General features: G+C 46.6%; 53 protein-coding genes and 1 other RNA gene (2 of these 54 only partly in view). 46 read left to right on the top strand and 8 right to left on the bottom strand.

Annotated features, from left to right (window positions below; genetic code table 11):
* The 4 genes from addA to MHI52_RS21750 form a co-directional block, all read left to right on the top strand.
* On the top strand, positions 1–2,298 hold the 3' portion of the coding sequence (gene addA, locus MHI52_RS21765; RefSeq protein ID WP_405157613.1) for a helicase-exonuclease AddAB subunit AddA. It extends 2,130 nt beyond the left edge of the window; 2,298 of the gene's 4,428 nt are visible here — the last part of the coding sequence; its start codon lies off the left edge, out of view; its stop codon occupies positions 2,296–2,298.
* A gap of 54 nt (positions 2,299–2,352) precedes the next feature.
* Entirely contained in the window at positions 2,353–3,537 is a 1,185-nt protein-coding gene (locus tag MHI52_RS21760) for an exonuclease SbcCD subunit D (protein WP_405157612.1), read from the top strand.
* Positions 3,534–6,953 carry an AAA family ATPase gene (locus MHI52_RS21755; protein WP_405157611.1) on the top strand — a complete coding sequence of 1,140 codons (3,420 nt, stop codon included), beginning with the start codon at positions 3,534–3,536 and terminating at the stop codon, positions 6,951–6,953. Before MHI52_RS21760 ends, MHI52_RS21755 begins: the two co-directional genes overlap by 4 nt.
* Positions 6,954–7,379: 426 nt before the next feature.
* Positions 7,380–7,724: a hypothetical protein gene (locus MHI52_RS21750; RefSeq protein WP_405157610.1), complete on the top strand. Its 345-nt coding sequence runs from the start codon at positions 7,380–7,382 to the stop codon at positions 7,722–7,724.
* Positions 7,725–8,497: 773 nt separating this feature from the next.
* Here the strand turns inward: MHI52_RS21750 and MHI52_RS21745 are convergent.
* Together MHI52_RS21745 and MHI52_RS21740 are read right to left on the bottom strand one after the other, a co-directional pair.
* On the bottom strand, positions 8,498–9,631 hold the full coding sequence (locus MHI52_RS21745; RefSeq protein ID WP_339283525.1) for a bifunctional cystathionine gamma-lyase/homocysteine desulfhydrase: 1,134 nt from the start codon (positions 9,629–9,631) through the stop codon (positions 8,498–8,500).
* A gap of 1 nt (position 9,632) precedes the next feature.
* The gene (locus MHI52_RS21740) at positions 9,633–10,583 is read right to left on the bottom strand and encodes a PLP-dependent cysteine synthase family protein (RefSeq protein WP_405157609.1); all 951 of its coding nucleotides are present in this window, start codon (positions 10,581–10,583) and stop codon (positions 9,633–9,635) included.
* A gap of 220 nt (positions 10,584–10,803) precedes the next feature.
* Here MHI52_RS21740 and MHI52_RS21735 point away from each other — a divergent pair, with 220 nt between their 5' ends.
* The 24 genes from MHI52_RS21735 to rnpB all read left to right on the top strand — a co-directional run bounded on the left by MHI52_RS21735 (position 10,804) and on the right by rnpB (position 33,585).
* On the top strand, positions 10,804–11,163 hold the full coding sequence (locus MHI52_RS21735) for a histidine triad nucleotide-binding protein (RefSeq protein WP_024628477.1): 360 nt from the start codon (positions 10,804–10,806) through the stop codon (positions 11,161–11,163).
* A 232-nt stretch (positions 11,164–11,395) separates the two neighbouring features.
* Entirely contained in the window at positions 11,396–11,569 is a 174-nt protein-coding gene (rpsU, locus tag MHI52_RS21730) for a 30S ribosomal protein S21 (RefSeq protein ID WP_005547957.1), read from the top strand.
* Positions 11,570–11,584: 15 nt separating this feature from the next.
* A complete protein-coding gene (locus MHI52_RS21725) occupies positions 11,585–12,028 on the top strand; it encodes a GatB/YqeY domain-containing protein (protein ID WP_017687237.1) in 444 nt (147 codons plus the stop codon).
* A 282-nt stretch (positions 12,029–12,310) separates the two neighbouring features.
* Positions 12,311–13,633 carry a nodulation protein NfeD gene (locus MHI52_RS21720; protein ID WP_051450046.1) on the top strand — a complete coding sequence of 441 codons (1,323 nt, stop codon included), beginning with the start codon at positions 12,311–12,313 and terminating at the stop codon, positions 13,631–13,633.
* 159 nt (positions 13,634–13,792) lie between these two features.
* Positions 13,793–14,803 carry a flotillin-like protein FloA gene (gene floA, locus MHI52_RS21715; RefSeq protein ID WP_036615045.1) on the top strand — a complete coding sequence of 337 codons (1,011 nt, stop codon included), beginning with the start codon at positions 13,793–13,795 and terminating at the stop codon, positions 14,801–14,803.
* A gap of 13 nt (positions 14,804–14,816) precedes the next feature.
* Positions 14,817–15,416, top strand: coding sequence for a hypothetical protein (locus MHI52_RS21710; RefSeq protein ID WP_076318858.1), 600 nt, complete (start codon positions 14,817–14,819; stop codon positions 15,414–15,416).
* 180 nt (positions 15,417–15,596) lie between these two features.
* Complete coding sequence (gene yqfC / locus MHI52_RS21705) at positions 15,597–15,890, top strand: sporulation protein YqfC (protein ID WP_017687241.1); 294 nt, start codon at positions 15,597–15,599, stop codon at positions 15,888–15,890.
* Positions 15,887–17,080, top strand: coding sequence for a sporulation protein YqfD (gene yqfD, locus MHI52_RS21700; RefSeq protein WP_282320716.1), 1,194 nt, complete (start codon positions 15,887–15,889; stop codon positions 17,078–17,080). Before yqfC ends, yqfD begins: the two co-directional genes overlap by 4 nt.
* 6 nt (positions 17,081–17,086) lie before the next feature.
* Positions 17,087–18,058, top strand: coding sequence for a PhoH family protein (locus MHI52_RS21695; protein WP_017687243.1), 972 nt, complete (start codon positions 17,087–17,089; stop codon positions 18,056–18,058).
* Positions 18,059–18,074: 16 nt separating this feature from the next.
* The gene (locus MHI52_RS21690) at positions 18,075–20,324 is read left to right on the top strand and encodes an HD family phosphohydrolase (protein WP_036615038.1); all 2,250 of its coding nucleotides are present in this window, start codon (positions 18,075–18,077) and stop codon (positions 20,322–20,324) included.
* 113 nt (positions 20,325–20,437) lie between these two features.
* On the top strand, positions 20,438–20,935 hold the full coding sequence (ybeY, locus tag MHI52_RS21685) for an rRNA maturation RNase YbeY (RefSeq protein ID WP_036615036.1): 498 nt from the start codon (positions 20,438–20,440) through the stop codon (positions 20,933–20,935).
* Positions 20,935–21,306: a diacylglycerol kinase family protein gene (locus MHI52_RS21680; protein WP_017687246.1), complete on the top strand. Its 372-nt coding sequence runs from the start codon at positions 20,935–20,937 to the stop codon at positions 21,304–21,306. Before ybeY ends, MHI52_RS21680 begins: the two co-directional genes overlap by 1 nt.
* A 257-nt stretch (positions 21,307–21,563) precedes the next feature.
* A complete protein-coding gene (locus MHI52_RS21675; protein ID WP_036615035.1) occupies positions 21,564–21,977 on the top strand; it encodes a cytidine deaminase in 414 nt (137 codons plus the stop codon).
* A 37-nt stretch (positions 21,978–22,014) separates the two neighbouring features.
* Positions 22,015–22,914, top strand: a complete 900-nt coding sequence (gene era / locus MHI52_RS21670; protein WP_047843779.1) for a GTPase Era — start codon at positions 22,015–22,017, stop codon at positions 22,912–22,914.
* 104 nt (positions 22,915–23,018) lie between these two features.
* Complete coding sequence (locus MHI52_RS21665) at positions 23,019–23,159, top strand: YqzL family protein (RefSeq protein WP_074095877.1); 141 nt, start codon at positions 23,019–23,021, stop codon at positions 23,157–23,159.
* A gap of 33 nt (positions 23,160–23,192) precedes the next feature.
* Positions 23,193–23,945, top strand: coding sequence for a DNA repair protein RecO (recO, locus tag MHI52_RS21660; RefSeq protein ID WP_405157608.1), 753 nt, complete (start codon positions 23,193–23,195; stop codon positions 23,943–23,945).
* A 410-nt stretch (positions 23,946–24,355) separates the two neighbouring features.
* Positions 24,356–25,243, top strand: coding sequence for a glycine--tRNA ligase subunit alpha (gene glyQ / locus MHI52_RS21655; protein WP_017687252.1), 888 nt, complete (start codon positions 24,356–24,358; stop codon positions 25,241–25,243).
* Complete coding sequence (glyS, locus tag MHI52_RS21650) at positions 25,236–27,311, top strand: glycine--tRNA ligase subunit beta (protein ID WP_405157607.1); 2,076 nt, start codon at positions 25,236–25,238, stop codon at positions 27,309–27,311. The genes glyQ and glyS overlap by 8 nt, the downstream gene beginning before the upstream one ends.
* A 229-nt stretch (positions 27,312–27,540) precedes the next feature.
* Positions 27,541–28,008, top strand: a complete 468-nt coding sequence (locus tag MHI52_RS21645) for a YaiI/YqxD family protein (RefSeq protein WP_017687254.1) — start codon at positions 27,541–27,543, stop codon at positions 28,006–28,008.
* Between the two features lie 47 nt (positions 28,009–28,055).
* Positions 28,056–29,876, top strand: coding sequence for a DNA primase (dnaG, locus tag MHI52_RS21640; RefSeq protein WP_036615029.1), 1,821 nt, complete (start codon positions 28,056–28,058; stop codon positions 29,874–29,876).
* Positions 29,877–29,919: 43 nt separating this feature from the next.
* On the top strand, positions 29,920–31,059 hold the full coding sequence (gene rpoD, locus MHI52_RS21635; RefSeq protein ID WP_017687256.1) for an RNA polymerase sigma factor RpoD: 1,140 nt from the start codon (positions 29,920–29,922) through the stop codon (positions 31,057–31,059).
* 184 nt (positions 31,060–31,243) lie between these two features.
* On the top strand, positions 31,244–32,002 hold the full coding sequence (locus MHI52_RS21630; RefSeq protein WP_100527037.1) for a class I SAM-dependent methyltransferase: 759 nt from the start codon (positions 31,244–31,246) through the stop codon (positions 32,000–32,002).
* Positions 31,978–33,093 carry a Nif3-like dinuclear metal center hexameric protein gene (locus MHI52_RS21625; protein WP_076328102.1) on the top strand — a complete coding sequence of 372 codons (1,116 nt, stop codon included), beginning with the start codon at positions 31,978–31,980 and terminating at the stop codon, positions 33,091–33,093. Before MHI52_RS21630 ends, MHI52_RS21625 begins: the two co-directional genes overlap by 25 nt.
* An 82-nt stretch (positions 33,094–33,175) precedes the next feature.
* Positions 33,176–33,585, top strand: an RNA gene (gene rnpB / locus MHI52_RS21620) — RNase P RNA component class A.
* A gap of 257 nt (positions 33,586–33,842) precedes the next feature.
* Here rnpB and MHI52_RS21615 read toward each other — a convergent pair.
* A complete protein-coding gene (locus MHI52_RS21615; protein ID WP_036615022.1) occupies positions 33,843–35,072 on the bottom strand; it encodes a PLP-dependent aminotransferase family protein in 1,230 nt (409 codons plus the stop codon).
* 107 nt (positions 35,073–35,179) lie between these two features.
* On the opposite strand from MHI52_RS21615, the gene MHI52_RS21610 reads away from it, so the two are divergent.
* Positions 35,180–36,700, top strand: coding sequence for a PLP-dependent aminotransferase family protein (locus tag MHI52_RS21610; RefSeq protein WP_340984622.1), 1,521 nt, complete (start codon positions 35,180–35,182; stop codon positions 36,698–36,700).
* Positions 36,701–36,786: 86 nt separating this feature from the next.
* Positions 36,787–37,044, top strand: a complete 258-nt coding sequence (locus MHI52_RS21605; RefSeq protein WP_036615016.1) for a hypothetical protein — start codon at positions 36,787–36,789, stop codon at positions 37,042–37,044.
* Between the two features lie 102 nt (positions 37,045–37,146).
* On the opposite strand, the gene MHI52_RS21600 is transcribed toward MHI52_RS21605, so the two are convergent.
* Positions 37,147–39,021 carry a S8 family peptidase gene (locus MHI52_RS21600; RefSeq protein WP_405157606.1) on the bottom strand — a complete coding sequence of 625 codons (1,875 nt, stop codon included), beginning with the start codon at positions 39,019–39,021 and terminating at the stop codon, positions 37,147–37,149.
* A 283-nt stretch (positions 39,022–39,304) separates the two neighbouring features.
* On the opposite strand from MHI52_RS21600, the gene MHI52_RS21595 reads away from it, so the two are divergent.
* The 6 genes from MHI52_RS21595 (at position 39,305) to thiI (ending at position 44,154) form a co-directional block, all read left to right on the top strand.
* Positions 39,305–39,811 carry a YpuI family protein gene (locus MHI52_RS21595; RefSeq protein ID WP_340984624.1) on the top strand — a complete coding sequence of 169 codons (507 nt, stop codon included), beginning with the start codon at positions 39,305–39,307 and terminating at the stop codon, positions 39,809–39,811.
* Positions 39,812–39,975: 164 nt separating this feature from the next.
* Positions 39,976–40,194 carry a DUF1540 domain-containing protein gene (locus MHI52_RS21590; RefSeq protein WP_074095869.1) on the top strand — a complete coding sequence of 73 codons (219 nt, stop codon included), beginning with the start codon at positions 39,976–39,978 and terminating at the stop codon, positions 40,192–40,194.
* A gap of 35 nt (positions 40,195–40,229) precedes the next feature.
* Complete coding sequence (locus MHI52_RS21585; RefSeq protein ID WP_036674813.1) at positions 40,230–40,643, top strand: hypothetical protein; 414 nt, start codon at positions 40,230–40,232, stop codon at positions 40,641–40,643.
* 190 nt (positions 40,644–40,833) lie between these two features.
* Complete coding sequence (locus tag MHI52_RS21580; RefSeq protein WP_340984625.1) at positions 40,834–41,586, top strand: lytic transglycosylase domain-containing protein; 753 nt, start codon at positions 40,834–40,836, stop codon at positions 41,584–41,586.
* A gap of 172 nt (positions 41,587–41,758) precedes the next feature.
* Complete coding sequence (locus tag MHI52_RS21575; RefSeq protein WP_405157605.1) at positions 41,759–42,907, top strand: cysteine desulfurase family protein; 1,149 nt, start codon at positions 41,759–41,761, stop codon at positions 42,905–42,907.
* 5 nt (positions 42,908–42,912) lie between these two features.
* Entirely contained in the window at positions 42,913–44,154 is a 1,242-nt protein-coding gene (thiI, locus tag MHI52_RS21570; RefSeq protein WP_340984627.1) for a tRNA uracil 4-sulfurtransferase ThiI, read from the top strand.
* 121 nt (positions 44,155–44,275) lie between these two features.
* Here thiI and MHI52_RS21565 read toward each other — a convergent pair whose 3' ends face one another.
* A complete protein-coding gene (locus tag MHI52_RS21565; protein ID WP_047843768.1) occupies positions 44,276–44,986 on the bottom strand; it encodes a TerC family protein in 711 nt (236 codons plus the stop codon).
* An 87-nt stretch (positions 44,987–45,073) separates the two neighbouring features.
* On the opposite strand from MHI52_RS21565, the gene MHI52_RS21560 reads away from it, so the two are divergent.
* The 6 genes from MHI52_RS21560 to MHI52_RS21535 all read left to right on the top strand — a co-directional run bounded on the left by MHI52_RS21560 (position 45,074) and on the right by MHI52_RS21535 (position 50,844).
* A complete protein-coding gene (locus tag MHI52_RS21560) occupies positions 45,074–45,733 on the top strand; it encodes a TerC family protein (protein WP_036615000.1) in 660 nt (219 codons plus the stop codon).
* Between the two features lie 297 nt (positions 45,734–46,030).
* The gene (locus MHI52_RS21555; RefSeq protein ID WP_036614997.1) at positions 46,031–46,525 is read left to right on the top strand and encodes a hypothetical protein; all 495 of its coding nucleotides are present in this window, start codon (positions 46,031–46,033) and stop codon (positions 46,523–46,525) included.
* Positions 46,526–46,702: 177 nt separating this feature from the next.
* Positions 46,703–48,547 carry a translational GTPase TypA gene (typA, locus tag MHI52_RS21550; protein WP_036614992.1) on the top strand — a complete coding sequence of 615 codons (1,845 nt, stop codon included), beginning with the start codon at positions 46,703–46,705 and terminating at the stop codon, positions 48,545–48,547.
* 297 nt (positions 48,548–48,844) lie between these two features.
* Entirely contained in the window at positions 48,845–49,141 is a 297-nt protein-coding gene (locus MHI52_RS21545; RefSeq protein ID WP_036614990.1) for a YlaH-like family protein, read from the top strand.
* Between the two features lie 90 nt (positions 49,142–49,231).
* Complete coding sequence (locus tag MHI52_RS21540; RefSeq protein WP_074095864.1) at positions 49,232–50,293, top strand: LCP family protein; 1,062 nt, start codon at positions 49,232–49,234, stop codon at positions 50,291–50,293.
* A gap of 98 nt (positions 50,294–50,391) precedes the next feature.
* Complete coding sequence (locus tag MHI52_RS21535) at positions 50,392–50,844, top strand: pyridoxamine 5'-phosphate oxidase family protein (protein WP_017687276.1); 453 nt, start codon at positions 50,392–50,394, stop codon at positions 50,842–50,844.
* 7 nt (positions 50,845–50,851) lie between these two features.
* Here MHI52_RS21535 and MHI52_RS21530 read toward each other — a convergent pair whose 3' ends face one another.
* Positions 50,852–51,547, bottom strand: coding sequence for a YhcN/YlaJ family sporulation lipoprotein (locus MHI52_RS21530; RefSeq protein WP_127545293.1), 696 nt, complete (start codon positions 51,545–51,547; stop codon positions 50,852–50,854).
* Positions 51,548–51,699: 152 nt separating this feature from the next.
* Between MHI52_RS21530 and MHI52_RS21525 the strand changes: the two genes are divergently transcribed.
* Entirely contained in the window at positions 51,700–53,034 is a 1,335-nt protein-coding gene (locus MHI52_RS21525) for a PhoH family protein (RefSeq protein ID WP_024628438.1), read from the top strand.
* 221 nt (positions 53,035–53,255) lie between these two features.
* Positions 53,256–54,527 (top strand): extracellular solute-binding protein, encoded by a 1,272-nt coding sequence (locus MHI52_RS21520; RefSeq protein ID WP_405157604.1) that lies wholly within the window; start codon positions 53,256–53,258, stop codon positions 54,525–54,527.
* Positions 54,528–54,550: 23 nt separating this feature from the next.
* On the opposite strand, the gene MHI52_RS21515 is transcribed toward MHI52_RS21520, so the two are convergent.
* Positions 54,551–55,630, bottom strand: coding sequence for a hypothetical protein (locus MHI52_RS21515; RefSeq protein WP_405157603.1), 1,080 nt, complete (start codon positions 55,628–55,630; stop codon positions 54,551–54,553).
* A 184-nt stretch (positions 55,631–55,814) separates the two neighbouring features.
* Positions 55,815–56,051 (bottom strand): DUF2626 domain-containing protein, encoded by a 237-nt coding sequence (locus MHI52_RS21510; protein WP_017687281.1) that lies wholly within the window; start codon positions 56,049–56,051, stop codon positions 55,815–55,817.
* A gap of 314 nt (positions 56,052–56,365) precedes the next feature.
* On the opposite strand from MHI52_RS21510, the gene MHI52_RS21505 reads away from it, so the two are divergent.
* Both MHI52_RS21505 and MHI52_RS21500 read left to right on the top strand, forming a co-directional pair.
* Complete coding sequence (locus MHI52_RS21505) at positions 56,366–57,016, top strand: RsfA family transcriptional regulator (RefSeq protein WP_076211575.1); 651 nt, start codon at positions 56,366–56,368, stop codon at positions 57,014–57,016.
* A gap of 150 nt (positions 57,017–57,166) precedes the next feature.
* Positions 57,167–57,671: the 5' portion of a ketopantoate reductase family protein gene (locus MHI52_RS21500; protein ID WP_253501961.1), read on the top strand. The gene runs 455 nt beyond the window's last position; the window shows 505 of its 960 coding nt (coding positions 1–505); it begins with the start codon at positions 57,167–57,169; its stop codon lies off the right edge, out of view.

The following is a 57,671-nucleotide window of genomic DNA, read 5'->3' as shown; positions in this document are numbered from 1 at the left end:
GCGGTTATATCGGCTGCGGGAGATTGGAGCGATTCCTCCACTAATGCTGTACAACAATCCCGGCAGGATAATCATCCTGATTCCAATATGGTCCAGTTGCAGCGGCCGGAAGCCTGGGCAGAGATGGAACAGGGACAGCGGGAGACAGCAGCTTCAGTCGAGGCAGAGATCCTGGATGATGTCTATGAATCCGATGTGCATACATTGCATACAGATGGAATGCAAGATGCTGGTGTTGCGGGACATGCAAGTGAGGATTTGGGTATAACGGAGATCTCAGGCTCGGAGTTGCAGCAGAAGTTAATTCGTTTTATGCGTCAATTGCAGCAGTGGAGACTTGAGGCAAGACAAGGTAGTCTAAGTGAACTGATCTGGCGTATGTATCGGGAAACCGGTTATTTGGACTGGGTTGGTGGTCTTCCAGGAGGGCTGCAACGTCAAAGTAATCTTAAGGCATTGTACGACCGCGCACGACAATATGAGGAATCAACTGCGAATCGCGGCTTGTTCCGTTTCCTGACCTATGTTTCCAGACTGCGGGAAAACGGGGGAGACCTCGGGACTGTAGCAAGTAGTTCTGGTGAGCAGGACAACGCCGTACGTATCATGACGATTCACCGGAGTAAGGGTTTGGAGTTTCCAATTGTCTTTGTCGGTGGCATATCCAAGATGTTTAATCAGCAAGACTTGAACGCACCGTTTCTAATGCATAAGGAATTGGGATTTGGCCCGAGGTTTGTGGATCGTGAGAATCGGGTTGCCTATCCTACATTAGCCAATCTGGCGATTCGTCGTCGTGCGCAATTTGAACTGCTTGCTGAAGAGATGCGTGTGCTGTATGTTGCGTTGACCCGTCCCAAAGAGAAAATGATTCTGCTGGGTACTGTAAAAGATGCCGCGAAAAAAGCGCTCGCGTGGTCTCAGGTCAAGGATAGTCCTAAACTGGCATTGCCAGACTATCTGCTGGCTGCAGGACGGAGTTACCTGGACTGGATTGGGCCATCTCTGATGAGACATCCAGATGCGGGTGTGCTGCGTGAACTTGCCGGAAGCAATGATTCGTTCTCAGCCTGTCTTGCAGATGATCAATCTCGATGGGCGATTTCTATTATTTCCGCTGATCACGTGTCCCGTGACCATGTGGTGAATCAGACACTTGGGGAAGAAGATGGGATGACTGAGGTGCGGAAAGAACGAACTGCTGCACTAAAAGCCGTTCAGCCTGTGAAGTTGGTTACATCCTCAACGGTAGAAGAACTGACGAAGAGTGCACAAGTCACGGCTAACCAAAACATTGGAGATGAAGGTGCAGCTACAGTAGCTCTTCAACAAGAGGAGACACGGCTGATCAACGAGGTTGATCAACGACTTTCATGGACGTACCCCTATGAAGCAGCAACTCAAGTAGCAGCCAGTACATCTGTCACGGAGTTGAAAACGTTACTTGCGATGCAGGATATCCAGTCCGTAGAGGTGATGGAGGAACTGGGAGAACAGTCCGAGAAATTATTGGATTATAACACCTCAGGAATCAATAACATCAAGGATGAAACAAGCCATGCTCATCGTGATGCATCCAGTGAATCTATCAAGCATGAGGCTGGGTTAAAGTCAGATTCAAACCGTACGGTGAACGTTTCGGATGCGGGATCTGCGGGTACGTCTTTCAAACTGCACCTGCGTCGTCCGAAATTCATGGAGGCAACGCAGCTGACAGGGGCAGAACGGGGGAACGTGTATCATACGTTGATGCAGCATCTTCCTATAGATGGATCATCTGTTGATTCACAGCTTATTGAACAGACGATTGAGCGGTTGATTAAGCTTCAGATTTTGCTGGCCCATCATGCTGCGGCTATCGAACCTGAAGAACTGGCCGGATTTTTCAATACAGAACCAGGGAAAGAATTATTGCGTGCAGCGTGGGTGAAACGGGAAATTCCGTTTGTGTATGGACTTCCGGCACATCAGTCTCCTATGGAATGGCTACATGAACGGGCGGCGAACTCAGATATGCAGACAATAAATGAAGATAGCAAAATGCAGGCAACGATTGAAAATGAAACCGTGCTTGTACAGGGGATTATCGATTGTCTGTATGAGGTGGACGGCGAGCTTGTCTTGCTTGATTACAAGACGGATCGAGTATTGGAGCATCGTGGTGGTTTGGATGAACTTACCAAAAATTATCGCTTCCAGCTAGATCTGTATGGACGGGCTATTGAAGATATATTAGGTCGGAAAGTTGACCGGAAATGGCTGTACTTTTTTGATGGTGGACATGCAGTGAAATTGTAAAAAGATCGGAATTCAAAACCATGTATCTCACATGGGAGAGGGGTGGAACGGACGATGCGTATTTTGCATACAGGGGACTGGCATTTGGGAAAAACGCTGGAAGGACGAAGCCGACTGCGTGAACAGGAAGATTTCGTTGATGAACTCGTCAGGGTCGCTGATGAGCAGCAGGCAGATGCCATATTGATGGCCGGAGATGTGTATGATTCGGTGAATCCTCCCGCAGCGGCGGAACAGCTTTTTTATGAAGCGGCAGCACGTCTGACGGAGCATGGAAGACCTCTCGTGGTAATTGCAGGGAATCATGATCAGCCAGAACGTGTAGCTTCTGTGACTCCACTTGTGAACAGACAGGGCATTACACTCGTAGGGATGCCTACTTCAGAAGCGGTAACCATCTATGCGAAGCGAACCGGTGAGACTGCACATATAGCCGCATTACCTTATCCTTCTGAAGCCAGATTGAATGAATTGCTGACCACGGATGGGGATGAAAATGTGCTTCGTCAGGCATACAGTCACCGGGTGGGTATGTTAATGCAGCGTCTGGCAGCTTCTTTTCGCCCGGATACCGTGAACTTGGCCATGAGCCATATCTATGTACTCGGCGGACTTGAGAGTGATTCGGAACGTCCGATTCAGATCGGTGGGGCCTACACGGTGGACCCTTCATCTTTATCGACTGGTGCGCAATACACGGCGCTTGGGCATCTTCATCGTGCACAGGCTGTCAAAGGTGACGGGGTGATTCGATATAGCGGTTCTCCTCTCGCCTACAGCTTCTCGGAAGCAGGGCAGAGCAAGTCTGTCACGATGGTTGATCTGGCGCCGGGTGGAGCAGCACAGGTAGAAGAAGTTTTGTTAACCTCCGGGCGTCCGCTTGTGCGTTGGCAGGCGCGTGGTGGTCTGGCAGAAGTATATCGCTGGCTGGATGAGGGACGTGATCCGCAGGCTTTTATCGACATGGAAGTGTGGCTGGACGAGGCGATGTCCCTGAAGGAGATTCAGCAGCTGCGAAAATCACATGAAGGTATCATCCATATTCGCCCGGTGTATCCCGAGATGGCTGCAGCAGGACTTTTGGAACAACGATCCGAGCTGCCGGTCCACGAACTGTTCCGTAAATTTTATCAGCGTCAGACCGGTGGTGCACAACCGGAAGACAGCCTGGTACAGCTTTTCCTGGAACTTGTGGATGAAGACGAGCCGGGTGCGCGTGAGGAGGTCGAGGAAAGATGAAGCCGATTTTATTAAAAGTTGCCGGACTGCAAAGTTATCGGGAGATGCAGGAGATTGATTTTACCGTGCTGACGGAGACGGGACTATTCGGTATTTTCGGTCCAACGGGTAGTGGTAAATCTTCTTTGCTCGATGCCATCACACTCGCCATGTACGGAAAAGTGGAACGCGCGGTGAACGGGACACAAGGCATTATGAATCATGCAGAGGATTCGTTGTCGGTTGCTTTTACATTTGAACTGATGTCGGCGGAAGGCACTCGAAGGTTCCGGGTAGAGCGACGTTTCAAACGAAATAATGAAGTTTCGGTGAGTAATACGATCAGCAAATTCATAGAGACGGTTAATGGCGAAGAACAGGTACTTGCCGACAAATTGGCAGATGTGAATCGCTGTGTTGAAGATGTGATCGGTTTGAAGATGGATGATTTTACACGGGCAGTGGTGCTTCCGCAAGGAAAGTTTGCCGAGTTTTTGTCACTCAAAGGCAGTGAACGTCGCCAGATGCTGCAACGATTATTCCATCTGGAGAAGTATGGGGACCAGTTGGCCATCAAATTAAGTCGGCGGGTCAAGGATAATGATATGGTTCACCAATCTCTTGCTGCGGAGCAACAGGGACTGGGCAATGCTAGTAAGGAGACGTTGGAAGAAACGAAACGGCTTCTTCAAACCGCTGTTCAGCAGTCTGAATTGTCCCGAAAAGCGCTGGATGTAGCTGCAAAGGAAGCTGAACAACTGGGCAAAATTCGTGAGTTAAGTCACGAACGGCAGGCCCGGACGGATGAACAGCAGAAGCTGAAAGCACTGGAACCACAGATAGAGGCAGGCGAACAGCGGCTGAAACAATCCGTTGCGGCAGATGCAATACTGCCTGCGTTGCAGACGGTTCGAGATGCCACGGCTACACAGAAGCAGCGGCAGGATACCGCCGAGACAGCTCATCAGCAAGCACTGGAACATGAGCGTCTGGCTGTTCAGGAAGCGGAGAAGGCTGAGACGGCACGTAAGCAAATGACTGAGGAAGAACCGAAACTTTTGCTGCGCCTGGAGCAACTCGAACAAGCAAAAGAGCTGCAACGTGAACGGGACGGACTTCAAGCCGATTGCTCGCGCCTCGCGCAGTTGCTGGAACAGGGGCAGAGCGAACAAACTGCGCTGGGACAGCAGCTTGAGAAAGAAAAGGAACTGCAACAGCGCGGACGCAAACGGCGAGAGGAACTACAGGAGAGCCTCAAGCCAAATGAAGTGAAGTCAGAGGAACGCAGGCAACTTCAAGCTGCGCTTGAACTGAAACATCGTGTGGATACTGCTGCGGAGCAGTTGCAGCAAAACAAGGCTGACATGCAAGCTTATAAGCAGTCGGCAGAACAGGGAGCCGACAAGCTGAAGGCGGCGGCTGAGGAAGAAACACGCCTGAGTGATCAGCGTCAGCATCTGGTAGAACAGGCGTCAGCAGGTCTTGAGGCCTTGCTTGCCTGTGAGCAGGACATTAGCCGCGAACAGAGCCTGCTGGCTCTTGCGGAGGAACAGCTGCGTGGCACGATGCGCGAGCAGGAGCTGCACCGGCTGTCCTCCGCCTTGCGCGCCGAGCTGCGTGACGGCGAGCCATGCCCGGTGTGCGGCTCGCCGCATCACCCGCTCCCGGCTGCGCCGCCGGGAGAAGGTCCGCACGCAGGCGACGCGGACCTGGAACTGCTGCGCAGCCTGCACGCGGAGCTGCAGGAGCTGCGCTTTGGGCTGCGCCAGCAGCTGCACGAACGTCGCAGCCTGCTGACGCAGCTTGGCGCTGCGGCCGGCGAAGCTCCTGCCGCAGCCGAGGCCGCGCCTGCGGCAGCGGAGCCCGAGCCCGCCGGGTCGCCCGAACACGGGCGCTCCCCGGCAGGCTGGGCATCGCGTGCCGCTGCGCTGCGCGAAGCCGCGCAGGCGCTGGCTGCCGCAGCAGCGCCGCTCCAGGCCGAAGCCGCCGCGTTGCAGCAGGCGGCTGTGGGCGCGCAGCAGCGCCGCATGGAAGCGGCAGCTGCGCAAGAGGCCGGCCGTGCCGGGCTCGCCCAGGCGGAGCGCAAGCTGGCCGAGAGCGAGGCCGCAGCGGCTACTTTGCAGAGCCGCTGGGCCGCGGAACTGCCGGGCATCGCTCAGGAGGAGGCCAAGGCCCTCTATCAGGCGATGCAGGAGCGCGATGCGCGCGCCGAAGACATCAAGGAACGTCTGAACAAAAGCGTGACGTTCCTTGAGGAAAAAGACCAGATCATCCAATCTCTCCAGCAGAAGCTGGTGGAATTGGATAAACAACTGATTCAGTGGCAAACGGAGTGGCAGGGCAATAGCAAACAGCTGGCCGAGAAGGAAGAACGCTTGCGCCAGTGGGTTGGGGAGCAACGGGTAGAAGATCTGATTACTGCGGCTCAGGCTCGTCTGGATGGACTGCGGAAAACAGCTTCGGACTCGGCACAACGCTTCAAAGAAGCGGACACACTGAAGCAGGAATCAGCGAAGAAAGACGTTATGGCTCAGCAGGCAGCTACCTCGGCTACAGAACATCTGCAACAAGCACAGGAACGGTGGAAGCAATTGCTGGAACAATCTCCGTTTGACTCGGATGATGCAGTTGTATCCGCGGCAATTCCTTCACAGGAAGCAGAGCGACTGGCAGGGGAGATCCAGCAGCACCGTGAACGTGAGCGTGAACTGGCATCCCAGTTGCGTGAATTGGAACAAAAGCTGGGTGGTGCTGTCGTATCAGAGGAACAGTGGTTAGCCTGCACCGAACGTTTGCAGCAGGTCCGAATTGAGGACGAGGCTGCCCTTCGTGCCAAAGCACGTGCAGAACGTGATCTGGAGGATGTGGAGCAGCGACATGTTCGCTGGACCGAACTGGAGAACAAGCGGGTGGAGGTAAGCCGTCAAGGTGAGCTGCTCAGCAAATTGCAATCCGCGTTCAGAGGCAATGCTTTTGTCGAGTATATTGCCGAAGAACAACTGATGCAGGTTAGTCATGCGGCATCTCAGCGTCTGCGTTTCCTGACCAAACAACGTTATTCACTGGAGGTGGATTCCGGTGGTGGTTTTGTAATCTGTGATGATGCCAACGGGGGAGTCAAACGACCGGTATCAACGTTGTCAGGTGGCGAGACGTTTTTGACTTCGTTGTCACTGGCCTTGGCACTGTCGGCCCAGATTCAGCTGCGAGGTCAGTACCCACTTCAATTCTTCTTCCTGGATGAAGGATTTGGTACACTTGACCCTGAACTGTTGGATACCGTCATTACGTCTCTGGAAAAATTGCATGACGATCGATTGGCTGTTGGTGTCATCAGTCACGTGCCTGAACTGCGTGCACGCTTGCCGCGCAAACTTGTGGTGATTCCGGCAGGTGAGGCCGGAAACGGCTCACGTGTGGTCTTGGAGACTCTGTAGAGGGCAATGTGTAAGCAATATAGATCATAGAAGTGCCTCTAATAGTCCAAGCAAAATGAATATTAGAGGTTGTTCAAAAAGTCCGCTTTTGATTACGAATGGTGCCTATTAAACACGCACTATTACGTAATATTATTTTTGTGAAAATATTTCTTTTCTTGCTTTTATAACTTAGCGGAGTGAGTTACATCACAGATACAGGTTCATCCCGCTGTTATACTACAGTTAAGCCGACAAACTTTATTTAAGTACCCCGGCGGACATCTGATCAGGACGTTTCCTGAATAGATGTCCGCGCAGCAGCCTTCCAAGGAAGCCGCTCACGGGGTGCTTCTTTTTTGTGTTTTTTCGTCAGTAGTGTCAATTCGCCCAGTTCTGAATACCATGAAAAGGTGATCAAGAGCAGAATCAGGGAGGCGTTGGCAAGTGGAAAAAGTGGAAGCGAAGAAAATATGTAAGGAACACATGCACCGTTATGTATGTGTACAGATGAATGACGGTATGCACTACGATGGTATTATGGAAAATGTGGATGATGAAATGATCTACCTGGCTGTTCCCGTTGGACCAGAAGCCATGGCGAATCATGCGAACTGGGCTCCAAATGCAATGCCTGGAGCAAACTATCCGATAGGTCATACTCGCGGATTTTATCCAGGTTACGGCTACCCTACGCCTTATCCGTATTATGGTTATGGCCGTAGACGTTTTAACCGACTGGTGCTCCCGTTATTTGCGCTTACAGCGTTAACCCTTTTACCGTATTATTGAAATTAGAAAAAACAGTCATAACTGCAAGTGACACATTCTTATGTACCCTATGGGCATCCTATGAAAATCCTCGAAAATAACTAGCTGAGGATGGATGTTTCATTCATGGTACCGTACAGCATGAATTAGAGAGGTCTTATCACATACAGAGTCTCAGCCTGATGTATCGCAACAGTCTTTGCAATACAACTGGCAACATACCGAATATCTAAAAAGGTCATGCCTGTGCAGAAGCGAACTTCTGTAAGGTATGACCTTTTTTTGAACCTAATTAGTGTAAGGTCGATGATGAACGGATGGCACATAACGTATATTCAAACTTGCTGAAAGCAGAACCTGACCTGAACGTGTCCGCAGCAGAGGCGTACCGCATCCTCTGAATTTGCGAGAACGTGCCTATGTGCAAGCTAACGATCAAGACACCGCATAGCTTTAATTCTCTATTCCATAAAAAGCTTCGCTTCGTGTGGAATCGATGCTGTTCTCTTACCCGCGGTTGGAGGAGCGGAGCATGATGTGAGCGCTGACGAATCTGAGGCATCTTATTCAAGGCTTTGAAGCGCCCTCAGAATTTTAAGGAATCTGATACACGTTATAACCGGATAAACAGCCGTTTTTAGCATTTTTTTGAGGGTGTTTTGGGAAATAACGTGCCTGCTGATCCTTATAATTTCAAATGAGAGCCTGAACGCCAAATAAGACTTCCTGTGTTCCTTAGAAAATCGTCGACTACCCATTCGCGAGTATCGGCCAGCATGGACTTCAAAATGCCCTCAACTTAATGCAGATTTCAAATCCTCAAGTAAATCCTCAACATCCTCGATCCCAACGGAGATACGAATCAAACCATCCGTGATCCCCAATTCTTGCCGACGTTCATAAGGAATGGAGGCATGCGTCATTCGGGCAGGGACAGAAATTAAACTTTCCACCGCGCCCAGACTTTCAGCCAATGTGAAATAACGGACTTTGCTTAACACGTCATCTACTTTTTCAGCACTGCCTACATCAAAGGAAACCATACCGCCATAACCTCTCGCTTGCGTGGAAGCAAGCTTATGCTGTGGATGGTCGGGCAACCCGGGATAATAGACTTTGCTTACTGCTGGATGTTGATTCAAAAATGTCACAAGCTGCTCTGTATTGCGTTCTTGCGCTTCCATCCGTAATCCCAATGTTTTAAGACCTCGCATTAATAGCCAGGAATCCATAGGGCCCAGGACTGCGCCAATTGCATTTTGAATAAAATGCAGATCTTCACCAAGTTGCTCGCTGTTGACAACCGCAAGTCCTGCCACGACATCGCTATGACCGCCGATGTATTTCGTTGCAGAATGTAGTACAATATCCGCTCCCAGAGCCAGCGGGGTTTGCCAATAAGGCGTACTAAACGTGTTATCCACGATGAACATCAACTCATGTTGTTTTGACCATTTCGCTACAGCAGTAATATCGGTGACCTTGAGTAACGGATTGGTAGGTGTTTCTACATAAATGGCCTTTGTATTGGATTGCAAAGCCTTTTCCAGTGCTTGTGGTGAGGTAGTATCTACAAAGGTAGACTCGATCCCCAGACGACTCAGCACCTTGTTGAAAATGCGGTAAGTCCCGCCGTATACATCATCCGTCAGAATGACGTGATCTCCAGTTTTCAACAGAGATAGTACAGCGTGAATCGCAGCCATGCCCGAACTAAAAGCAAAACCTCGAACGCCATCCTCCAGCTCTTTAATGACTTCTTCCAACGCATGACGGGTAGGGTTGCCTGTTCGTGAATACTCGTATCCTTTGTGTACGCCAACCGATTCTTGCTCATACGTGCTTACTTGATAGATCGGTACACTCACTGCTCCAGTGTGTGGATCACCAACAATACCTGCATGAATCAGCTTGGTTTTTGGTCTCATTTCATTGTCCTCCATTATAGATATTTTGGCTTAAATACCGTTCGCTGCTATCCGGGAAAATAACAACGATGTTACTTCCGGGAGCTGCGTGAACAGCTTCGTTTAATGCGGCTTGCATAGCTGCACCTGAGGAACTTCCTACCAGTAAGCCTTCCAACAAGGCCAGATCCTTTACCCGCTCAAAGGCATCTTCATCTGAGATCGTATGAATGGCATCAAAGTAATTCACATCCATAAAAGAAGATAACGTTTCGACCCCTATTCCTTCTGTACGATGTGGTCCCGATGGACCTCCTGCGAGTATCGAACCTTCGGGTTCTACGATACATGTTTTAATTAACGGTTTTTGCTCCTTCAAATAGCGAGATACTCCCATGAAAGTTCCGCCAGACCCGGCTCCGGCGACATATACATCCACCTGCCCGTTCAGATCACGCCAAATCTCAGGACCCAGATGTTCATAATGTGCGAGTGGGTTATCTGCATTGGAGAACTGACCTGGAATATACGAACCCGGTATTTCTTTCGCCAGCGATTCCGCCTTGCGTATGGCACCAGTGATTCCTTCGGATGTGGGTGTGTTGACGACCGTAGCACCAAGGGCTTTCATCAACTGCTGCTTCTCAACACTGAACTTCTGAGGTACCGTGAAAATGACCTTTAAATTCAGGCCTACAGCCGCCATTGCAAGACCAATTCCTGTGTTGCCTGCAGTAGCTTCGATCACCGTTCCACCTGGTTTAACATCTCCTCGTGCCAAGGCCTTCTCCAATAAAAACTTGCCGATCCGGTCTTTCACACTTCCTCCGGGATTCATGAATTCCAGTTTGGCGAACAGGCGGATTCCTTCCGGTAATGGATAACGAGTTAATTCAAGCAGAGGTGTATTACCTATAAGTTCCTGCACATGTTGATAAACGGTCAAATTAACCAATCTCCTTTTGTCTGTCATTAACCATACATATTTGTTTAATTGGGAAAAGTGCTTGATAAAACCATATTTCGATAAAAGAGCTTGGTATACATCCAATGTTGTATAGTGTTCGGCTCGATGATAGATGGAGAGTTGACCTAGAATACCTGGTTGTGTGTCTAAAGATTGGACGTGGGTTTTTACTTTTAGTATGATAGAGGGGAATACATACACTGGAATACAAAGGAGGGTATGAACTATGGATTGCTTATTTTGCAAAATTGTAGAGGGCAGCATTCCCTCCAATAAAGTACTGGAGAATGACCATGTTATCGTTTTTCATGACATCCAGCCCGCTGCACCGACACATGTTCTTGTCATTCCGAAGAAACATATTGCTTCCATGAATGAAGTTACTGCAGAAGATCTGCCATTGATCGGCGAGATTCATCTGGCTGCTCAAGAAGCGGCGAAGCGTCTTGGCGTGGAGGAAACAGGATATCGATTAATCAACAATTGTGGTAAGGATGGAGAACAAACCGTTCATCATCTGCATTACCATTTGTTGGGTGGTACCAGACTTGGCGTGTTGACAAGTCTGTCCGATTCTCACAAATAAACGAGCTAATGGGTACTAATATTGAGGATTTAGTCATATGCATTAAATCCACGAATGTGTGACCAAATGCTTATATAATGAATCCATTTCATAATGCCTTTGAGTTATAAAATGGATTCAAATAAGTGATCATTACATTGAGGTTGACACCTTTATTATCTTTCGCCTATAATGTAAGATGATGAACCGTGTTATTGCTCTTGGACGGTCTGGTCGGAGGGAGGGAAAACTGGTGTCTGAAACTAAAGTTCGCAAAAACGAGACTATTGATGCTGCACTTCGTCGTTTTAAACGCTCCATCGCTAAAGATGGCGTATTGGCTGAGGTGAAGAAACGTAAGCATTATGAGAAGCCAAGCGTAAAGCGCAAGAAAAAGTCCGAGGCTGCTCGTAAGAGAAAGTTTTAGGAGGATTTTAATTACATGAATCTTAGCGAACGATTGAACGAAGATATGAAGCAAGCGATGAAGAGTAAGGACAAGTTCAGACTCTCCAACATTCGGTTGATTCGTTCGACGATCAAGAATCTTGAAATAGATTTGAAAAGAGATTTGGATGACAACGAAGTGCTTGATATCCTGAGTCGTGAAATCAAACAGCGCAAAGATGCCCTCCAAGAATTTGACAAAGCGGGCCGTGAAGATCTCGCGGCAAATGCAAAAGCGGAAATTGAAGTACTCATCCAGTACCTTCCCACACAGCTTACCGAAGAAGAAATTAAAGTTATTGTACAGCAGACCATCCAGGAAACCGGTGCTTCTTCGAAAGCCGAGATGGGGAAAGTCATGGCGGCCCTTATGCCGAAAGTTAAAGGCAAAGCGGACGGCAAACTGGTAAATCAAGCAGTTCAACAATTTCTGCAATAAAGCAAATCAATAAACACCTTCTGACTTGTCAGGAGGTGTTTTTTCCATTTATCAGAAGGCATGATGTCCTTGGGATGACGAAATTTCTTTTTAATGGTTAATATATATTATTATGGATTTTTATTCTTGCAATTGATTGAGTTTTCAAATATAATTTTAAGATTTTGAAACGAAATGTTGCATTGCACGTAATAAATACCATAAGCTGGACAGTATAACATTAATGGAAAAGGGGGGACTATTGTGAAGGGAAAGCGCCGGAAGAAGCTTACGGGGCCATTGATGCTCTTAATGCTGCTGACGCTGTTGCTTCCTGTCTGGATTGGATCACCGTCAGCGCATGCAGCTGAGAAGAGTGGCGCCGTATATATTATTCCGGTTGATAAACCAATCGAGCAGGGGCTTGGCAAATTCATGGAACGTGGGTTCAAGCAAGCAGAAGAGATGAATGCTGGTCTGATCGTTCTTGATATCAATACGCCGGGAGGCCGTGTCGACACTGCAGAAGCATTGGGTACCCTAATTAAGGACAGTCCAATCGAGACTGTTGCATTTGTCCGTGGAGATGCTGCTTCAGCAGGGAGTTTTCTGGCTCTGAATGCAGATAAGATCGTAATGTCACCAGGCAGTATGATTGGTGCGGCAGCAATGGTGGACAGTACGGGTAAACATGTTGATGATCCAAAGCTTGTTGCATTCTGGAAAAGCAAAATGCAGGGAGCGGCTGAAATCAGTGGTCGTGATGGCAAGATTGCAGCTGGAATGACGGATGTTAACATCGTTGTTGAAATGCCAGAGATCAATAAAACCAAGCAAAAAGGTGAAATTATTGCTCTCTCGGCTGAAGAAGCGCTGAAAGTTGGTTATGCCGACCACATCAGCAACACACCGGAAGAAGCGGCAGCTTGGCTCGGTTACAGTCAGGATGACGTATTTAAGGTAGAAAGAACGACAGCGGAGAATATCTCCTCTTTTCTTACCAATCCGGTTGTGATGACTGTGTTATTGTTCCTCGGAATCGCGGGTGTGATCATTGAATTGATTGTTCCTGGTTTTGGAGTTCCTGGTATTGTAGGTATCGTGTGTTTCGTGTTGTATTTCTCGGGTAATTACATTGCGGGATTTGCCGGAGCAGAGACATGGGTGCTATTTACCGTCGGACTCATCATGATGATTCTGGAGATGTTTATTCCGAGCTTTGGTATTCTGGGGATTTTGGGATCAATTGCGCTTGTGGCCGGTGTTGTAAGGGCTGCTTATGATACGAGTGATGCATTTGTATCTCTGGGTATTGCTTTTGGAGCAGCACTGGTAGTCATTGCGATCATCTCAATTATCTTTAAGGATCGAGGGATATGGAATCGGTTCATACTGAGTGACAGCATGTCTGCGGATCGGGGTTATTCATCAGCCACAGAACGTAAAGAGCTGGTTGGTCTGCAAGGAATCAGTCTGACACCGCTTCGTCCTTCCGGAACAGCGATGTTTGAAGGGGAACGAATTGACGTTGTGACCGACGGAGATTTTATTCCCATCGATACTCCGATTATTGTGATTAAAGCGGAAGGTACCCGGATTGTGGTTCAGCAAGCTTTGCCGGTGTAACTCGCTCTGTTGTCGAAGCGGATTAACGCTTCGGCAATGTACATAACCACATGCTGAAGCTGCCAGCGAGGTGGTGTATCTTTCATTTAGCAGCGGACTCATGAGTGTCTTCTCAAACATTTTTATCAAATTCAAATTGCAAATGGAGGAAATTAAACAATGGACACATCTATGATTACGATTTTGCTCATTGCGGTAGTAGGTATTATCGTATTGAGCGTATTCTTCAGCTTTTTCCCGGTTATGCTCTGGGTTTCAGCGATTGCATCCGGCGTACGCGTAAGTATTATTACACTGGTAGCGATGAGACTGAGACGTGTAACGCCTAGCCGTATCGTTAATCCAATGATTAAAGCAACTAAAGCTGGTCTTAAACTTTCAATGAACCAACTGGAAAGTCACTTCTTGGCCGGTGGTAACGTTGACCGTGTTGTGAACGCTCTGATTGCTGCACAACGTGCCAACATTCCACTCGAATTTGAACGTGCTGCTGCGATTGACCTCGCAGGTCGTGACGTATTACAAGCCGTACAGATGAGTGTTAACCCACGAGTTATCGAAACACCGATTGTCTCTGCGGTTGCCAAAGATGGTATTGAAGTTAAAGTTAGAGCACGGGTTACGGTTCGTGCCAATATTGACCGTCTCGTCGGTGGTGCTGGTGAAGAAACGATCATCGCCCGTGTTGGTGAAGGTATCGTAAGTACAAACGGTTCCTCCAATTCTCACAAAGACGTCCTGGAAAATCCGGATCTGATCTCCCGTACCGTATTGTCCAAAGGTTTGGATGCAGGTACTGCTTTTGAAATCCTGTCCATTGATATTGCTGACGTTGATGTAGGTAAGAACATTGGTGCCTTCTTGCAAACAGAGCAAGCAGAAGCTGACAAACGTATCGCTCAGGCAAAAGCGGAAGAGCGTCGCGCAATGGCCGTAGCCCAAGAGCAAGAGATGAAAGCACGCGTAGTGGAAATGAGAGCACGCGTTGTTGAATCCGAATCCCAAGTACCTTTGGCAATGGCTGAGGCACTTCGTAACGGTAAAATCGGTGTGATGGATTATATGAACCTGAAGAACATTGAAGCGGATACTCAAATGCGTAATACATTGGGAAAACCTGGTGAAGGTTCGAATTCCAACGATCAGGGTGATTCCAAAAACGGAAGATAGGCGGTGAGTGCATATGGGCCTATTTGAATGGATTTTTGATAATCTGTATATTGTGGCCGTCATCGGTTTTGCACTCTTCTCCTTCTTGGGGAAAGCTGCCAAATCGGCTGATCCGAACAAAAAGCGTCCTGCCAACGGGATGCCTACATTTGGAGGCAGTGGTGATTCAGGCCGGGATGAACGTTCAAGAGACAATTCATCTCCGCAGCAGTCTTCCGGACCTACAGACCCCCGCTATGATGAACAGTATGACGATCGGTATGATGACGTGCAATATGAGAATCAGTATGATGAGCCGTATTCGGAGCCTGCTGCATCTTCTCGCCCCGCAACTGACTACAGAAGTGAGGGCACGATGAGTGCCATGGCAAATTCACTTGAGGAACAGATGAGAGGCATGGAAGAACAGCAACGTTTGATCGAAGAACGCTTGAATCGCATCTCTTCTGCGAATCGGCCAGTTGTGTCTGATTCCAGTTGGGATGAGACCAGCAGCGATGGATCGGGAGCGTCTCCGCTTCGTCCGGCAGACATTCGCACAGGTGTCCTGTGGGCAGAAGTACTGGGTTCTCCTCGTTCCAAACAGCCGTTTGGTACAAGAGGGAAACTGTAAATAAGTTAAGTTGCTGGACGGAAATAAAGCCGTCTCTGGTGAGCATGAAGCCGCCGGAGACGGCTTTTTCTGTGTCCGACCCTTTTTTCTCAACATTCGTCCCTAACACGCCCCGGAATTTTCATAAATTCATGAATCTGCGCATAAGTTGAACTGTAGAGGAAGGGGGAAGACCTTCGAATGACCCGGATCAGCCGCAAGCTGCGCAGATGGACCAGTGAAGTGTTGGATCTGCCGCAGGATGTGCTTTATGATATGCCACGGTTAACCCTGATCGGCAGTAAGCAACTGTATATAGAGAATCATCGCGGTGTCATCCATTTCACGCCGGATCGTATCGTGTTGGCTCTTTCCCAAGGCCAGTTAGAGATCAAAGGAACTGCCTTGGTGATACGTAATATTTTGCCGGATGAAGTAGCTGTTGAAGGAACGATTCTGGATATTCATATGAATGGAGTGGAGGGGAACGGATGAAGCAGCCCAGTCTGTATAAACTGCGGGGAGCAGTCCGAATCACGGTCACTGGGGGAGACATTGAAACATTAATCAACACGGTGGCAGAGCAGGGACTGGAAGTTTGGAACCTGCGTGCTCACGATGGACGCGTGGCAGAGATGAACATTCTGCTGCCGCATTTTTTCAGGTTGCGTCCTGTGTTGAAACGGACAGGCTGCAGGGTGAAAGTAACCCATCGCAGCGGTTTCCCCTTTTTTGCGGCCCGTTTATTGCGGAGGAAGTTCTTTCTTGGGGGTATGCTGTTTTTTGTGGCAGCTTTGTTTGCGTTGTCGTCCATGGTATGGAGTGTGGAGGTCAAGGGTAACGTCACCATTCCCACCGACGAGGTGCTTGCAGCAGCGAAGAAAGAGGGCATATATCCTTTGCAATGGGGGTTCCGTCTGCAAAGCCAAGACAAGCTCTCCAGGCAGCTTGCACTCGCTCTGCCGGATGTAACCTGGATTGGCGTGAGCAAAGAGGGGACAACCATTACCATTCAGGTCGTAGAATCTGCCCAACCAAAGCGCGAACCATTACTGAACCCCAGACATCTGATCAGTAAGTCAGATGCTGTAGTCACTCAAATCTATGCGGAGCAGGGACGCCCTGTTGTTCAGAAGGACATGCGTGTCAAAAAGGGTCAGGTATTGATCTCGGGGATTCTCGGAGATGAGGAGAACACCAAAACCATCGTTGCCAAAGGCGAAGTTCGTGGTCTGGTATGGCGTGAGTATCAGGTAGAGGTTCCGCTGGTGCAAAAACATAATACAATGACAGGTGAGAGCAAAGAACGTTTTTACATGGTGCTGGGGAATTGGGCGATTCAACTGTGGGGGTACGGAAGTACACCTTTCAGTTCATTTGATACCGAGAGTAATCATAAACCATTAACGTGGCGATCCTTTACACTTCCCATGGGTTGGCTGACAGAGAAAGATCTGGAGACCCGAGAGCATGAGCAACAACAGACGATAGAATGGGCCAGAACGAAAGGATTGGAAGGAGCAAGGAACGATATTATCGCCAAAAACGGCAAAGGAACAAAAATTATAAGTGAAAAAATTTTGCATGAGAAGAAAGAGAATGGTAAAGTTTATATGAAAGTCTTATTTGAAGTAGAAGAAAGCATTGCGGAAGAACTTCCGCTAGTCCATAGTCAAGGAGAATGAGGATATTTGTCAGAGCAAACACGCAGCATACAAATCTCCCTCCAGAGTGCGGGAGAGGGCCAATCTCTTTTTGGACCCCAAGATACTTTTCTTAAACTGATTGAATCCGAGATTCCCGCCCAGATTGCATCCCGTGAAGCGGAGATTGTGATTTTTGGCAACGCACAGCAGGTGGAATCGCTTGAACAATTATTTGATGTGTTACTGCAATTGATACGCAATGGATATGTGTTAACCGAGAGAGATGTGAAGTATGCGATTGAACTTGCCAAGGATATGCGGGCAGACCAGCTATTGGATCTGTTCAAGGGCGAGATTACAACGACATACCGAGGTAAACCAATCCGTGTTAAAACCATTGGACAGAAGCACTATGTAACTACAATTAAAAAACGTGATATTGTATTTGGCATTGGTCCTGCTGGTACGGGTAAAACCTACCTTGCTGTTGTACTGGCTGTTGCCGCAATTAAAGAAGGCAGCGTCAAACGCATTGTACTCACACGGCCTGCTGTTGAAGCGGGAGAGAGTCTTGGATTTTTGCCAGGTGATCTTCAAGAGAAGGTAGACCCTTATCTGAGACCGCTGTACGATGCCCTGTATGACGTTATGGGACAGGAACAGACCGCGAAGGCACTGGAGCGAGGGTTAATCGAAATCGCGCCACTCGCCTACATGCGGGGGCGTACGCTGGATGACTCCTTCATCATTCTGGATGAAGCACAGAACACAACGCCGGAACAGATGAAGATGTTTCTAACCCGTCTTGGTTTTGGCTCCAAAATGGTCATCACCGGAGACGTGACACAGATTGATTTACCGCGTGGTAAGAAATCCGGGCTTGTGGAAGCGAATACGATCTTGAATGAAGTTAACGAGATTGGATTTGTCTATTTTGCCGAGCAAGATGTTGTACGGCATTCCCTTGTCCAGAAAATTATCGTGGCTTACAACCACGCCGCAGAAAATCAAGCATAGAAAGGGATTGTCTAAAGTGACCTCGAAGGAACCGTCAAAAGGCAAATCTTTTCAGAATAAGGCTACAGGATGGAAGTATAGCGTGTGGGCACGCTATCTTCTGTTTTTGTTTCTGGTGATTCTTTTCTACGTCAGTCTGGCTTCCAAACTGCTCCCTGAGCGCTATGATATTCAGGAAGGGACACGGAGTGAAGTGGACATTGCTGCGCCCATGCAGATTCCGAATAACAAGGCCACACTCAAAGCACAGGAAGAAGCTGCTGAACGGGTACAGCCGATATTTCAGATTGTCCAGTTGCGAAACGAAAATTTGATGACTACCCTGCTTGATCGTGTAGATCGATTAAATCAGGATGATCAGATTTCAAGTCAGGATAAGATTGATATTTATCGGGATGAAATTCCACAGCGCCAGAAGGATTTTGTGACCAACTATATCAATAATAATCGGAAAGCCGGTACATACTCCGAGACTCTTTTGGAAGAAATCAGAAATGTGGTACAGGAGCAAAGCTACCGTATTCCCGAAGAAACTTACATCAAAATCTCACGTCTGACATCGGATGATATCCAGGAGATGAAGCCGGTTGCGAGGGATATTGTTGCCCGGTTAATGACGGATCAGATCAGCGATGCAACCACTGCTCGTGCCAAAGTAGCCGAGATGGTGAGTGTCAGCTCTCTTGGTAAGCGTACGCAACGTGAGGTCGTGCAAGAGCTTGCTCGCCTTGTGGTGACCGCGAACCGCTTCTACGATGAAGAGGGAACTAAGGAAGCCAAAGTACAGGCGCGTGAGAACACGCAAACCGTCTTTATCAAGCAAGGGGACACATTAGTTGCCAAGGGTGAGATGATCACCCCGGAGATGTATACTTTGCTGGGTGAGAATGATTTGCTGAAAAATGAAGTGAACTACTGGCCGCAGCTTGGACTTCTTATGTTTTCCTGCCTGTTGTCAGCAGCCATTCTGATGTATATTCAGCAAGGCAGCGGAACACATTTTAAGTATAATAATGCCCAGCTGTTGATGCTTGTTCTCATTTTTATTATTACGATTGTGGTTATGCATGTGACGGCGATTATCCAGACCAATGAGAGGTCTTATGTTGGCTTCCTTGCACCTGTTGCGGTAGGAGCGATGTTAATTGCCTTGTTACTGGATACCTCGCTTGCCTTTGTATGTTCGATTTTGATCGGTATGTTGTCCAGCATTATTTTGAATACACATCAGGGTCAACTTTTTGACTTCGAACTAGGTTTCTTTGCTGTATTGGTTTCATTTGTTGCGATCTTCGCAACTCATAAGGCTAGCCAGCGATCAACGATCCTGAAAGGGGCCATTATGGTCTGTCTGTTCGGGTCCATAGCCGTCTTCACCTTGGCTTTGATTGACTCGGGCGATTGGAACCGAACCACGACACTGTATGGTGTTGGGTTTGCATTTGCTGGTGGCGTACTGACTGCCATTCTGGTTATTGGGCTGATGCCATTTTTTGAAACTTCATTTGGCATTTTGTCAGCGCTCAAACTGGTAGAACTATCTAATCCGAACCATCCGCTTCTTCGCAAGTTGCTGACGGAGACACCGGGTACCTATCATCACAGCGTTATGGTAGGAAATCTGTCCGAAGCAGCAGCAGAAGCCATAGGAGCTAACGGATTGCTCTGCAGAGTCGGTTCGTATTATCATGATATTGGCAAGACGAAGCGCCCCATCTATTTTATTGAAAATCAGAACAATATGGAGAATCCACATGATTCAATTGATCCGAAACTGAGCAAATCCATTATCGTTGCCCATGCGCGCGATGGGGTGGAAATGCAGAAGGATTATAAGTTGCCCAGACCTATTCGGGATATTGCTGAACAGCATCACGGCACGACATTTCTCCACTATTTCTATCACAAAGCACTGCGCCAGGCGGAAGAAGCAGGCGTTGAGCCTGATTTCACGGAAGAAGATTTCCGTTACCCTGGGCCGAAGGCTCAGTCCAAGGAATCGGCTATTGTTGGCATTGCTGATAGTGTAGAGGCTGCTGTGAGATCTTTGCGCAAACCGACAGTGGAGCAAGTGGAGTCCATGATTGAGAAGATTATTAAAGGACGATTGGACGATCATCAATTTAATGATTGTGACCTTACGATGCGTGAACTGGATATCGTCGCTAGAACATTGAAGGAAACGGTGATGGGTATCTTCCACTCCAGGATAGAATATCCGGAGGAGATCAAGAAACCAAAGCCAACTTCACCCGAAGCAGGCTAATTTAATAATAGTTCGTGTTCAAAAAGGTTGGTTTTCAGTACCGAGAAGATGGGATGAAGCTAGTAAGGCTTTTTGAACAACCTCTAATATGAGCAGACAGGAGTTATGAAAGAATGAGTCTTAATCTGGCATGGAATAATGAACAACAGGATAAAGAAATTACAGACCCGATGATTGCAATGCTGGAACAGTTGCTGAATCTCGCCGGAGAAGCGGAAGGTGTTGCAGACGGGGAAGTGGCTCTGACTTTTGTAAACGATGAGCAGATCCATGAGTTGAACCGTGATTATCGCGGTATTGATCGTCCTACGGATGTACTGTCTTTTGCGATGAACGAAACGGTGGATGAAGAGCTCGATATTATCTATGAGCTGGACGAAGATGAAGAAATGGAAGAAATGCCGGATGTTCTTGGAGACATCATCATTTCCGTACCACGGACCATCCTGCAAAGTGAAGAGTATGGACACTCATTTGAACGTGAACTTGGTTTTCTGTTTGTCCATGGTTTCTTGCATCTGCTCGGATACGACCATCAGGATGAAGCAAGTGAGGCTGAAATGATGGGCAAACAAGAAGCGGTATTGGCCCAGGCCGGGTTGACACGATAATGAAAAGACGCTCCTGGGGTCTGGTATTCCGCAATGCTGCGGAAGGAATCGCATATGGGTTGCGGACTCAGCGTAATGTGAGAGTTCACACGGGAGTGGCTATTTTGATGTGTGTAGCCGGCTTTTTTTTCAGAATCTCAAGAACGGATTGGATGTTTGTGCTGACCGCTGTCTTTTTGGTCCTGGTGACTGAATTGATGAACACGGCTGTAGAGGCAGCGGTTGACTTGGCACACCCCCATATCCATCCGCTGGCAAAAGCGGCAAAGGATACCGCGGCCGGGGCAGTTCTGCTGGCTGCGGTATTCGCCGTCATCATCGGTTGTATCGTTTTCATTAAGCCGGTGATGAGCTGGCTAGGTTTGTACTGATTTTGTTTTAACCTTGTTTTGATTTGATTTTAATACTACACACTAATATAAATTTACTTGATGCAAACACGATAACGGAGAGGTCAGAAAAAACCTGAAGAAACGGAGTGTGCGCCTTTATCCCCGGATTTTCCCTTATTAAAAGGGATCAAAAAAATCTGGGGATAACAGCGCTCGGAAGGTTGTTCTGACAGCGGAGTGTCCAGTGTAAATGCACTAGTTTGATTTTATATTGCACCCTAAGGGAGAGATTATTAATGGATAACGGTTTGTTAATGCAAGAAGCAATTAAGGCACGTACGAAGGCGTATACGCCTTACTCCCATTTTGGTGTTGGCGCGGCTTTGCTTGACAGTGAAGGTCATGTGCATCATGGTTGTAATATTGAGAATGCTGCGTATACACCAGGTAACTGTGCTGAACGTACAGCGATGTTTAGTGCCATTGCAGGTGGGCAGAAGCCTCGCAGCTTCACAGCGATTGCCATTGTGGGAGACACGGATGGTCCGATTGCTCCATGTGGCGTATGTCGTCAGGTCATGTACGAACTGTGTGAACCTGATATGAAAGTCATCTTGGGGAACTTGAAAGGTGATCTGCAAGAGACCACCGTTGCTGAACTGTTACCTTGGGCTTTTGGGCCTTCTGATCTGAATTCTGCCAAAAAATAAACCAATATTCCAGGCCTAGGCGCCTGAGGAGGAACATATGAAAAAACAAGCATTTAAATCCGGTTTTGTAGCCATTATTGGACGTCCAAACGTAGGTAAATCGACACTGATGAACCAAGTGATCGGACAGAAAATTGCGATTATGTCGGACAAGCCACAAACCACACGTAATAAAATTCATGGTGTGTATACATCCGAACATCAGCAAATCGTATTCCTGGACACACCGGGTATTCACAAACGTCAATCCAAACTTGGCGATTACATGAACCAGACTGCTCTGAATACGCTCGGAGAAGTAGAAGCAGCACTGTTCCTGATTGACGCTTCAGAGGGTTTGGGTGGTGGTGATCGTTATATTGCGGAACAGTTGAAAAATATCCGTACACCTGTCATTCTTGTCATGAATAAAATTGACAAAATTGAGCCGGAAGCGCTGCTGCCACTCATTGAGACGTATCGCAAGCTTCACGATTTCGCTGAAATCGTTCCTGTCTCTGCCATGCTTGGCAGCAATGTCAGCACGTTGCTGGAACAGCTCGGTAAGTATTTGCCAGAAGGTCCACAGTACTATCCTGATGACCAAGTTACTGACCATCCGGAGCAGTTTGTATGTGCCGAGTTGATTCGTGAAAAAATTCTGCAAATGACTCGTGAAGAAGTGCCTCACTCCATTGCTGTAACGATCGAAGATATGAAAGTACAGGATAATGGTGTCGTTTATATCTCAGCCGTCATTTTTGTGGAACGGGATTCCCAAAAAGGGATCATTATCGGCAAGCAAGGTGCCCTTCTGAAAGAAGTGGGTAAACGAGCTCGACACGACATTCAGAATTTGCTTGGCTCCAAAATTTTCATGGACCTATGGGTTAAAGTGAAAAAAGATTGGAGAAATCAGGATCGGGTTCTGCGTGACCTTGGCTTTGGCCGTGACTGATCGTCGGAATTGTATCCAGTAATTGCAACACATAGTTTACCTTGCAAGACTCCATCCTATTTGGTAGATGCAGACGTCATTTCCGAAGAGAGGATGAAATTCCGATGCGAGATTTTTCGTGGAAGGTTTTTGCGATGACGGGGGATGTGGAGTCCTATTTGTTATATACCGAGGCGTGTAACTCGTTAGGACAGGAGTCGGATAATGCAAGGGAAGTGATTGAAGATGAAGAAGCCGAAGGATAACTGGCTGATTCGGGAATGGTTAGGTGACGAGGCATGCTATACAGGGTGGAAGGGATTGTCATCCGCAGCATGGACTACGGCGAAGGGAACAAAATCATTACACTTTGCACCGAAAGCGGCGGGAAAGTAGGGGTACTCGTCCGCGGTGCCAAAAAGCCCAAGAGCCGACATGCTGCACTGGTGCAGCCGTTTACGTATGGTCAATATGTATATTTTCGCAATACAGGTCTAGGCACACTGAACGCTGGAGAAATTGTTGAATCCTATCATGAGTTGCGTGAAGATCTTATCAAGGCCTCTTATGCCTCTTATGCGTGTGAACTATTGGATCGGGTGCTTCAGGATGAAGAGACAGGTACATTTTGGTTCAAGCAGTTAAAGGCGTGTTTGCAGGCGTTGAAGGAAGAGAAAGATCCGGTTGTAATTACAAGTCTGTACGAAATGAAAATATTACAGGCATCCGGATATGGTCCACAGTTCGATGAGTGCATCTCCTGCAACCAGGAGCGACCAAATGAGCAGTTGTTTATAAGTCCCAGACTTGGTGGCGTCTTGTGTCGAGCATGCAAACACTTTGATCCTCCAGCGATGTCAGTTAGTCCAAAGGCTCTGAAGTTGTTGCGTTTGTTCGCACAGTTGGATCTGCAGCGCTTGGGGAATATATCAGTGAGTGAATCTACCCGTGATGAGATCAAAAAGTTGATGCGTGCCTTTATGGATCATCAGCTTGGTCTGAATCTTAAATCCCGTTCTTTCCTCGATCAGATGGAGAAGTACGGGATTTGAGGCGTTTTGGTGGAAGTGAAACTATATCTTGACTTTATACTAGATTTTATATATTATGAAATATAATTTCTCTTTATGAGACATGCATTGAACGAGAAAGTAAAAGACTGGATTTATTGCATTTATGGAGACAAGTCGTTGTATAACACTTGGGAATCATGAATGAGCGAGTCGGGGATGGTGGGAGCCTGGCTGAATCGGTTTTTGAAACGGCACTCGGGAGCATGAATGGACACGGAAAAGTGGGCTGGAACGAACAGGATCATCTTGTTTGATCTAAGCCAAGTAGGGTGGAACCGCGGGAATAGCTCTCGTCCCTACGTCTGTACAACAGGCGTAGGACGGGGGCTATTTATTGTTGTCTTCACCGTCCTAAGCTTGCTAACAAACCATTGAAAAGGAGCATGATTATGAATTTTCAGCAGATGATTCTAACGCTGCAACAATTCTGGGCCGAGCATAACTGTATTATTGTCCAGCCATACGATACGGAAAAAGGGGCAGGTACGATGAACCCGATGACCTTTTTGCGTTCGCTTGGACCCGAACCTTGGAAAGTGGCCTATGTGGAGCCTTCCCGTCGTCCTTCGGACGGACGTTATGGTGAGAACCCTAACCGGCTGTACCAGCATCATCAGTTCCAGGTCATCATCAAGCCTTCTCCGGACAATATTCAGGAAATTTACCTGGAAAGTCTAAAGCGTCTGGGCATTGATCCGCTCAAACATGATATTCGGTTTGTTGAAGATAACTGGGAGAATCCTTCCCTTGGTTGTGCAGGTCTTGGTTGGGAAGTATGGTTGGACGGAATGGAAATTACGCAATTTACGTATTTCCAACAGGTTGGTGGAATCGAGACAAATCCGGTAGCTGTTGAAATTACGTACGGTATGGAGCGTTTGGCTTCTTACATTCAGGATAAAGAGAATGTGTTTGATCTGGAATGGGTGGAAGGTATCACTTATGGTGATGTATTCCGTCAGCCAGAATTCGAACACTCTAAATATACGTTTGAAGTATCTGATGTCAAAATGCTGTTTACACTCTTCAACATGCATGAAGAAGAAGCAAACAAGGCCATGGCGCAGCATCTGGTATTCCCGGCATATGACTATGTGCTGAAATGTTCCCACACGTTCAACCTGTTGGATGCACGTGGAGCCATCAGTGTAACGGAACGTACGGGTTACATCACACGTGTTCGTAATCTGGCTCGCCAAGTCGCTGCAACATATATGGAAGAGCGTGAGAAGCTAGGCTTCCCGCTGATCAAGAAAGGGGGAGCCGAGCATGTCTAAGGATTTGTTGTTTGAAATCGGGCTGGAAGAAGTACCTGCACGCTTTATGCGCGCAGCAATCGCACAGCTGCAAGAGCGCCTCGTGAAATGGCTTGACGCATCCCGCATTGCTTATGGTGAAGTGAATGCATATGCTACACCGCGCCGTCTGGCTGTTTTGATTCACAATGTGGCTGAAAAGCAGGAAGATATCGAGGAAGAAGTGAAAGGTCCTTCACGCAAAATTGCCCTGGACGACAGTGGCAATTGGAGCAAGGCTGCACTCGGATTCGCCCGCAGTCAAGGTGTTGAACCGGACCAGTTCACGTTCAAGGAACTGAACGGTGTCGAATATATCTATGCAACGAAGAGCAGCAAAGGTGTGGAGACGGCTTCTGTAGTTGGCGAAGGATTACTTTCTGTATTACATGCCATGACGTTCCCAAAATTCATGCGTTGGGCTTCCTATGATTTCAAATTTGTACGTCCAATCCGCTGGATTGTGGCTATGCTCGGCAGTGAGGTTATCGATCTGGAAGTGACAGGTATTAAGTCGGGTAATGTAACTCGCGGACATCGTTTCCTCGGTAAGGAGGCTGTGATCTCCACTCCGTCTTCATACGTGGAAGTGTTGCGTTCCGAACATGTCATTGCTGATATCCAGGAACGTGAACAGATGATTGTATCCCAGATTCAGGCACTGGCTGCGGAGAAAAAATGGGATATTGCGATTAAGGAAGACTTGCTGGAGGAAGTTCTGTTCCTGGTGGAAACACCTACCGTATTGTTCGGGACATTTGACTCCTCATTCTTGAATATTCCACAAGAAGTATTGATTACTTCCATGCGTGAGCATCAGCGTTATTTCCCTGTACTGGACAATGAAGGACAATTGTTGCCATTCTTCGTGACGGTACGTAACGGTGGAAGTGATTCACTGGACGTTATTGCCAAAGGGAATGAAAAAGTTCTGCGTGCACGTCTGTCTGATGCCAAGTTCTTCTATGAGGAAGATCAGAAGCTACAGATTAAGGATGCATTGTCGAAGCTGGAAAGTATCGTCTTCCAGGAAGAATTGGGAACGGTTGGAGATAAAGTGCGTCGTATTCGCAAGATTGCCGATGGACTTGCTACCAAACTGCAAGTATCCGGTGATGTTGCTGAATCCGTTAGCCGCTCAGCAGATATCTGCAAATTCGATCTGGTGACACTGATGGTGGGAGAATTCCCGGAACTGCAAGGTGTGATGGGTGAGGATTACGCTCGTAAAGCTGGCGAAAAAGAAGAAGTGGCCAAAGCGGTATTTGAACACTATCAGCCACGTTTCGCTGGAGATCAATCCCCTGCTTCTCTTGTTGGTGCCATTGTGAGTGCTGCGGACAAAATGGATACAATCGTGGGTTGTTTCTCCATCAACATTATTCCAACGGGTTCTCAAGATCCGTATGCGCTGCGCCGTCAGGCTGCAGGTATTGTACAGATTTTGCTGGATCACAAGCTTCCGCTGACATTGTCAGACGTGTTCGGAGTAGCACTTCAAGTGCATGCCCAGATGAACCTGTTGAAACGTGCAGATGAAGAGGTTCGTAAAGATCTGCAAGACTTCTTTGGTCTTCGTGTGAAAAAATTGTTGTCCGAAACAGTTCGCTACGACGTAGTGGATGCCGTAATTTCTTCCGGATTCGATGATATCAGCGCTGTTGTACCAAAAGGTGAAGCGTTGATGGCGGCTGTTATGACAGGAGACGCATTCAAAACAACGGTTGAATCGTTCAACCGTGTGGGTAATCTGGCGGCCAAAGCATCCAATGCTTCCGTACATCCAGAACTGTTCACAGAAGATGGAGAACGTCAGTTACATGAGGCATGGAGCAAAACGAATGCAGAATATCGTCAGGCGTTGACTCAGCATCATGCTGCTGAAGCACTGGCTATTGCATCTGCCTGGAAGGATGGTATTACCTCATTCTTCGATTCGGTCATGGTTATGGCTGAAGATGAAGCTGTTCGGGCGAACCGACTTGCCTTACTCGCGGCTATTGATCGTGACTTGAAAGGATTTGCTGATTTTTCCAAGTTGGTTTGGTAATTGGGCGAATTTCATGAGTCCTTTTCCACAGACTTGGCGCAAAGCTAAAATTCAGTATTAAAGAAGGATATATGAGGGTATAAATATACGGAACGGGTTGTGAATTGTATTTTTGACAACCGCTCCGTATTTTAGCCTTTGATTTCCCTCGTTCCGGCAGAAGGATTTTGCCTGGCCGGGGTCGTATATAACAATATGCAGCTATTTTATGAAACCGGGTGGTCTGGGTTTGAGTGAGTTAAATATACGCCACATTGTTGTGGATGGTGATGCTTGCCCGGTCAAAACCGAGATTGCGCAAACAGCTCGCCTTTTCAACATCCCCGTATTGTTAGTCTCTTCATTTGATCATTTGCTTCAAGGAGGAGAAGGGGTACGAACCGTGCAAGTGGATCGCAGTGATCAGAGCGCAGACCTGTATATTGCTAATCATATTAAGCCATATGATGTGGTTATCACTCAGGACTATGGACTTGCGGCACTTGCGCTTGGCAAACGTTGTTATGTTTTGTCCTTTCGTGGTCGTGAGTTCAACGATCGTGACATTGATTTCATGTTGGATTCTCGTCATACTGCGGCCAAAGCACGAAAAAGAGGCCATTACGGGAAAGGCCCAAAGCCTTTCACAGAGCAGGATCGAGAAATGTTTCAACATAAACTGACAAAACTTTTAAAAGATTTGCAGGAGAATGTGTAAGTTTATCGAATTATATTTACGTGTTGAAGAGATGAAGGTGGCCAGAGATGAGTACCGGACAAGGCGGTATACCCGAAAGTATTATTGAATCGGTGTTACAGCAGAATGATATTGTCGATACGGTGAGCCGATTTGTGCATCTGACCAAACAGGGGAAGTATATGAAAGGCCTCTGTCCTTTTCATTCCGAGAAGACGCCTTCGTTCACCGTTACACCTGAGAAACAAATTTTCTACTGCTACGGTTGCGGCACGGGTGGAAATGCCATCAAATTCAGGATGGAAATCGAAGGGTTATCCTTTCCCGAGGCTGTCAAAACGATGGCGGAAGAAAGTCACATCTCTATGGGGGACTGGCAAGGGCGTGAATCTGCTCATGTGAATCCGGAGACGGAACGTCTGTTGGAGGCTTATGAGCTTACCGCGAAGCTGTATCATTTTTTGTTGAAAAATACAGAGCACGGCAAGTCAGCCATGGAGTATTTACGCTCAAGAGGTTTTGGCGACAAGTTGATTGACCAGTTCCAGATTGGTTTCGCACCAAATCGTTGGGACACACTGGTACAATTTCTTGAGAAACGCAACTATCCGCTCGAAGAGATGGAAAAGGGTGGACTTCTGTCACCGCGAAATGAAGGTCAGGGATATGTGGATCGATTCCGAGACCGGATTATGTTCCCGATTAATGGCAGGAGCGGTAAGCCGATTGCATTTGCAGGACGCATATTGGGAGATGGGCAACCGAAGTATCTAAATTCACCAGAAACCCGGTTATTTAACAAAAGCCGTGTTCTCTATAATCTGCATCATGCCAAAAATGCAATTCGCAAACAAAGACAAGCCATTTTGTTTGAAGGATATGGTGATGTCATCTCCGCATGGGATCAGGATATTCAGAATGGTGTAGCGGCAATGGGCACTGCGTTAACCGAGAATCAGGCACTGATGCTCAAAGGGATGTGCGACGAAGTCATCATATGTTATGACGGCGACAGAGCAGGACAGGCTGCTGCACTCAAAAACTTCCCTATTCTTGAGGAAGCTGGATTGCAGGTCAAAGTGGCTCTCATTCCCGAGGGACTTGACCCGGATGATTTTATCCGGAAGCATGGTGGTGAACGGTTCCGAAACCAGATTGTGGACGGTGCCGTGACAACTACAAAATTTAAACTTATAAACTTAAAAAAAAGCCATATACTGCTAGAGGGTGGCGGACAAATAGCCTATTCGAAAGAAGCAGTAAAGTTGATTGCACCCTTACCTTCTCCAACAGAAAGGGAAGTGTATCTTCGTGAACTGGCTGCAGAAGTGGACGTATCGTTCGAAACATTGAAGCAGGAGTGTAATGAAGAACGGGAGGCGATGAAAAATAACCTCCAGTTTGGGGATAATAACCCGAAAAGGTGGAATAATGGTAGGCAACAAAATAGGCAGGTGCCTACACCCAATCTGTTGCCGGCTTATCACGCTGCCGAACGCAAACTGATTGCCTGGATGTTGCAGGATGATGAGGCTGCCCAGTACGTGAATGAGCATCTTGGTGAAGCTTTTAACTTGGATGATCATGCAGCTATTGCTGCTTATCTATATGCCTACTATGCGCAAGGCAAACCGTCGGATACAAGCCGTTTTATGTCTTCACTGCATGACGATCGTCTGGAAAAAACGGTCAGTTCAATCTCGATGATGGATGGTCCAGGTGAATGGAGTATTCAAATGCTCGATGATTGCATCAGGGAAGTGCTGAAGCATCCGCGTAAGAAAGAGTACGATTTGAAAAAAGAAGAAATGATTGCTGCAGAGCGGGCAGGTGATTCTGTACGCGCGGCACAGATTGCAATTGAAATGATTGCCCTAGAGAGACAGTGAACGTCTGATGATTAGATGTTTCTAGGGAGGAGGGAGTCGAATTATGGCGAATGATCAGCATACTGAACTAGAAACAGAATTGACACTGGATCAGGTTAAAGATCAATTGATTGAATCAGGTAAGAAAAGAGCTTCGCTGAATTACAAGGAAATTATAGAGAAACTCTCTCCTTTTGAGCAGGATGCAGAGCAAATGGATGAGTTCTATGAGCAACTGAGCGATCTGGGTATCGATGTAGTGAATGAAAATAATGAAGAGGTTACACTTCGTCCTAGTGAAGATTCCGAGAACAACACCAGAGAGGGAGAGGACGAATTCCACTTTGATGATGATCTGAGCTTGCCGCCAGGTATCAAAATCAATGACCCTGTCCGTATGTACCTCAAGGAAATTGGTCGTGTGCCACTGTTGTCGGCAGATGATGAAGTACAACTGGCTAAACGGATTGAGAACGGGGATGAAGAAGCCAAGCGTCGTCTGGCTGAAGCTAACTTACGACTCGTTGTCAGTATCGCCAAGCGTTACGTTGGACGTGGAATGTTGTTCCTTGATTTGATTCAGGAAGGTAATATGGGTCTGATCAAAGCGGTTGAGAAGTTCGACCACAAAAAAGGATACAAGTTCAGTACGTATGCAACATGGTGGATTCGCCAAGCGATCACTCGTGCTATTGCTGACCAAGCGCGTACAATTCGTATCCCTGTGCACATGGTGGAGACGATTAATAAGCTGATCCGGGTATCCCGTCAGCTGTTGCAAGAACTTGGGCGTGAACCGACACCAGAAGAAATCGCTGCTGAGATGGATCTGAGTGTAGAGAAAGTTCGTGAAATTACGAAGATTGCACAGGAACCGGTTTCTCTGGAAACACCGATTGGTGAGGAAGATGATTCCCATCTGGGTGACTTCATTGAGGATCAGGAAGCACTTGCTCCGGCGGATGCTGCTGCGTATGAGTTGCTGAAAGAACAGCTCGAAGATGTATTGGATACATTGACTGAACGTGAAGAGAACGTGCTTCGTCTACGTTTTGGTCTGGACGATGGACGGACGAGAACGCTGGAGGAAGTCGGCAAGGTATTTGGTGTTACGCGTGAGCGTATTCGTCAGATCGAAGCGAAGGCTCTTCGTAAGTTGCGTCACCCGAGTCGTAGTAAACGACTCAAGGATTTCCTCGAATAATCGAACTATGGGAGACTTTCCGCAAGACGCTTTAGCGGCGGCGGGGTCTCCTTTATTTTTAATTTAAACGTCTTGATTTCTTGGTTTTGGAAATTCATCCTTGAAATGTTTTATTGGATTTTATTTTATCGCTTTTCCTTGTTCAATGCAAATCAATAAATTAAATGAATGGTGTAGGTGCTTCATGAAACTTTCGAATCGATTACAGCGAATACATGATCAAATTCCCGATGGCAGCCGCATGGCTGATATCGGTTCAGACCACGCGTTGCTGCCAGTAGCCGCAATCCGCAGTGGGAAAGCTGCAAGTGCAGTAGCCGGGGAAGTCAATCCTGGCCCTTATGATGCTGCATGCAAACAAGTCAGTGATGCTGGCCTGAAAGAAAAAATCACGGTGCGTCGTGGAGACGGTCTTGATGTGATCTCTGCGGGTGAAGTGGATGTCATCACCATCGCAGGCATGGGCGGTGCCTTGATTGCTTCTATTTTGGATAGAGGTTTATCCAAACTGGAAGGAGTCCAGTTACTTATTTTGCAACCAAATGTGGGTGAGGATATCCTCAGACGCTGGTTACTGGAGCATCACTGGGTGGTTGTAGCAGAACAGTTGCTCGAAGAAGATGGCAAGATTTATGAGATTATAACGGCGATGCCACAATCTGTAAGCCCGATTGCCAATGTAGAGGTGTATCGTGCACGTCCGCTTCAAGGCGGGACAGAATTGACGGAAGATTTGCTACTACGGATGGGGCCTTATTTGGTTGATCGACCGACGGATGTATTTTTTTCCAAATGGGAAAGTGAGATCGTCAAACTGCAAGGGGTTGTTAACTCCATCTCCAAATCCGATCAGGATTCTTCCCGGGACAAGGCGGCTGAGGTAGAGCGTCTTATCGCAAACTTGAAGGAGGTTTTGGCATGTTTGCCAAAGGTCAAACTGTAATTCAACTGATGGAGCAACTCGCTCCCAAACATCTGGCTGTACCGGATGACCGCATTGGTCTCCAGCTTGGCAGTTTGCAAAAAGAAATCCGTCACGTGTTAGTAGCTTTGGACGTGACGGATGAGGTGGTGGACGAAGCGATTCGTATCGGTGCCAACCTGATTATCGCTCATCACGCGATCATTTTCCGTCCGGTTAAGTCACTGAGTACAGATACACCTATGGGTAAATTGTATGAAAAGCTGATTAAGCATGATATTGCTGTCTATATCAGTCATACAAACCTGGATGTGGCCGAGGGTGGGATGAATGACTGGATGGCCGATGCACTTGGCATCGAGAGTAAAGAATCGCTGGAAGATGTACACACAGATCATCTGTACAAGCTGGCTGTCTTTGTGCCTCGTACCCATCATGAACAGGTTCTTCAGGCCATTCTGGAAGCCGGAGCGGGGAGTATCGGTCAATACAACAAGTGCAGCTTTAACACGGAAGGTACAGGAACATTTGTACCTGGTGAAGGGACTCAACCGTTTATCGGTACCCAAGGGCAGATGGAACGTGTGGAAGAAATGCGTATTGAGACCATCGTACCCCAAAGTCTGAGAAGTAAGGTCGTTCAGGCGATGCTTAAGGCTCATCCGTATGAGGAAGTGGCCTATGACCTCTATGCAATGGATTTAAAGGGCCGTACGCTCGGTCTGGGACGCTTGGGACCCCTTAGGGATCCTAAGACATTAGGTGAGCTAGTGGAGGTCGTGAAGACCCAATTCAATGTGCCTCATGTGCGGGTAGTAGGAGATCTGAACAAGCAGATCAAAAAAGCAGCGGTTCTTGGCGGCTCTGGCAGCCGTTACGCGCTGACTGCCCGCTTCAAAGGTGCGGATGTTATTGTGACCGGAGATATTGATTATCACACGGCTCATGATGCGTTAATGGCAGGTATGTGTATCATCGACCCGGGACATAATTCCGAGAAGATTATGAAACCAAAAACAGCGGATTGGCTTCGTTCCCGTTTGGAAGAAAAACGATATGATACGCAAGTTACAGCTTCAGAGGTAAATACGGAAGTATTCCAGTTTATCTAAAAAGATCGTTGCTGTGCAGCTCCCAGTAATATTAAGCTTGTCTGGGAACCTAAATGCCTGTATACTATGTAATGTTGTTCGGAAAGCTTGACAGACAATCGCTGGTGGCCTTTGTTGCCACGAGAGGAAAGTCCGGGCTCCACAGGGCAGGATGCTGGATAACGTCCAGTCAGCGCGAGTTGAAGGATAGTGCCACAGAAATGGACCGCCGATGGCCGGATTTTCCGGCACAGGCAAGGATGGAACCGAGGTGTAAGAGACCCCGAGGAACGCTGGTGACTTCGTTCCTGGTAAACCCCATCTGGAGCAAGACCTAATGGGACACAGCCGCCTCTTCGGAGGAGGCAACCTTAGCCCGAGGTGTGTCTAGGTTGGTCGCTTGAGCTGTGCAGCAATGTATGGCCTAGATAGATGATTGTCGCTTCTGGTGGGAGGGTAGTTCCCGTATGAACCACGAAGAGCACAGAACCCGGCTTACGGTAAGCTTTCCTAACTGCAACAACAACACTATTGCAACACAATGTAGTCCACCTATCAGTCGAGGACAACTCGTATGAATTATCCGATGGCCTGACTGATCAGAAGGACCCATGAACATCTAAAAAAACTTAACTCCTGTTGATAACAGGTCCTATAAAAATAAGGCGGCAGTTCCGATATTCTCGGGCCTGCCGCCTTATTTTTGTTTCTCATATCAAGTTATTAATCTTCATATGCTAATGGAATAGTCAAACGTTTATGACAGTTCATTACAGTGTAACAACACTGTCCGATGTTAAGGAAGCATGCCAACGTTGGATGGCGCGATCCATTCTTTCCACGGCTTCCGGAAGGAGCTCAGGGTCCGTATGAGTAAAGTTGATCCGCATGCGGTTTAACTCTGGTGTACCTGCATAGAAGGAATCACCAGGGACAATGCACACTTTCTCCTGGATTCCATAAGTGAACAGATTGCTTGCAAGCATGCCTTCAGGCAATTGCAGCCACAAGAACATGCCACCTTGAGGTGAATTCCACGAGATACCTTCCCAAGCTTTGGCTGCCATAAGAGTAGTCAGTGTTTTCATGCGTTGTTCGTAATCCTCTGAAATATGGCGGATATGCGCATCCAGATCGAAAGATTCAAGTAGTGCATGAAGCGCTCTTTGGTCAATGCTGCTGGAGTGCAAGTCAGCACCTTGTTTGGCTCGTGCTGCCATTTTGACAATATCGGGAGCAGCCAGTATCCAGCCCGTACGAAGTCCAGGTGCTACCGTTTTGGAGAATGTACTGGTGTAGATAACGTTGGAAGGGCCGTCATAGGATACTGCATCCAGTTCTGCGAGAGCAGGGACATCCAATTGCTCCGGATTAAACCGAATTTCACCATAGGGATCATCTTCCAGAATGAGTACACCATACTTGCGGCACAGATCCACAGCCTGCTGTCTTCTTTCTCGCGACCATACTTTTCCCGTAGGATTGGAGAACGTGGGATTAATATAGACAAGTTTTGGACGATGCAACTGGAGCTGTTCCTCCAGAGATTCAGGCAACATGCCGTGATCATCACAGGCTACGCCGTGAGATTCAGCCTGATAGGAATGAATGACTTGCAGAGCAGCGAGGTAGGTTGGTGATTCAACCAATACGCGGTCACCCGGGTCGAGAAGGATGCGGCAAACCAAGTCAATGGATTGCTGTGAGCCCGTAGTGAGAAGCATGTGATCGGGTGAAGCGGGAATGCCCTTGGATTCAAGACGTTCAGCGATTTTGGCGCGAAGAGGACGGTAACCCTCAGTCTCCGCATATTGAAGAGCGGCTGCTCCGCTCATAAATACTTTTTCATATGCAACGCGTATGGCTTCCAGCGGGAATGAAGTCTGGGCTGGTAATCCACCGGCTAGTGAGATCATTCCAGGTGCCTGAGCGGCCTGGAGCATGTCGCGAACGACAGAGGACGGGGTGTTTTGTGCCATTTTGGACCAAGGGATACTCATGTTATTCTCATCTCCTGTTATTCACTGTTATACTGATATTATAAACTATAATAGACGGACTACACTATAACAGTAAAATGAAGATCATAACAGTTGGGGGAGCACATATGCATATTGAATTAAAGCGGGGAAGCAGTACCAAATTGTACGTGCAGATTGCGCTAACGATTGCCGATCGCATAAGATCAGGACTCATTGAACCCGGAACCCGACTTCCTTCTGTTCGTAAAATGACCGCGGATTTGGGTGTCAGTCTGGTCACTGTATCCAAAGCGTATGCTGAACTTGAAGCGATTCAATTGATCACCTGCTCCCAGGGGAAAGGTTGTTATGTGAGAGGTACATTGAACGTGGATCAGATGGAGGATGTGGACCGAACGCAGCGAAACAATGCCAACGGTGAATCCGGTACGTCATGGAATTGGCAGATGGCACTGGTGGATTATTTACCGCGAGCCCAGCTCTGGAGACATTTTGATACGTCACCTCAAGTGCGGTATGAACTTCATATGTCAGCGATTCAGCCTGAACTGTTGCCTACACGAGAGATTATCGACAGCGCCTACCGACTCTCCTCTGATCATACAGAGCGTATGGCAGCTTACGGATCTTTTCAGGGGGATCGGGAGCTTAGACAGATCTTGGCCGAACACTTTGCCGAGCGTGGACTACAGGCTGCACCTGAACGCATGTTAATTACAAGTGGTGCTCAGCAGGGGATCGATCTTGTGGCACGAACTTTTGTCGGACCTGGGGATGTTGTATACATGGAGGCACCAAGCTATACCGGAGCCATTGATGTATTTACGAGTAGAGGCGCGAAGATCATTACGGTCCCAATGGATGACGAAGGCATGCGTATTGATCTGTTGACCCGATTATGTGATACCTATCCGCCCAAGCTGATCTATACGATCCCGACCTATCACAATCCAACAGGTATCACGATGAGTGCAAGAAGACGAGCACAACTTCTTAATCTCGCGCAAAGCTACCACTGCCTCATTCTGGAGGATGATCCGTTTGCAGATCTTTATTTTCGGGACCCTCCCCCGGCTTCCATTAAATCGATGGATGGGACAGGTCATGTCGTATATATTAAAAGCTTCAGCAAGGTGTTGTCTCCCGGTTGCCGTATAGCCTGCGCCATCGCAGACGGAAGTGTATTGACCCGGCTTGTGGCCGCGAAATCTACGGCGGATCTGGGGAGTCCGTTGCTTACACAAAAGGCACTGCAATCTTTCATTCAGAATCAGTACGGTGCCTATGTATCCCGATTGAGGGATGAATTGTATTCTCGCTTGTGCGCAGCATCTGAAGTGCTGGAAGAGCATGCTACTATGGGCATGCAATGGCGCTTGCCAGAGGGAGGACTCAATCTGTGGCTCCAACTTCCGAGTAACTTGGATATGCGTGAATTGCATCATCAGTCACTTGCTGCAGGGGTCTCTTTCCTCCCTGGTTCAGCCTGTTATGTAGGGGAGATGGATACACCAAGTCTGCGTATCTGCTTCACGGTAACAAACGTTGAGCTTTTGTGTGAGGGACTTCGTGTACTGTGCCAAGTCATTGACAGAGTAACACCTGGGCAGGGTGGGACAGTGGCGGACAGGCTACCGCTCATATAATTTTTCGGACTATGGACATACATCCAATCCACTTTCGATCTGTTGCAATAGGTTATAGTATCACCAGAAAGGGAGTTGGTTTTGAAATGAACCATTACTGTCCACCGCTTTGCCCGATTGTCTGTGACCCGATCCAGGTTGTTGAGGATTATTACATCCCACAAATCGTGCCTGTAATCCACCCGATTGAAGTGATCAAAAAACATCACTGTGTTCCGATTCATCACCACATGTATCCTGTTGTTGTCAAAGAAGAAGACCCTTGTTATGTATCCAGCCATAATCCGAAGAAAAAATCCGTGAAAAAATCAAGCAAAGCCCGCACAACTTCTCGCAAACGCTAATCGCAGCGGGTGCCCCGGGGAATTGGATATAAACCAAAAAGAGCAGCGTACGCCCCGGGGCGCAGCTGCTTTTGTATTTTTTACAGATTATCCTCATTACGCTTACTGCGTATACTTTTTCATCGTATTATCCATTTGTTGTCTGACATGTTGCGGCCAGAACTGCAAAGGAGCGCTGTTGCCTGATGCGGCTTGCAGTGCCTTATAGACATCGATTTGACCATAGCCGAAATACTTGTCGTGACCCGGATCACCGAGGTCAATAACACTTTGGCGCATCAAATCCATCACTTCCGTGTTGGTCAAGTCCGGGTTCAACGAACGAATCAAACCTGCAAGTGCCGCTACATGAGGGCTGGCCATGGACGTTCCAGACAAGGCCGCATACTGATTGTTTGGATAGGTACTGGCGATACTGGACCCCGGAGCCATCACATCCACATAGTCTCCGTAGTTGGAATAGGAAGCTTTGCTCATATCCGGGTCCGTAGCAGATACGGCAAATACTTCCGGATAAGCAGCAGGGTATCCTGGACGCTCTGTATTATCGTTCCCCGTGGCTGCAATCAGGACGATATCCCGGTCAAAAGCGTATTTAATGGCATCATGAAGAAATTGCGCATCAGCATAATTGCCTAGACTCATGTTGATAACTTTGGCTCCATGATCGGCTGCCCAGATGATGCCTTCGGCAACGGCATACGTGGTACCAGAACCTGAGTTGTCGAGTACTTTAACGGGTAGTACCTTGTTATACCAGCTCATGCCTGCTACGCCTTCGTTATTGTTGACAATAGCGCCGATAATGCCTGCAACGTGTGTCCCATGTCCCACATCATCCATAGGTTGGCTTCCGGGCTCGACCACATTATAACCCTCAAGGAGCTTGCCCTTCAGGTCAGGGTGATTCATATCAACCCCCGTATCAACTACTGCTACGATGACATCTTTGTTTCCCTTGGTAATATTCCAACCTCTGTTTGTCTCAATCGCAGGCAGGTTCCACTGATAATCGGAGAACAAAATGTCATTGGGTATCGTTACATCTGTTTGTTCAGTTACAGTATCATTGGTTAAATACATATAGTGGGGCTCCATATAGAGTGGATTCCATTTGCTATCGAAATAACTATGCAATTGTTTGTAACTCATGTGTTCTGACCGAAAAACATACGTGTATCCCAGCTTGCGCGCAGATTGCGCTCTCAGATCGGATTTAATAATACGCATATCCCGTTCACCGGGATCTTGGCGAAAACGGATGACGATTTCATTTTCATAAAAATGACTGGCATTGGCATTATCATGTCCAGTTTTCACTGTAATTTCGTTAAGCGTATCCGGGTGAACAGACTCAATTTTGAACTTACCCTCACGCGGATAAGGGATCATACGCAGATTTTTGCGCTGATGTTGTTCAACAGCATTTAATACGTTCTGACTGAACAAGGCAATTACAGCTCTTTTTCCATCTTTGGAGGGTTGCCCCATAACAAAGTATTTTTCTTTTCCCAAAGGAAAAGAAGAGGATTCAAAACTTTGACGTTTGTTTACCGCTTTTTTGGCAAGGTTGAGCGAATGTTGAAGCTTCTGTTGTTCCAACTTGCTTCCTTGTGTGGAGGCGTGATCAAAGGGCTTGTTAAAAGAGCCATTGGTATTCATCAGATGAATGGATCTGATATGTTCATGTGAACTCTGGAGATCATTCACATATCGGCTAACCTGCGCAGCATTCATTGTGGCGGTTTTCTCCAGCATGATACTGAGATGTTGCTTGGCATCCATACGGGTCAGAAGATCGGTTGCTTTGACATCCTGGACTTTCAGACGCTGTTTACTCGTGTGCTCCTCATGAGCAGAGTCAGACAGGGCACCTGGCTTAGGTTCGGGACGATTGGATGTTGGAAGCAGGAGTGTCAGAGCGAGTGCTCCTGCACCAGCTGCAAGGGCCCAGTTAATCCATTTCGGTCTGGACATGGTGGATGGAACCTCCTTCGTTCATTTTGGACAATCATTAACAGTGCTTCGTCGTTGTCACTGGTTATATCTATCGTTAGAAAAAGCGGATATTTTTATGCAAGCGGGTTCGAGTCTAACTGCGTATAATAGGCATGTTTAACGGCAGAAGCGGAAAGCATGATTAAGGGATACCGCTCGTCATCTTTTTATGGTAGGATTATAGCTGAGAATTCAAAGGTCAGGGGAAAACCACCGTTGGCCGACCTATATGTAAGGACTTATTTAAGGGGGAGCTACCTTTATGTCAGCAGCCAATGTACAGAAAACATGTGAGTCAACTAGGGAAAAGTTAAAACCGGCTATCGATCGGATTGAAAATTTTTTGAATGAGAATGCTTTGCCTGAACTGGATCAGAATCAGACGGAAGAATCAACAGCCTTCTACAAAGGATTTCTTTCAGATCTCCGTCATTTGCTCGTTTTTTCTGAAGTTTCTTACGAAAAACTTGGCGTTGTGCTGCGTCGTGCCAACTTTGATGTCGATTTTGCCGAAAAGGCTCTTTATAATACGTATCACCAATGCGTAAACAGCTTTTTCTATCCCAAAAATGAATGTTATTCCGAAGACGGAAGATACGCTTATACAGGACAAGATGCCATTCGTTTCCGTGACAAGCCAATCCGCTCAGTACGGGATGTCATTCTTGAGGTTTCCAAAACGTACGAAGAATTGCGCGATGATCTGGCATATTATGAAAGTGATTACCTGACTCAGCGCCGTATGCAAAATCAACGGAATCACGCCTAATTAACGTTTAAACCTGAATATGAAATTGGACGAAACCGCCCTTGTGGCGGTTTTTTTGTGTTTTAGTGAGAATCAGACGAGGTGTGATCATGTCATCATCTGGCATTTTGACGGGGAATATCAGGTTTGTGGCGGGGAGACAATAGTAGTCGAGGTGATAAAAAATGAGCCAAGACAAACCAATTGTCAAATGCAGCGTCTCCAACTGCAACTTTTGGGGAGAGAACAACTTCTGCCACGCTGATGCCATCATGATTGACATCGACCAACATGCCACCCGTCGTCTGCATGAGGAGTTTGCCGGTGAGACATTTGACTCCGATCACCATGATCATGCACGTACATCCTCTGCAACATGCTGTCACACGTTCAAACCGAAGTGAGCAGTCATCCCTATTCATAACGGAGGTGCTTCCCAATGAAAAATGACGATAATAAGTTTAATTTGCAGGATCGCCCTAAAATCAATGTTGACGGTGAAAAACAGCGTATGCGCGTCGATTATCCCAGAAAAGCACATCGGGAAGAATACGGGGCAGAGGTCGCTCCTCCGACTGTCGTAAGAACTGGAGGTACCGAACGGGCAGAGCCTGTACCTGAGAAGCATGAGGCAGACCGGGTCATGGAATCAACAGGCAAGGTTGCGGGTTACATGGGACTTGCCTTCGGGATCGCGTCTTTGTTCATGTGGTCAATCGTACTTGGACCGGCCGCAGCCGTACTGGGTTACTATGCCTATGTGAATGGTCGTAAGACAGCGGGAGCCTGGTCCATTGGACTGGGTGTTGTAGCTACGCTGAGTTATTTCTTCATGATTCCATTCGCTCGTTAACGTGTAAAATGATTCATTCAAAAGCCTTCTGTTCTCACCCAAATGTGGTGAACTACAGAAGGTTTTTTTCGTATATGCGCAGGTTAAGTGGAGAGATTCATATATTTTTTTGAAAACAATGGAACCTTGCTGTAAAACGATGTAGAATAAGGTCATAATACGCTTAATTATACGGGAGTGGGTATAACTCATGCAGATTGATCCAAACGGATCGCGGCAGTTGTTGGAACTGCAATTGTCCAATGTGAATAACCAAACCAGTGGATCACAATCGGATGCTGGTTCAACAGTGGATTTCGCCAATGTGATGGACGGGCTGTTAGGTACGGGTGCCAATACGACGAGCAATACAGATTCCACCGCGACGGTCTCCAAAAGATCCAGTGATGGTCTGTTGTGGCTGCAACTCGGAAGCACGTACAATCCGGATATAAATACGGCAAGATCGTCCTCTGTCTCCAATAACATCGTTGAGTCTTTATTATCTTCATCCAATACAGGAATCGTGGATTCCGGTGCATCTGTACCTACGGATTATGAATCTTTGATTGCCGAGGCAAGTGCCAAATACGGTGTTCCTGAATCATTGATCAAGGCCGTCATTGACACAGAGTCCAATTTTAACCCAAATGTGGTGTCCTCTGCCGGTGCCAAAGGGCTCATGCAATTAATGGATGGCACGGCTGCAGGGCTGGGTGTGAGTAATTCATTTGATCCTGCCCAGAACATTGATGCGGGTACGAAGTATCTTTCCCTTCAGCTCCAGCGTTTCGGTGGAGAAGTGAAGATGGCACTTGCCGCGTATAATGCAGGACCGGGCCGTGTTTCACGTCTGGGCGTGTCGAGTGATAGCGAACTGATGAGTGTACTTAACCGTCTGCCTTCAGAAACACAGAATTATATCTCCAAGGTGGAGAAGGCACAGTCGAAATATGTGATCTAAACTCACAGATAGACATTTGTGAAAACACATGATAGGCAGGATGAGATCAAATGTGGGAGCAGAAGCGCTTGAAACGCCTGTTCCCGGTTGGTCTTTTTGTGTTGTATGGGTATCGTGTTACAATGCTCACTGTAGGTTCAAGAACGAAGAGATAAGGGAGGTCTAACCTCATTTGAAATATTTTGATTATGCTGCAACCACACCTCCCCATCCTGATGTGATTCGTACGATGGTCGAAATTATGGAGACACAATTCGGTAATCCATCCTCCATACATGGGTATGGAGAGCGTGCCGATCAGTTGCTGCGTCGTGCTCGATCTGGATGTGCTGCGGCAATCGGCGTTAAGCCTGAAGAGATTGTATTTACTTCCGGTGCGACCGAGAGTAATAATCTTGCGATAAAAGGTGCGGCATTACGTTATCAGTCACGAGGCAGACATATCATCACAACAGCTACCGAGCATGCCTCGGTGTATGAAAGTGTTATGCAATTGCAGCAGTGGGGATGGAATGTGACATTAGTTCCTGTGAATTCCGATGGAGTAGTGAACGCTCAGCAGGTCGTAGACGCGATCAGGCCCGACACGGTGCTTGTAAGTCTGATGCATGTAAACAATGAAACAGGATCCATCCATCCGATTGCAGAAATCGGCAAACAGCTCAAAAAGAAAGCACCACGGGTGCTTTTCCATGTAGATGGTGTTCAGGGTTTTGGGAAAATGGAGGCGACACCTGCCGCTTGGGGTGCAGATCTGTACAGTCTGTCTGCTCACAAGATTCGTGGACCGAAGGGAGCAGGTCTCCTGTATGTGCGAAGTGGAGTGGAACTTACGCCACTATTGTCAGGAGGATCACAGGAGCAGGGCCTAAGAGCAGGCACAGAAAACGTGGCCTTGCTGGTAGGCATGGCAAAGGCCATGCGAATGGCAGCAGAAGATCAGGTTGATTTTGCCCGGCGTACAACGGTGCTCCGTGATCGATTGATGGAAACAATACGTGTTATTCCTGAATTTGAATTGAACAGTAGCCCAGAGGGTGCACCTCATATTGTACACTTCTCCTATCCCGGGATGAAGGCAGAAGTGGCGTTGCACACCTTGGAGCAACTTGGCGTAACCATATCGACCCAATCTGCCTGTTCTTCGCGCTCGGCTGAACCGAGTCGGGCATTACTTGCGATGGGCAGAGATGCAGCTTGTGCTGGTGGCGGATTGCGTATTAGTCTTGGAGATGAACATACAGAAGAAGATGTAGCCTTGCTTGAACAGGCTTTACATCAGATGGTGGCGCAGTTGCGGCCCCTCGAAAGGCGGATGTAATAGATATGAAATATGATATGCTGCTTCTCCGTTTCGGAGAGTTTATGTTAAAAGGGAAAAATCGTGCCCGATTTGAGAAAACGATCATTACACAGGTGAAAGCTTTGCTTAAACCTTATCCAGGAGCGAGCCTTCGCAAAGAATATGGCCGTGTCTATGTGGATCTTGGCGGTGAATCACATACTGAACTGATTAAGGTGCTGAAGCGGGTATTCGGTGTGATGTCGATTAGTCCGGTTAAAGTTACTCCATCCGAGCTTGATGAGATTGTGAAAACAGCAGTTGCGTTTATGGACGAAAGGGAGGACGAATTCAAAGAAGGCACCACATTCAAGGTGAATGTAAGGCGGGTTTGGAAAGAGTTCCCGAACTCTTCCCATGAAATGAACCATTTGGTCGGTTCCCCGATCCTTCGGAAGTTTCAGCAATTAAGTGTTGATGTTCGTCAACCTGATATTGAACTGCGAGTGGAAATTCGGGATCAGGGTACCTATATTTTCAACGAAACCATTCCGGCAGTAGGTGGCTTTCCATTGGGTACGAATGGCAAAGCAATGGTACTGTTATCAGGTGGAATAGACAGTCCGGTGGCAGCCTGGTCTTCCATGCGCCGTGGACTTGAAGTGGAATGTGTACATTTTTACAGTTACCCGTTTACAAGCGAGCGTGCCAAAGAGAAAGTCATTGATTTGGCACGTGCCCTTGCTGATCATGCAGGAACAACCAAGCTGCATCTGGTTCCATTTACGGAGATCCAAACGGCATTTACCCAACTGGGTCAGGATAACCTGATTATTACGCTGATGCGACGTTCAATGCTGCGAATTGCATCCAAACTTGCCGAGCGTGAGCGGGCACTCGCACTGATCACCGGGGATAGCCTGGGCCAAGTAGCGAGTCAGACTCTTCCGAGTATGAATGTCATTGGTCGTGCGACGGATCTGCCACTGTTGCGACCACTGGTTATGATGGATAAACAGGAGATCATTACCTTGTCCAAACAGATCGGAACGTATGACATATCTATTTTGCCATATGAGGATTGCTGTACTCTCTTTGTGCCAAAGTCACCTTCAACCAATCCAAATCTTCGAATTGTGGATAAAATAGAATCAACAATGAGCCATCTGTCAGAATGGGTGGATCAAGCGGTGGAACAAACTGAAACGATCACGCTGCACGCCGGTGAAACTTCTGTAGTAACGAATCAGACAGACGATAATGGCATGAAAGATGACTGGTTCTAAACTCGATAAAAATTAGCATGGCTGACATAATAAGGGCTATGTTAACTGCAAAAAAGGACTGTCCGATGAAATATCGTTCAGTCCTTTGCTGTATCCAGATGTAATTTTAGTTTAAATTAGCCTACGAATAGGAGCGCTGCTGTTCCCCGCCAGATCCCTTGTGGCTGGAACTGCTGGAGCGTTTGCGATAACCTGCAAAGACTACGCCTGCAATAACCACAACGATAAAGAGAATGCGCAATGCCGGATGTTCCGTAAAGTAAGGCAAGAGTCGCTGTTCCTCAGTGATCATATTGGAAGCCGTATACCCGAGAACAATGGCTCCGACATAGATGATCCAAGGAAAGTGATTAATTAGCTTGATAAACAGGGTACTGCCCCAGACGATAATAGGTACACTAATCAGGAGTCCAAGGATGACAAGCACGAGATGCTGTTGTGCTGCTCCAGCAACTGCAATCACGTTATCTAATCCCATGGCTGCATCCGCAATCACAATGGTACGAATAGCGGTCCACAAGGAAGTTCCCGCTTGGACATCATTGTGTTCATCTCCCTGATCCGCCAATAATTTATAGGCAATCCAGATCAGAAGTATGCCTCCCACAAGCAAGAGCCACGGAACTTTAAGCAACCATAAAACAACAACTGTTGCTAAAATTCGAATCAAAAGTGCGCCGCCAGTTCCATATAGAATCGCCTTTTTCTGCACGGAAGGGTGCAAATTTCGAGCTGCGAGACCAATGACGATGGCATTATCCCCAGCCAGAATTAGATCAATAAAGACAACGTTCAGCAAAGCCAGCCAGAATGTGGGACTAAATAGCTCCATGATATATGTCACTCCTTATATACGGTTCAATCATTAAGAATAGCATGGACAACTCCGACATACAAGTTAATGTGGGGGGATGAGGACATGGATACACTATGGCTGTTAACTGAAATTTTAATGATCAATCTGGTATTAAGTGGAGATAATGCGGTTGTTATTGCGCTTGCCAGCAAGGATCTGCCACCAATACAACGCAAAAAAGCGGTATGGTGGGGAGCTTTTGGTGCGGTACTGCTGCGTTGTGTGTTAACCTTTGTAGCGGTATTATTGCTGGGAATTCCCTTTATCCAAGCGGCAGGTGGGCTGTTACTACTCTGGATTGCAATAAAGCTGCTGCTTCAAAATGAGGATGAAGTACATATTCGAGAAGCTTCTACGACCTGGAAAGCCATTCAAACCATTCTGATTGCCGATTTTGTAATGAGTTTGGATAATGTTTTGGCCATAGCGGCTTTGGCAGATGGAGATTTGGCTCTGATCGTCATTGGGATTGCAATCAGTATCCCCATCGTCGTATGGGGGAGCGGGTTGATTGTTGGTTTGTTGAAGCGATTTCCGATTCTTGTATTCGTTGGATCAGGCATCTTAGCCTTCACAGCAGGTGAGATGGTAATGAAAGACCCCAAGTTAGGAGAATGGCTGGGAGGTATGGCATCAGAGGTGCATACGCTGCTACCCGTAGCGATGGCTTGTCTTGTGGTTGCGATTGGAGGCGCACATAAATTTGTGCGTAAGAACGCATAGTTTAATTTTGGATAAAAGCTTAAACAGATGACCGTCTGAACCGTCCGGTTTAGGCGGTTTTGTGTTGAGAGAATACGCTTGTCAATACAACAACCATTGGGGTAGTCATAAGTTGCACATTTTAGGGTAATACAGGTAAAGGGCGCACGCAAAGTGCGACATAAAGTATAGTTTTTTGCCGAAACATCGGATACACTAGAAGCATGATTACAGGTTTGAATATCAAGAGTCAGCATGGAATGCGTATCGTTTATGAAGAAATAAAGTACATAGCCATAGTATAAGAGGTGATTTTAGATGAGGATGAGAAATGAAAAAGCGATTGGACTATTTATTGCAGCTGCGGGAATTATTATTCTGCTTGGCAAGTTTGGCGTGTTTGGATTTATTGGTCGTAATTTCTGGCCTTTGCTGATCCTGCTGCCAGGCATCGCCCTTCATGCGTTATATTATGCGCGTATTTCACCATCGTGGTCACTCGTTCCTGCCGGCATACTAACGGTGTATGGTGTTTTATTCAGTATAACGAATACATGGGGCGCTGGACTTATGAGCAGGCTTTGGCCAGCATTCTTGCTAGGGATCGCCATAGGGTTACTCGAATATGGAATGGCTGAACGACGAAGACCGGAATATGTGTTACCTGCAGCTTTGATCCTTGGTGCGGTGTCCATCATATTATTCGGATTTACCTTGCTGCAAACGGGAATAATCTATGTACTTGCTGTCCTTTTGATCTTGGGTGGAGTCTGGTTATTACTTGGACGAGGACGTCAAGGGAGAGGCTGGTAACATTCCCAGTGGTCTTTTCGTGCGAAATATCTTGATTTTTACCTATAATAAACTATAATATAAGGGATATAGACATGCGTCGGGATATCACCGACGCTTATTTTGTGAGTAACCTGCGAAATTGCGGGAAGTTTAAGTAGATATGATTTGAAATTGGAAAGGATATGGATACAAAACATGCATTCAAGAGAACACATTCGCAATATTGCGATTATTGCCCACGTCGACCACGGAAAAACAACACTCGTTGACAAGTTGCTCCAGCAATCCGGTACTTACCGAGATCACGAAACGGTACAGGAGCGCGTAATGGACTCCAACGATTTGGAGCGTGAACGCGGTATTACGATTTTGGCCAAAAACACGGCTATAACTTATAAAGATTACCTGATTAATATTGTGGATACACCAGGACACGCCGACTTCGGTGGTGAAGTTGAACGTATCATGAAAATGGTTGACGGTGTATTGCTCGTTGTTGATGCTTATGAAGGCTGTATGCCACAAACGAAGTTTGTACTTCGTAAAGCACTTGAGCATAACCTGACACCAATCGTTGTTGTAAACAAAATTGACCGTCCAGCGGCTCGTCCGACTGAGGTTATTGATGAAGTATTGGACCTGTTCATTGAACTGGGTGCCAACGATCAACAACTCGAATTCCCTGTTGTATATGCTTCCGCATTGAACGGAACATCCAGCATGGATAATGATCCTGCCAAACAAGATGACAACATGATGGCGATCTACAATACCATCGTTAGTCATATCCCACACCCTACCGAAAATGTTGAAGAACCACTTCAATTCCTCGTTACTTTGATGGACTACAATGAATACCTTGGCCGTATTGCCATTGGTCGTGTTAACCGCGGTGTGATCCGTCAAGGACAATCGGTAACGGTTATTATGCGTGATGGTAAGAGTAAAACTGCACGTATCGAGAAACTGTTTGGTTTCCAAGGTCTCAAACGTATTGAGACGGAAGAAGCAGGAGCAGGCGACATCGTTGCCATTGCAGGGATCAAGGACATCAACATTGGTGAAACCATTGCCGACCCTAACAACCCGGAAGCTTTGCCAGTTCTGAAAATTGATGAGCCAACACTGCAAATGACGTTCCTCGTGAACAACAGTCCATTCGCAGGTCGTGAAGGTAAATGGGTAACTTCCCGTAAACTTCGTGAGCGTTTGTTGAAAGAGTTGGAAACAGACGTTTCCCTTCGTGTTGACGAAACGGATAGCCCGGATGCATTTATCGTTTCCGGACGTGGTGAGCTTCACTTGGGTATCCTGATTGAAAATATGCGTCGTGAAGGATATGAGCTTCAAGTATCCAAACCAGAAGTTATCGTAAGAGAAGTTGACGGTAAGAAAATGGAACCTGTTGAGCGCTTGTTGATTGATATCCCTGAAGAGAGCATGGGTTCCGTAATGGAGAGCCTGGGCGCACGTAAAGCAGAGATGGTTAACATGGTTAACACAGGTAGTGGTCAAGTTCGTCTGGAGTTCCTAATTCCAGCACGTGGTTTGATCGGATATAGCACCAACTTCCTGACATTGACTCGTGGTTATGGTGTAATGAACCATGCATTTGACAGCTATGCTCCAGTAGTATCCGGTCAAGTGGGTGGACGTCACCAAGGCGTGTTGATCTCAACTGAAACGGGTACATCTACGTTCTATGGCATGATGGGCGTTGAAGATCGCGGTACGCTCTTCTTGGAGCCGGGTACTGAAATCTACGAAGGTATGATTGTTGGTGAACATACACGTGACAATGATATCGTTGTTAACATCTGCAAAGAAAAACAACTGACTAACGTTCGTTCTTCCGGTAAAGATGATACGGTTAAAATTAAAACTCCGATTATCTTCTCATTGGAACAGGCGCTTGAATATCTGAATGAAGATGAATATTGTGAGATTACACCAAAATCTATTCGTCTTCGTAAAAAGATCCTGAACAAATCCGAGCGTGAGCGTGCAGAAAAACAACGCAAAATGGCTTCTAAAGCCTAATAACAACAAAATAAACTATATAAGTTAGCATTTGATGGACCCGGCAAGTAACGAGAGGGTTGTACAGCTAAAGTAGTGTAGGGATCAGAATCGATTCTGAAGAAGCGAAGCGCTCGCCTTTATCCCCGGATTTTACCATTGAAAAATGATCAAAAAAATCTGGGGATAACAGCGATCAGAAGAACGAGCTGAGACCGAAACGGTCACGATGCACGTACTGGCTCTCTAAGTTGCTAAAGGGAATTCCATCAACCAGTTAACTTATCCTAGCATGAACACGAAAGGAGCTGGCTGTGCATGCAAGCATGGTTCGCATCACACCCGATCGTAGCCTACATCGTCATCTTTGTATTGATTACTTACGTATATAATAAGGTGTTTCGGGTACGTCAGAAATTGCCACTTGGTAAGGAAATCGTTCTCTATATTTTGATGGCGATGGGCACATTCATGCTTCTTATTTTTCAAATCGACAAGCTTCCCATCATTCAATGTTTGCTGGTGGCAGTTGGTTTGATGTTATTAGTGAGAGTGCGTTATTTTATTGAAGGTCGTCAAAAGAAAAAAGCGGAAGCTGCCGCTCGAAACTCATAAATCCTGTCTTGTACAGACCATCCGTTTTCCTTAGGGAAAGCGGTTGTCTTTTATTTAGACAAAAACAGATGTGATAAAGGTGTTGAAGATATGAACTCAAATTCGAACGGACTGCCTCCACGGAGACAGGCACCAACGCAATCGGGTGCTTCTGGATCGAAGAATGGCAAGGGCAAGCAGCCTAAGAAGAAAAAGAGAATGAATGCTTTTGGCAGAATCCTTTTAAGTCTATTGGTTATTGCCATTGTGGTAGGCGGTGGATATGCGTACTGGGTATACAATCAAGTCGTGGATACAGGCATCGATAAACCGGTACCTCCCGGGATGTCAGCCACAACCAAACCGATCACGATGCTGTTATTAGGCACAGATAACCGTCCTGAAACTGGCACATATCTCTCGGATGTTGTTATGGTGGCTTCGTTGAATCCGAAGACCAAGACGGCAACCATTGTATCTTTGCCTCGAGACACGCGTATTCAATTGGATGGGTACAAATCCAACAAGCTGAATTCCTATTATCCAAGATTCAAAGCACAGGAAAAAACCACTGGCAAAAATGCAGAGGATCAGATGAAAGAAATGATGGGCAAGTATTTGGATGTAGATATTAATTATACAACCGTCCTGAATTTCCAGGCATTCCGTGATGCTGTCAATGCCGTGGGTGGCGTGGATGTGACTGTGGATAAAAATATGTGTTATAGAGATACAGCCGATGGTACAGATATCAATCTGGTCGCAGGCGCACAACATCTCGATGGTAAAGCAGCACTAGATTTTGTTCGTTACCGCAAATCCAATTGTAATCCAAAGACTGATGAATCCAATGACTTTGATCGTAACAAACGTCAAAACCAAGTGCTGAACTCCATGCTGGATCAGATGAAATCTCTTGGGGGCATTACAAAGATCAGCAAAGTGATTGGTGCAGTTGACAAGAATATGACGACAGATGTGGAATCGGAACAAATGAAAAACTTTATCTCAACGTATTGGAACATTTCCACTTCGGATGTGCATTATACTCCGGTTACCGGAGAGTGGAGAAGTCCATATGTGTACATTAATGAGACGGAACTCGCCAATGCCAAGCAGGCTTTACAAGATACACTTTCAGGTAAAGTAACGGCTTCACCTTCAGGCGAATAACCTTCATTCTTTTGGGATTGGAAGCACGTTAATCGGTATGCTATAATAACATAAACCAAGTACAAGAATTGCATAAAGAAGGTTAGGGGGCTGGTTGAATGTCCGAAGCCGTCACACAATTAACTGAATCTCTTTTACAGCAATTCAAGAATGAGACCTTTGTGCTTCTGAGCACAGTGGATGTAGAATCCGGAGGTCCGACTTCAACAGCCATCTCCTGGATTTATGCGGAGAATGCTTCTACTTTTCGTGTAGCGATCGATCATCGTTCACGTTTAGTGAATAACATGATTACTAATCCGCTCATTACGGTAACTGTCTTTGGAGAAGAGACGGTGTACGCAGTGAACGGACGTGCTGCGGTACGACAAGATCCGCTACTGGACGTTCCATTTAATATGTGCTGTTTCGACATTACAATTGAAGCGGTGAGGAATGCTCTGTTTTACGGCGCTCAATTGTCCTCTGTGCCTCAATATGTCAAAATATATGATCAGCGTGCTGCTGAGAAATTAGATGAGCAGGTTTTTGCTGCCATGAAAAAAGCCTAGTGAGAGATCACTGGGCTTTTTGTTGTCTTTTGTCCGATGAATGCAGCTGCTGCATTTGTTGTTTTTGATTCATGTGTTCATCCGGATTTTGACGGACTTTGACGTCTTTCGGGAGTTGAGGGATAATTCGTCCCACCATGTCAGCGAGTTCTGAAGCAAAACCCGAAATTGGGTGCCCTTGACGAATATGTTCACCAATCTCTTTAATTCGTTCAGTGACATCTGCATCAGCAGTAACGATGGAATCTATACCTTCGGGGTCTTTGCGAAGTGCTTCGGCAACAGCGTACTTAATGGTACCCACCCGAGCACGTTCCAGTTCACCATCAACATCGATGCCAACTACAGCTGTATTACCGAGTATGACGCAGTTCGCATCTTCAACACCTTCTACTTGTTTGGCAAGGGCTTTAAGGTGATTGATTCGTTTTTCATTTGGCATCCGGCCACTCTTTGCATCATCTGCAATGTTGGTATCATGGACTTCACCTGTATTCTCATTGAGACGGTCCAAACGTGAAGGATTCATCCGATCTTCCTGTGCATTGAGCATGTGAGATCCTTTCCCTTGATCTTGCTGAGTTGTTACATTTCCTCCGTAACCTTTCGCATGTGTACCTTGATTCGGCGAAGCGCTACGTGTGGAACTGTTGCAACCTGTAAGTATAAAGATCAGAAGCAGCGTGCAAACCCATATTTTCATAAATGTTCATCCTTTCTTGGAGTTTTTCAGAATGGTTGACAATTATTTTGCCCTAGTCGAATACATTTATGTATGGGATCATGATTGTCCATGCCGCTGCTGAAAGATCACACTATTCATGCCTTTAACGACGCCGCTTTGGAGGGGATTGAATGAAAAAGATTTTTGTATTGGATACCAACGTGCTTCTGCATGACCCCAATGCCATATTTGCCTTTGAGGAACATGAGGTAATCATTCCCGCGGTTGTACTGGAGGAGATCGACTCCAAAAAAAGAAATGCCGATGAAATTGGGCGTAATGCCCGTAATGTATCCAGACTGTTAGATGGATTACGAGAGCTGGGTCACTTGCACAGTGGGGTACCTTTGGCTAATGGAGGTAACCTGAAAGTAGAGCTGAATCATCGGAGTTTCGTGAAAGTTCAGGAAATGTTTGGTGAAGTGTCCAACGATAATCGCATTTTGGCTGTCGCACTGAATTATCAGATTGAGGAGAATGAAAAGGAAGTAGTTGAACGTCAGGTCGTGCTTGTCAGTAAAGATGTACTTGTGCGTATCAAAGCGGATGTACTTGGTCTGTTCACACAGGATTACTTATCAGATCGGACGGCAGGACTCAGTGAGTTATATCCAGGTTATACGGCCCTAAAAGTTCATCCGTCAGTGATTGATGAGTTTTACACATATCGTTTTTTACCAATCAAACCATTGCAGTTGTCTTATTCGTTGTATCCGAATGAATTTGTCATTCTCAAGGATGAGATGGGAACCAATAAATCGGCTTTGCTTAAAGTGAACACAGAGGGAACAAAGCTGGAGCCGCTTTTCCTCAGTAATGATAATGTCTGGGGTATTAGTGCACGTAACGCACAACAACGCATGGCACTGGAACTGCTTTTAAATGATGACATCCCGCTTGTTACTATCACCGGTAAAGCCGGAACAGGAAAAACCTTGCTGGCACTTGCAGCAGGTCTGCTTAAGGTAGAGGATGATCATAAATACAAAAAACTGTTGATTGCTCGTCCTGTCGTTCCGATGGGGAAAGATATCGGTTATTTGCCTGGTGAGAAGGAAGAAAAACTTCGTCCATGGATGCAGCCGATATATGATAATCTGGAGTTTTTGTTTGACACCAAAAAAGCCGGAGATATCGATAAAATCCTAATGGGGCTTGGCAGTATTCAGGTGGAGGCCTTAACGTATATTCGTGGAAGATCAATACCTGGACAGTTTATCATTATTGATGAAGCCCAGAATCTGTCGCGCCACGAAGTGAAGACCATTGTATCAAGGGTCGGTGAAGGCAGTAAGATTATTTTGATGGGAGACCCCGAACAGATAGACCATCCATATCTTGATTCTGCCAGTAATGGTCTGACGTATATCGTGGAACGGTTCAAACAAGAGGGAATCAGCGGACACATCATGCTCGAAAAAGGAGAACGGTCCAAGCTGGCACAACTTGCAGCTGATTTATTGTAAAATTCAGGGGATTTATTTCCCGGAAAATGTTGTTATTGAAGCCGGCTCCAGGAGCCGGCTTTTTGCTGAAAAAATAAGTAAGCGTTATTACACAGAACTCGATATGCTCGTATTATGCAAAAATCCGAAAAAGTGTTTTTCGGCAGGGTAGGACAAGAGTACTACTTATTTGTTACAATAATTGCTGCAGGAAAAAACTAGGTGAACAGGGAGGGAAGTTAATGAAGCGTAGACATCAGGTTGTTTTATTCGCGGTATTGTTGCTTTCGTTAACGATCTTGTCACCGAGTTTTGACTTTAGAGGTTCGCAGCTCAATCAGGAACGCGATCAGGAGAAGGATGCTTTTCCTGGGTCTTCGTCCCGTAATGAAGATGCTCAAGCTCCGCTGGAGATTGTAGTGGCCATGTCGGATGAAGAGTTCCAAGCCTTTCAAAAAATAGCCAAAGAAGTTGCTGCTTCCCAGCTGGTAGAGATTAATCTTCGGAATGAGAAGCCGGATACATATAAGCATGTTTTGGATCTTGAATTTTCACTAGGGGAGAACGGTGATGTTGTTCTGCTTGATAGTGAGGAAGTGCAATACTATGCCCAAAAAGGGTACCTGTATCCGTTAAACGGAACAACATTATCGAAGTCGCTAGGAGATACGGTAGTTGGGTTACGGGGAATGACAGAGTGGAATGGTTATCAGTGGGGAATGCCTTTTGATTTTGATCCGTACATTCTGGCTACACAATCTTCATTTCTGAAGAGAACTGGTCTGGAGTCATTACCTCGCAATAAAGATCAGTGGGTCAAACTTACTCAACAAGCCATTGCGGAAGGCATCCCTTTGATTACAATGAACATCAATGATATGTACGGGACGAATGCGTGGCTGAATCATTTGGAACCGAGAATGGCACCAGATCAAGTTAAACGAACACAATTAGATTCGCAAACAAGGGATCTTCAGCAAGGGATTCAGTTGATGAATCAGATTCAGCCTCTTATTAAGCTGGAGTCTACCAATTCAGAGTTCTCTCCAACTGCTGACCAGAACGGTACACCAATGGTTGTATCATTGTTATCTCAATTATTGAATGCGGATCAAGCGAGTACAGTGGATAAAGATTCTTTGGAGCGGATTTCTTTCGAAACCTTGGAAACCGTAAACTCCAGAAGCCTTGTTATTACTGCGGGTTCGGTTGAGGCTGAGGAGGCCAGTAGATGGATTGAAGGAATGACGTCCGCTACGACACAGCTGAAATGGTACCAACAGGTTAACCGGTTGCCCGCAAAGCAACAGGAGCTGGATTTGGAGTCTGAGAAACTCGTTGGACGTTATGACATGACAAAGGGACAATCCTGGTTCCCGACCACCCAAAATGTCCCTGCTACCACGACCGAAAGTCATGCTCTAATAACTCGTTTTCATAAAAAAGTACAACAATTCTTAAAGGGTGAAATTACAGCGAATCAATACGTAGACAGTATTAAAACAACGAATTAACTTTAAGTTCGTGTTCAACCTCTTTAAAATGATATAGCGAGTTTTACTTCCAGTATGCCTTCACTTGTTGAAACATCGGTTGCTTTCACAAACGACAGGATTTTCTGTGGATAGAACCCAAGGTCAAATTCTCTTTCCAGCATTCGGCGAGTGGTGTCTGGTAATTCAAGCTGGTTGAATACAAGTTTGTCCACATGAAAACGAATGGAGTTTTGCGGTTCATTTTCAACCGTATAATGTCCTTCAATGCTTAATTGCAACTGATCCCGCTGACCGGAAGCTATAATCTTATCCTGGTTAAACTGAAAGGCAAAGTCTTCAAAGATTGAATTTTGGGAACGTAGAAATGCATTAAGCTCATCCTGCCCAATTCGAATCGTATACGTTGTTCCAGTCGTGGATATTCCTCCGTTTTGTTTTTGGATAAAATCAGGCAGGTTCTGCATGGCAGATGCCAATGCTTTGAAATATCGTTTCACCTCATAGATGCCTATATTCTCCCAATAAAGGGTTAATTCATCCATCAGTTTCTGAATCGCTGCCGCATCTCCGCTGGTGGCTATTTGGGCATCCACTTCTTTTTGCAAGGCGACTACACGTTCCCGCTGGTTTTGAAGATTAGTCTTCATTTCGGTTAATTCTGTTGTAGTCTGACGAATCTGAGTAGAAGTCTGTTGCAGATTGCGATAACGGTCCTGATACTTGTCCAGCACAGCCTGATCCCGTCCGATAATAATCTGGTAATAATCATACAGTACAAACAGGTCTTTGAATGATCTGGCTCCCAGGACCGTCATGAGGAGGCTGTCGCGTTCTCCTGTGTAGTAGGACCTCACTACAGCTCCGGCCCGATCTTGCTGAATATGTATCTGCTCTTCCTGTTCCTGCAGCTGGACGGATAATGTCTCGTGTTGTTGACCCAGCTGCTTCTGCCTTTCGGTGATGCGTTCGATTTCATGATCGATTTCAACGATGGATAGACTTTTTTGTAATATCTCACGTGTATCCTCAGCTGAAGACTCTCCATAGGCATAGGCTAAAGGTAGCTGGAGGAATAAAATGATGCATAATATAAAGGCGGAAATGCCGTGTTGACGTTTCACCGATCCATTCTCCTTTCCACTTCTTAAATGACAATCGTACAGGCTTGTTGTCTTCCAGACAATATATGAAACAAATACGTGAAATATCCTTAGTGGTTACATAACACCATGAACATTCATTTAATCTGAACACAACAAAAAAGCAACCCGACAGATATCGGATCACTTTGATGCTGCAGGTGGATTAGAGCGGCAAACCCATTTCGAATACGGTCCAGTAGCTGAACCCCGTGAATGTTACGATCATATAACCCCAGAAGAGCAATATGTACGTTCGCTCGGTAAATTTCAAGTATCCCAAAATGACAAAAAACGCAGTCTGCAGGAAAAAAAGCAAAGCCATTTCGACCAGATCTCCCGCAAAAGCCATCAGGCCAATTGCAAGCGTGAAGAACCCGAGTACCCGAAACATGCGTGCCACGGTAAATCCTCCTCTCCTAAGTACGTTCATAGATTGTCTACACAACATTATACCGGGAAAGGAAAAACGTGTAAACAAATTTGGATATGAAAGCGAATTCTTTTTTTGCTCAAAGTAAGTATAGAGGGATATGTTTTACGTATGTCACGTATGAGCAAGCCTGAATGTGGAAATACATTTTAGTATGAAATCAATTCTATGAACTCTATGAGAGGCATAAGAATGAATGAAGCAGCTTTTATACCTAATTCACATACCGGGCTTCCGGTAATGCGGACGGTTATTTTAGGATGTTGTTAGGAGGGTATTATAGCATGACTGCAGTGAGACAGGATGCTTGGAGTACAGAGGACGATTTGATATTGGCTGAGGTTACTTTGCGTCATATTCGGGAAGGCAGTACACAATTGGCCGCTTTTGAAGAGGTGGGCGAAAAAATAGGCAGAACATCTGCCGCATGCGGTTTTCGCTGGAACAGTTGTGTACGTAAAAAGTATGATTCTGCCATCAGTAACGCCAAGGCACAACGACAAAAACGAAGTTATCTCAGAAAGCAACCAGCTATGCTCGGACCGCAGGTTGCAGCACTGTCTACACTGGACACTGAAGAACATCTGTACAAATCAGATGGGATCTCAGACGATTCATTATCGATGGATGCAGTAATCCGCTTCCTGCGACAATGGAAGGGAACGGTGCAGGAGAGTAATCGTCAACTCAAGATGCTGGAGAAGGAGCTTCGGGAGAAAGAAGATGAATTGCTTGAACTACGTCTTGAGAATGACCGTCTCTCCAAGGAAGTGAATGAAGTACAGACGGATTACCGTGTGGTGAATGACGACTACAAAGCTTTGATTCAGATTATGGATCGGGCTCGCAGACTCGCATTTTTGTCCGAAGAAGAAGAGGAACTTAAGACACGTTTCAAGATGGATGCCAACGGGAATCTGGAACGAATTGAATAACAAATTCAGACGTTTGATTTGTGAAAGTCAGGTATGAACCCGCCACACCTCCGTTACACAACGGCAGGTATGACGGGTTTTTAGTTTGGTGTTTTTGTTCTATTATAGATAATAGAAGAGAAACTACTGAAGCGGAGAGGAGTGCATCATATGATCATTGACATCGTAGGAGCGGGGGCACTTGGTCTTTTGTATGGCGGGAAACTGCTGGCGTCAGGTAACCAGGTCAGATTTTGGACCAGAACAACAGCTCAGGCAGACCTCCTCAGCCATAATGGAGTAACCATTGTGGAACAAGACGAAGAGATACATATTCTACCGGATCAAATACAGGCGAAACCAATAAGTAAGCTGACTGACACATGGAAGAACACACCAGGAGAATGGTTACTGCTCATGGTTAAGCAGACAAGCATGGATGATTTCATTGATGAGATTAGTCCATTACAAGATCATGTGCTGAATGTCGCTTGTTTTCAGAATGGGATGGGCCATCTTACAAAACTTCAAGCAGCTTTGCCAAAGTCGCTTCTCTGTAGTGCGGTTACAACAGAAGGTGCGAAGCGAACACAAAGTCAGGTGACTCGTGCAGGTACAGGTGAAACCAGTCTGGGGAGATACAACATACATATAGGAGCTTCTACCTCTATAGAGG

Source organism: Paenibacillus sp. FSL H8-0283, from assembly GCF_045040675.1.
In the GTDB taxonomy this organism is placed as follows: domain Bacteria; phylum Bacillota; class Bacilli; order Paenibacillales; family Paenibacillaceae; genus Paenibacillus; species Paenibacillus amylolyticus.
Note: the sequence above shows the minus strand (reverse complement) of the source record. Positions and strands in the feature narration are given on the sequence as shown.

What these genes read in the sequence shown, in the direction of transcription:
- era (WP_047843779.1), top strand. Translation starts at nt 22,015, where the DNA reads ATGAAAAAACAAGCATTTAAATCCGGTTTTGTAGCCATTATTGGACGT.
- floA (WP_036615045.1), top strand. Translation starts at nt 13,793, where the DNA reads ATGGACACATCTATGATTACGATTTTGCTCATTGCGGTAGTAGGTATT.
- MHI52_RS21590 (WP_074095869.1), top strand. Translation starts at nt 39,976, where the DNA reads ATGAGCCAAGACAAACCAATTGTCAAATGCAGCGTCTCCAACTGCAAC.
- yqfD (WP_282320716.1), top strand. Translation starts at nt 15,887, where the DNA reads ATGAAGCAGCCCAGTCTGTATAAACTGCGGGGAGCAGTCCGAATCACG.
- MHI52_RS21610 (WP_340984622.1), top strand. Translation starts at nt 35,180, where the DNA reads ATGCATATTGAATTAAAGCGGGGAAGCAGTACCAAATTGTACGTGCAG.
- MHI52_RS21595 (WP_340984624.1), top strand. Translation starts at nt 39,305, where the DNA reads ATGTCAGCAGCCAATGTACAGAAAACATGTGAGTCAACTAGGGAAAAG.
- MHI52_RS21540 (WP_074095864.1), top strand. Translation starts at nt 49,232, where the DNA reads ATGAACTCAAATTCGAACGGACTGCCTCCACGGAGACAGGCACCAACG.
- MHI52_RS21600 (WP_405157606.1), bottom strand. Translation starts at nt 39,021, where the DNA reads ATGTCCAGACCGAAATGGATTAACTGGGCCCTTGCAGCTGGTGCAGGA.
- MHI52_RS21760 (WP_405157612.1), top strand. Translation starts at nt 2,353, where the DNA reads ATGCGTATTTTGCATACAGGGGACTGGCATTTGGGAAAAACGCTGGAA.
- rpoD (WP_017687256.1), top strand. Translation starts at nt 29,920, where the DNA reads ATGGCGAATGATCAGCATACTGAACTAGAAACAGAATTGACACTGGAT.
- MHI52_RS21605 (WP_036615016.1), top strand. Translation starts at nt 36,787, where the DNA reads ATGAACCATTACTGTCCACCGCTTTGCCCGATTGTCTGTGACCCGATC.
- dnaG (WP_036615029.1), top strand. Translation starts at nt 28,056, where the DNA reads ATGAGTACCGGACAAGGCGGTATACCCGAAAGTATTATTGAATCGGTG.
- MHI52_RS21585 (WP_036674813.1), top strand. Translation starts at nt 40,230, where the DNA reads ATGAAAAATGACGATAATAAGTTTAATTTGCAGGATCGCCCTAAAATC.
- MHI52_RS21665 (WP_074095877.1), top strand. Translation starts at nt 23,019, where the DNA reads ATGCGAGATTTTTCGTGGAAGGTTTTTGCGATGACGGGGGATGTGGAG.
- MHI52_RS21680 (WP_017687246.1), top strand. Translation starts at nt 20,935, where the DNA reads ATGAAAAGACGCTCCTGGGGTCTGGTATTCCGCAATGCTGCGGAAGGA.
- MHI52_RS21525 (WP_024628438.1), top strand. Translation starts at nt 51,700, where the DNA reads ATGAAAAAGATTTTTGTATTGGATACCAACGTGCTTCTGCATGACCCC.
- MHI52_RS21675 (WP_036615035.1), top strand. Translation starts at nt 21,564, where the DNA reads ATGGATAACGGTTTGTTAATGCAAGAAGCAATTAAGGCACGTACGAAG.
- MHI52_RS21740 (WP_405157609.1), bottom strand. Translation starts at nt 10,583, where the DNA reads ATGACAGACAAAAGGAGATTGGTTAATTTGACCGTTTATCAACATGTG.
- glyQ (WP_017687252.1), top strand. Translation starts at nt 24,356, where the DNA reads ATGAATTTTCAGCAGATGATTCTAACGCTGCAACAATTCTGGGCCGAG.
- MHI52_RS21615 (WP_036615022.1), bottom strand. Translation starts at nt 35,072, where the DNA reads ATGAGTATCCCTTGGTCCAAAATGGCACAAAACACCCCGTCCTCTGTC.
- MHI52_RS21745 (WP_339283525.1), bottom strand. Translation starts at nt 9,631, where the DNA reads ATGAGACCAAAAACCAAGCTGATTCATGCAGGTATTGTTGGTGATCCA.
- MHI52_RS21530 (WP_127545293.1), bottom strand. Translation starts at nt 51,547, where the DNA reads ATGAAAATATGGGTTTGCACGCTGCTTCTGATCTTTATACTTACAGGT.
- MHI52_RS21505 (WP_076211575.1), top strand. Translation starts at nt 56,366, where the DNA reads ATGACTGCAGTGAGACAGGATGCTTGGAGTACAGAGGACGATTTGATA.
- MHI52_RS21710 (WP_076318858.1), top strand. Translation starts at nt 14,817, where the DNA reads ATGGGCCTATTTGAATGGATTTTTGATAATCTGTATATTGTGGCCGTC.
- MHI52_RS21625 (WP_076328102.1), top strand. Translation starts at nt 31,978, where the DNA reads ATGTTTGCCAAAGGTCAAACTGTAATTCAACTGATGGAGCAACTCGCT.
- MHI52_RS21560 (WP_036615000.1), top strand. Translation starts at nt 45,074, where the DNA reads ATGGATACACTATGGCTGTTAACTGAAATTTTAATGATCAATCTGGTA.
- MHI52_RS21630 (WP_100527037.1), top strand. Translation starts at nt 31,244, where the DNA reads ATGAAACTTTCGAATCGATTACAGCGAATACATGATCAAATTCCCGAT.
- MHI52_RS21535 (WP_017687276.1), top strand. Translation starts at nt 50,392, where the DNA reads ATGTCCGAAGCCGTCACACAATTAACTGAATCTCTTTTACAGCAATTC.
- ybeY (WP_036615036.1), top strand. Translation starts at nt 20,438, where the DNA reads ATGAGTCTTAATCTGGCATGGAATAATGAACAACAGGATAAAGAAATT.
- MHI52_RS21755 (WP_405157611.1), top strand. Translation starts at nt 3,534, where the DNA reads ATGAAGCCGATTTTATTAAAAGTTGCCGGACTGCAAAGTTATCGGGAG.
- MHI52_RS21555 (WP_036614997.1), top strand. Translation starts at nt 46,031, where the DNA reads ATGAGGATGAGAAATGAAAAAGCGATTGGACTATTTATTGCAGCTGCG.
- MHI52_RS21720 (WP_051450046.1), top strand. Translation starts at nt 12,311, where the DNA reads ATGCTCTTAATGCTGCTGACGCTGTTGCTTCCTGTCTGGATTGGATCA.
- thiI (WP_340984627.1), top strand. Translation starts at nt 42,913, where the DNA reads ATGAAATATGATATGCTGCTTCTCCGTTTCGGAGAGTTTATGTTAAAA.
- MHI52_RS21565 (WP_047843768.1), bottom strand. Translation starts at nt 44,986, where the DNA reads ATGGAGCTATTTAGTCCCACATTCTGGCTGGCTTTGCTGAACGTTGTC.
- MHI52_RS21580 (WP_340984625.1), top strand. Translation starts at nt 40,834, where the DNA reads ATGCAGATTGATCCAAACGGATCGCGGCAGTTGTTGGAACTGCAATTG.
- glyS (WP_405157607.1), top strand. Translation starts at nt 25,236, where the DNA reads ATGTCTAAGGATTTGTTGTTTGAAATCGGGCTGGAAGAAGTACCTGCA.
- recO (WP_405157608.1), top strand. Translation starts at nt 23,193, where the DNA reads ATGCTATACAGGGTGGAAGGGATTGTCATCCGCAGCATGGACTACGGC.
- MHI52_RS21725 (WP_017687237.1), top strand. Translation starts at nt 11,585, where the DNA reads ATGAATCTTAGCGAACGATTGAACGAAGATATGAAGCAAGCGATGAAG.
- MHI52_RS21735 (WP_024628477.1), top strand. Translation starts at nt 10,804, where the DNA reads ATGGATTGCTTATTTTGCAAAATTGTAGAGGGCAGCATTCCCTCCAAT.
- yqfC (WP_017687241.1), top strand. Translation starts at nt 15,597, where the DNA reads ATGACCCGGATCAGCCGCAAGCTGCGCAGATGGACCAGTGAAGTGTTG.
- MHI52_RS21545 (WP_036614990.1), top strand. Translation starts at nt 48,845, where the DNA reads ATGCAAGCATGGTTCGCATCACACCCGATCGTAGCCTACATCGTCATC.
- MHI52_RS21520 (WP_405157604.1), top strand. Translation starts at nt 53,256, where the DNA reads ATGAAGCGTAGACATCAGGTTGTTTTATTCGCGGTATTGTTGCTTTCG.
- typA (WP_036614992.1), top strand. Translation starts at nt 46,703, where the DNA reads ATGCATTCAAGAGAACACATTCGCAATATTGCGATTATTGCCCACGTC.